We start from the raw sequence: 57671 nt of genomic DNA, 5'->3' as shown, positions 1-57671 counted from the left end.
GATAGCAGCTGAAATGGAACGTATCCAAAAGTCTGCTACAAAGGTTGCTAGACTAGATGTGATTCGTTCATTAGCAAATGTAGCAGAAAGACAAAACTTTATTAAGCCACATCTTAATGTAGAGGGTATTATCGATATTAAAGATGGTCGCCATCCAGTAGTAGAGAAAATGATTGATAACGATGCTTTCATCCCTAATAATACGTTCTTGAATGAGGATGAAGATCGTTTAGCAATTATTACAGGACCAAATATGGCAGGTAAATCTACTTATATGCGTCAAGTGGCTCTCATCGTCTTAATGGGGCAAATTGGAAGTTTTGTTCCTGCAAGTGAAGCCAATATATCTCTTGTGGACCGTATATTTACAAGAGTAGGTGCTTCAGATGACTTAGCTTCTGGTCAAAGTACTTTTATGGTTGAAATGACTGAAGTAAGTAATATCTTAAACAATGCCACAAAAGATAGTTTATTAATATTAGATGAAATAGGTAGGGGTACCAGTACATTTGATGGGTTGAGTATTGCATGGTCTGTTGTAGAATACATTAGTGATCAAAATATCATTGGTGCTAAGACCTTATTTGCAACCCATTATCATGAGTTGACAGAATTAGAAGGTAAAATAAGTGGTGTTAAGAATTACTGTGTTACGATTAAGGAAAGTGGAGAAGATATTATCTTCCTACATAAAATTAAACGTGGTGGTGTTGATCACAGTTACGGTATAGAAGTTGCTAAGTTAGCTGGACTACCTAAAACAGTCGTTGAACGTTCAAAAGAAATTTTATCTCAGTTAAATGAATCGGATATTGCTAAGAAAGCTAGTGACATTGAAGTTCAGACATCAATTGATGAGGACTTAATAACGTCGAAGCAACATGAAGAAACAGTGGTACAAGTTGCAACAACAATGGAAACACAGCTTAATCTATTTGACACACATTCTTATGATTTGATTGAGAAGATTAAAAAGCTCAATATATTAGAAATGACGCCAATGGATGCCATGCAGACCTTATTTGATTTGCATAAAAGTGCCAAGGATCTTTAAAGAGGTGGTATAATGAGATCTATACAATTATTGGACCAACATACAATCAATAAAATTGCAGCAGGTGAAGTGGTTGAGCGCCCTTCTTCTGTTGTGAAAGAATTAGTGGAGAATGCTATAGATGCCAAATCATCAGCAATTACTGTAGAGATTAAAGATGGAGGTATAGCCTACATTCGTATCAGTGATAACGGTATTGGGATTCCGAAAGAGCAAGTACGTACTGCTTTTTTACGTCACTCAACCAGTAAAATAAAAGATGAAGTTGACCTTCAAACCATTGGCACCTTAGGGTTTAGAGGAGAGGCTTTAGCCAGTATTGCTGCTGTAGCTCAGGTCGAAATGATGACCAAGACACGAGATACACTTACAGGAATTCGGTTGGTTATTGAAGGTGGTAAAGTTATCATAGAAGAAGAGATAGGTTGCCCAGAAGGAACAACTTTGATTATTCGTAATCTCTTTTATAACACGCCTGCAAGACGAAAATTCCTTAAACGTCCAGGTACTGAAGGAAGCTACATTAGTGACTTAATGAATAGAGTAGCTTTAGGACATCCTGAAATTTCGTTTAAATATATGAACAAAAGTAAAGTAGCCTTACATACTTCGGGGAATAATAACTTGAAGAATGCTATCTTCAATGTTTATGGTAAAAATTTAGTGAAAGACCTTATGGAAGTCGAAGGAACGAGTGAACATTTTAACTTAAAAGGATTCGTTGGAAAGCCAGCTATTTGTCGTGGAAATCGAACTTTTGAAAGTTATTACATTAACGGGCGCTACATTAAAAGTAAGATTGTTGAAAAAGCACTTCATGATGCCTATAAAGATTTTATTCCACCTAATAATTACCCAGTAGTTGTCTTACATTTTACAATCGATCCTAAACAAGTGGATGTCAATGTGCATCCTACAAAAATGGAAGTTCGGTTCCAAGAAGAAGATCAGATTTATGATCTTGTAAAAAATACGATTAATCAAAAATTAATAAATGATAATATCATACCTGAAATTAAACTGCATAAAGAGAAGTTCATAGCAAAAGAAGAAGTAAAAGAATATGTTCCTGAAGCATTTGAGATAAAGAATAAAAAACTTGAAGAGGAGAGTTCAAAAGTAAGGGAAGTTGAAGAGAAGTCTCTAAAACAAGTAAGTCATGTTAACCAAGTAGAGCCAAATAATATACAACAAAAAACTGAGACAAGTGCAATGATAAGTGGAACAACAGTTCCTAAAACAGAGCTAGTTCAAGAAAAACACCAGGTAGAATCTAATGAGTCAAAGGAACTAAAAATAACTGAAGACAGCAACGAGCATAACAGTAGTTTGCTTAATAATCCTGTTAATGATCAAATTAAGGAAGAGCCCAAAGTAGAAGAATCAACTCAATTAGATATGGATCTCAATTCTCTACAGAAACAACTTGATGATTTCAAGATCGTTGGGCAAGTTTTTAATACTTATTGGCTTATTGAAAAAGATCAAAAAATGTTCATTGTTGATCAACATGCAGCTCATGAAAAGGTTCTTTATGAACGTATCAAGGCATCGAGGCATCATGAAAATAATACACAAATTCTGTTGAAACCAATTGTTGTTAATTTACAAGAAGCTGAAAGTTTGCTAATCAAAGCACACTTAAAAATCTTTAAACAATTTGGTTTTGAAATCGAAGACTTTGGAAATAATGCTTATATTATAAGAGGTGTTCCTTATATTTTTAATACTGTCTTAGATAATAAAGTTTTTACTGATATGTTAGATGGTCTTATAGAAGAGGAGAGGCAAATTGAAGATGATATGTTAGCTGAGAAGATTGCTTTAATGTCTTGTAAAGCAGCTGTAAAAGGGAACAATAGAATGTCTCTTCCAGAAGTAAAAAGTTTAATGTCTCAATTGTTTACATTAGAGAACCCTTATAATTGTCCTCATGGACGTCCAACCATTATCAGTATGACAAAGTATGAACTGGAAAAGAAATTTAAAAGGGTGTAAAAAATGAAGAAAAAACCGATGATTATTATTGCTGGACCTACAGCTGTAGGAAAAACTAGCACGTCAATTCAATTAGCAAAACGTATTGGTGGAGAGATCATTTCCGCCGACTCTATGCAAGTCTATAAAGCGATGGACATAGGAACTGCTAAAATTAAAGAAGAAGAAATGGATGGGGTGCCCCATTATTTGCTAGATGAGCTTAATCCAGATGATCCTTTTAGTGTGGCTGATTTCCAACGTCTTGCCAAGCAATATTATGATGATATTATTTCTCGTGGAAAAATACCTATTATTGTAGGGGGGACAGGGTTTTATTTGCAATCCATTATCTATGATATAGATTTTAATGAGATGGAGCCCGATCATGAATATAGGAATGAACTTACAATCCTAGCAGGAAAAGAGGGCACTAAAGTAGTTCATAAATTGTTAAGAGAAGTTGATGAAGTATCTGCAAATGCTATACCTCATCAAAATCTTAAAAGAGTTATTCGTGCTCTGGAGTATTATAAGCAGGCTGGCGAACCCATATCCCTACACAATAATCGTGAACGAGAGAAAGAAACACCTTATGATTTAGCATTCTTTGTACTTAATATGAATCGAGAAAAACTGTATGAACGTATTAATATGCGAGTTGATATGATGCTAGATGAAGGTTTACTCGATGAAGTGAGGTCGCTTTTAGATCAAGGTTATGATTGGGATTTAGTATCAATGAAGGGATTAGGTTATAAAGAATTTAAAGGTTACTTTGATGGCACTCAATCCTTAGAAGAAGCTATTGATATTCTTAAACGTGATACACGCCATTTTGCTAAAAGACAATTAACATGGTTTAGGCGTGAATCTAATGTCACATGGATAGACGTTGAGCAGTTAGGGTTGAATGCGACAAAAGTTACAGATTTTATGATGCATTATATCGAAAATAACTTGCACATTTTGTGATATTACTATAAAATAATTTTAGATTCTATTTTATCATAAAGGAAAGTTCTTGCAATAATCAATTAAATAAACCCTTTTAATTGATGACAAGGAAACTTTCCAAAGGATACAAACTTCCCAAGGAAGATGTAGCTAAGCTACTTTTGTTCTGAGGCAAAGATAAATTCTGTTTGGTAATTTTGATGGCCTTTGAAAGATATGAGCTTAAAGCTCTTAAAATTGTACAAGGGGTGAAGATATGAAACAACAGATTAATTTACAAGATATGTTTTTAAATCAAGCAAGAAAAGAAAGAATAGAAGTAACGATGTTTTTGGTGAATGGTTTTCAACTTAAGGGGTATGTAAAAGGATTCGATAATTTTACTGCAATTCTTGATATTGATGGTAAACAACAAATGATTTATAAGCATGCTATATCAACTATTATTCCTGCAAGACCAATTAACTTTAACAAAGACGAATAATAGGAGAAATGATGACTTTACTTAATCATTACAAGAATTTTGGCATCAAAGAAGAAGTTATTTCTTTTTGTAGTCATATAGAGACTTCAATAAAAGAACGTTTTTCTGCAATTGACGAAATAGCTGAATTGAATCAATTGAAGGTATTAAAGGCTATGCAGGATCATCGTGTCAGTGATGCTCATTTTTCTGCAACAACTGGTTATGGTTATAATGATATTGGCCGTGATACCCTTGAAGAGGTTTATGCCTCTGTATTTCGGGCGGAATCTGCATTAGTACGTCCGCAGTTAATTTCTGGAACACATGCATTGACAGTTGCTCTGTTTGGCAATCTTCGTCATGGGGATGAATTATTATCACCTGTAGGAAAACCTTATGATACCCTAGAAGGGGTTATTGGTATTCGAGAAACCCCGGGTTCATTAGCAGAACACGGGGTGTCCTATCGTCAAGTTGATCTTTTATCAGATGGATCTATAGATTATGATGGCATCAAAAAAGGTATTAACGATCGTACCAAGATGGTCACCATTCAACGTTCTAAAGGCTATACCACAAGACCAACATTATCTGTAGAAGAAATAAAAAAGATAATTCACATTGTTAAGTCTGTTAGAGATGATATAATTTGTATGGTTGATAACTGTTATGGGGAATTTGTTGAAGCTAATGAGCCAACGGAAGTTGGTGCAGATTTAGTAGTTGGATCATTAATAAAGAACCCAGGAGGCGGATTAGCGCCAATTGGGGGTTACATTGTTGGTAAAGAAAAATACGTAGATAACGCAGCATATCGACTTACTGCCCCTGGACTAGGAAAGGAAGTCGGAGCGACACTAGGGATTAATCAGCCTTTGTATCAAGGTTTGTTTTTATCACCGCAAGTGGTAGCAGGTGCCCTTAAAGGGGCTGTTTTTGCTTCTGCAGTTTTTGAAAAATTAGGTTTTAAGGTATTCCCAGCATCTCATGAAAAGCGTCATGATATTATTCAAGCTGTGAACATGGAAAATGCTGAACGTGTTATTAAGTTTTGCCAAGGAATACAAGCAGCAGCACCAGTAGATAGTTTTGTTATCCCTGAACCATGGGATATGCCAGGTTATGATTGTCCGGTAATCATGGCTGCAGGGACTTTTGTGCAAGGGTCATCTATTGAGTTAAGTGCTGATGCCCCAATCAAACCACCCTATACTGTATTCTTTCAAGGTGGTTTAACTTGGTACCATGCTAAATTAGGTATCATGAAAGCATTGCAAAATATGATTGATAGCAATACGATTCAATTAGAAATTTAAGATAAGTGATAATCTGATTGATAATGGATAGATTGCATATGATAGAATCACACTAAGAATGACAGCTATAGAGGCTGTCTTTCATCATGTTTGTAGTAAGGTGTAAGAGGAGAGACGATAATTGATGTTACCTGAAAGCTATAAAGAAAAGATGCAAGAACTTCTTGGTAAGGAATATGAAGCTTATTTGGATTCGTTTCATCAAGAGCGTTATTATGGTTTGAGAATTAATACTTTGAAATGGAGTCCTATGGATTTTAATAGGGAGCTATTTGAGTGTGAACCTATACCATGGTGTGACGAAGGTCTTTATTATAAAAAAGGATATCAACCTGCAAAAGATCCTTATTATCATGCAGGATTATATTATATACAAGAACCTAGTGCTATGTCACCAGCAGCTATACTTGATGTGAAACCTGGTGATAGAGTATTAGATTTATGTGCTGCTCCAGGTGGAAAGAGTACTCATCTAGGAAGTAAACTGCAAGGTGAAGGTATACTTGTCAGTAATGATATAAGCGTCAGTCGCACCAGAGCACTAGTAAAAAATATTGAATTAGCTGGTATTAGAAATGCTATTGTAACCAGTGAAGAACCTAAGAAATTGGTTAAAGCTTTTGAAGGTTATTTTGATAAAATACTTGTAGATGCACCTTGTTCGGGTGAAGGAATGTTTCGGAAAGAACCAGGGCTTATTAAAAGTTGGGAAGAGTTCGGCGTGGAGCACTTTGCAGAGATTCAAAGAAGTATATTACTACAGGCAGCTAAGATGTTAAAACCAGGAGGACAATTACTCTATTCAACATGTACTTTTGATCCTTCAGAAAATGAAGGTACTATTAAAGCTTTTTTAGAAGAACATCCGGAGTTTTGTCTAATTCCGATTCATAAAAGTGGGGGGATTGATGATGGACAGCCTGAATGGGTAAATGGACCTGATGAATTGAGTTATGCAGCAAGGTTATGGCCTCATAAGATTAAAGGTGAAGGTCATTTTATTGCACATATGGTGAAAGAAAATGCTGAGTTAAAGAATAATCAGATATCCAATAATATTAAGATATCGCATAAAGAACTAAAAGATTTTTACGATTTCTATGAAACTTATATGGAAGCTAAGGTTCCAAATGAGTTAAAAGTAATTAATGATAAAGTTTATAGACTGCCATATGATTTACCATCTTTAAAAGGGATACGGACACTACGACAAGGTTGGTTACTAGGAGAATTAAAGAAGAACCGCTTTGAACCTTCTCAAGCGTTTGCTATGGGACTTCGTATGGAAGATGTTAAACTATCGGTTAACATGTGTAGAGATGATCACAGGGTTATACGTTATCTTAAGGGTGAAACCATTGAAGTAAGCGGTGAAGATGGCTGGGTATTAGTTGGTGTCGATGGATTCCCATTAGGATGGGGAAAACGAATTAAGGGAAGAGTTAAAAATAAATATGCTAAAAGCTGGAGATGGCAATAGTGGAATGTAAAATGCGATTAGATAAATTCATAGCTTCAATGGGCTTTGGCAGCCGGAAGGAAGTTAAGAATAATATACGAAAAGGTTTAGTTACAGTGAATGACAATTTAATTAAAGATCCTGGGTTTGGTGTGATAAGAGGGAAGGATAGAGTCACATTAAAAAATCAGCCTATTACCTATGAGGATTATCAATATTTTATGCTTCACAAACCAGCTGGTGTTATTTCAGCTACTGAAGATCCAAAGCACAAAACTGTTTTAGATCTCTTAACTTCTAAGCACCGAAAGGATCTATTTCCAGTAGGTCGTCTGGATATAGACACAGAAGGCCTACTGATCATTACAAATGATGGAGAGCTAGCACATAACTTATTATCACCTAAAAAGCATGTTGAAAAGATTTATTATGCTAGAATACAAGGTGTTGTCACAGAAGAGGATGTAGAAGCTTTCAAAAATGGTGTTAACATAGATGATGACTATACAACTATGCCTGCTGATCTTAAGATTCTAAAAAGTGATCAGGTATCCAAAGTTGAGATCATCATAAAAGAAGGTAAGTTTCACCAAATTAAAAAGATGTTTGAAGCCAGAGATAAAAAAGTGATATACTTAAAAAGAATGGCTATGGGGAGGCTGCAGCTGGACCCAGAATTAAAACTTGGAGAGTATCGTGTTTTAAAAGTCGAAGAAATTGAACTATTAAAAAATCGTTAGTGGAGGTGGTAGTAATGCTTCAAGATATAAAAGCGGTTTTATTTGATTTAGATGGAACGCTAGTCGATTCTATGTGGATTTGGGAAGACATTGATATACGCTATATGGAGAAGATGAATATCACCTATAATTTATCTGACCTTCATGAAAATATTAATGGTATGAGTTTTACTGAAACAGCAGTTTTCTTCAAAGAAACCTTCAATATTAAAGATTCCGTAGAAGAGATTAAAGAAGATTGGGTTGAAATGGCTCATGATTATTATGCTAGTAAAGTACCTTTAAAGGAGAATGTCATAACACTCTTAAATGCATTAAAAGCTAAAGGGATAAAAATGGGGATTGGGACAAGTAATTCAAGAGAATTAGTTACCTTAATATTAGAGACTCATGGTATTACCCATTATTTTGATTCTGTTAGAACATCTTGTGAAGTTGCAACAGGTAAGCCAAGCCCTGATATATATTTAAAGGTTGCTGAAGATTTAGGGGTGCAACCAAAAGAGTGTATCGTTTTTGAAGATATTGAAGAGGGTGTGACAGCTGCAAATCGCGCTGGGATGCGCAGTTGTGGTATTTATGATGAATACAGCAAAGATAAAAAGACAAGTATCATTGCAATAGCAGATTATTATATACACAATTACTCAGAGGTATTAAGCTCGATAAAGGATGAAAATGATGAACAAATTTCTGCCAATTTCTAAGAAAGACATGGAGGAAAGAGGCTGGTCTCAGGTTGATTTTGTACTAGTTACAGGTGATGCTTATGTTGACCATCCCTCCTTTGGTGCAGCAATTGTAAGTAGGATTTTAGAAAGTCATGGCTATAAGGTTGCTATATTAGCACAACCAAGATGGGATACTGAAGAGGATTTTAGGCGATTTGGTAAACCCAGATTAGGCTTTTTGATTACATCAGGTAATATTGATTCTATGGTCAATAACTATACAGTTGCTAAAAAGCGGCGTAAAAAAGATGTATATTCCCCAGGAGGAGAGTTAGGTTCTAAGCCTGATAGAGGTGTGATTGTATATTCTAACGTTGCTCGTAGAGCCTACAAAGATGTACCAATCTTAATTGGTGGCTTAGAAGCATCTTTACGACGATTAGCTCATTATGATTATTGGGATAACAAAGTTAGAAGATCTATTCTGTTAGATGCTAACGCCGATTTATTAATGTATGGTATGGGTGAACGTACGATTGTAGAGGTAGTAGAAGCTCTTGAGAGCGGTATTCCTGTTAATGAAATCACTTTTATAAAAGGTACTGTTTATAAAACAAAGGATATTGAAAGAGCATATGATTATATTGAATTACCTGACTATAAGTTGATAAAAGACGATAAAATTGCTTACGCTGAAAGCTTTATGAAGCAAAATGATAACACTGATGCAATAACTGCAAAGACCCTTGTAGAGCCATATGATTACTGCTATGTGGTTCAAAATCCACCTAGTATGCCACTAGCTCAATCAGAATTAGATCGAGTTTATGGGTTACCCTACATGCGTCACTACCATCCAACTTATGAAAAGCAGGGTGGTGTTCAGGCTATTGCAGAAGTTAAATTTAGTCTTGTTAATAATAGAGGTTGCTTTGGTAGTTGTAATTTTTGTGCATTAGCTTTTCATCAAGGAAGAGTAGTGCAATCACGTAGTCATGAATCCATCTTAAAAGAAGCAAATGAGTTGGTGTGGGAGCCTGATTTTAAAGGATATATTCATGATGTAGGTGGTCCAACAGCTAATTTTCGCCATGCTGCTTGCGATAAGCAAAAAACTAAGGGTGTTTGTAAGAATCGCCAATGCTTATTTCCAAATCCTTGTAAGCAACTTAAAATTGATCACAAAGATTATATCAACCTTCTGAGAAAGTTAAGGGAAATACCTAATGTAAAGAAGGTATTCGTACGTTCAGGCATTCGTTACGACTATCTAATTAACGATACAGACGATTCCTTTTTTTATGAGTTGTGTGAGCATCATGTTAGTGGTCAGTTAAAAGTGGCTCCAGAACATATCTCACCAAAAGTGCTCGACAAAATGGGTAAACCTACTAAAGATATTTATGAGAAATTTATTGATAAATATAATAAAGTGAATAAAGAGATAGGAAAAGAGCAATATGTGGTTCCTTACTTGATGTCCAGCCATCCAGGATCGGACTTAAAAGCTGCTGTTGAGTTAGCTGAATATTTAAGGGATATCAAATACACACCAGAACAAGTACAAGACTTTTATCCAACACCTGGAACATTATCAACGTGCATGTATTATACAGGTATCGATCCAAGGAATATGCAGAAAGTTTATGTACCGAAATCCCCTCATGAAAAGGCAATGCAAAGAGCATTGATGCAGTACCGCAAACCAACCAATTATGAATTGGTTTTAGAAGCGTTAATTAAAGCAGGTAGACAAGATCTCATTGGTTTTGATAAGAAATGTTTAATACGACCACCAAAGCATAAAAAAGTACCTGGCTTAAATGATCAGAAAGCTAAAGATCAACGTAACGCAAAGAAAAAGAAACGAAAAACCATTCGTAACGTTCATAAAAAGAAAAAGTAACATAACTATATTAATGAGAGCCCATGTCTGATAGCAGACTTCATGGGCTCTTAATGTTTTAGAGACTATTTATAATTATATCTATTTAATTAATTGGTAATATGGTAAGCGATTGAGAGGTGCTTCAACGGTTATGGCACAGGGACCATTCACCACAGATTCATCATCACCTTTCCATGTGCCTTCTGGGAAATGAATCTCTTTCGTTATATCACCCTTGACTGTAACAGGAGCCACAAGAAGCTCATTACCTAACATGAATTGAGATGTTGTATGTTCAAAACCACCATCAGGGTATTGGTAAGCCATGTGACGTAGGATTGGATCTCCTGTTTTTGAAGCATGTTCTGCTAGAGAATATATATAGTCAGCATACTTTACATGTAATTCAGCTGCATTTTTACAGAGTAGGAAGTTCTCATGACTTAGAACGCGCCAAGGTGCAGCTGAAAACTGCATCATTGGAAAGAGAGCTGAACATTGAGCATAGCGTACAACTAATTCCTCATCTAAGTCCATAGCACTATCTAAAAAGTTGAGATATTCTCCACCACCAATCATGTCTGGACAAGTGAAACTATAGCCTAATAATCCCTGAGCTAATCCATTTGGTATTAAGCTAGCCAAACCTTTGTTGTCCCATGTATGGTTTTTATCACAAAGTCGTTGGGCTAAACCTAAACCTGCGTTCTTCCAAGCAGCACGGAACTCATTCAGTTCAAAATCTAATCCAAGGTTATTAAAATAATGACATTGATCGTTGGCGGAAGCTTCAGGAATAAAAGTCTGATCGTCATCACGATAGAAACGAGCATCACCAGCATCAAATTTAAAGCCATCTATACCGTATTCTTCACAAAGATAATCTAAGCGTTGTCGGAACCATTCTCTTGCATCAGGATTGGTAAGATCTAGAACAGCACTATAACCATTCCACCATTGGCGTATGGCGATGTTACCGTCTTTATCTTTTAACAAGATATTTTTACTTGCTAGATCTCTTGCTGTTGCACTATCAGCACTAATGAAAGGACATACCCAGAGCATGACATCAAAGCCCATATCATGTATCTGCTGAACCATCTTCTTAGGATCATTAAAGCGTGTACCACTAAATTCCCAAACCCCATAATCTTCTTGCCAATTGTCATCAATCATAAGAACACCTTTTGGCATACCTTTTTCGATGATCTTCTTAGCATAATCTAGTATAGCTTCTTCCTCCTGATCATACATTAATTCGATCCATGTATTGTACTGAGGAGAAGTGAATAATCTTTTAAATGGAATTTTGCCATCTGCCTTAAAGTATTGTTCACTAACATACTTATATACATCTTGCAAATGAGTTCCTTTGTGATCCACAATAATTGGTGATTGACTCTCTATTTTTAATGTTTGATTATCGATAGAATATGCAAAGCCTGTATCACTCCATACATACCTTCCCTTGTTTGAGAGAAGTAGAGGCATACCTTGGTTCGATGTAGTATTGACAGTTAAATCTCTTGTAATTGCTTGATTGCCGAAAGGCATGATGATACCATCCTCTACTAAACCACCCCACCATACTTCGTTTTCAAGACATTGTAGAGCTTCTATATGTGACATATTAATTCCTCCTATTTTTCATGTATTATTGAAGATATCAATATTATAAGCTTTTATTTTATTGATGAAAATGTTAAAATGTGATTATAAGATGTCGAAATGTGATATGGGAGTTTGGAATGAAGAGTATCATTAATTTAAGAAGTTCAGGAGAAATTCTTAAGGACGAATTAAAAGTATATCATACAGGTTATCAACAATGTACGAGAGGTTACAGTTTTGGTCCCTTTGTAAGAGACCACTATTTGATTCATTTCATTTTATCAGGAAAGGGGCTTTATAAAAATGGGCTTAATAGCTACGGTCTTGAAGCTGGTCAGGGTTTCTTTATTTTTCCGGGGGAACGAACATTTTATAAAGCTGATGAAGAAGATCCTTGGGCTTATTTTTGGATTGGGTTTCATGGTGGAGAAGCTGTTGATTTGATTAAAAAATCAGGGGTATCTTTGGAAAGTCCTATTATACATTTTGATTCTAAGCTTCTAGAAGTTTTAGAAACAATAATGAAGCTAGATAATCGAACCATCGAACAACAGTTACGTATTAAAGGATATCTACAACTTTTATTTGCTGAGTTAGTTAGAATAAACGGTACAGAAAGAATAGTAAATAAGGATCACATGGCTAAAGTCTATGTTAGGCAAGCAATAGAATTTATGAGTATTCATTATGTAGATCCCATAACCATTGAAGACATAGCAAATCATTTAGGTATTGATCGTAGCTATTTCTCTAGATTATTTAAAACTCATGAAGGTTACTCTCCAAAACAGTACCTCATTGAATATCGAATATTTAAAGCAAAGCGTCTATTGGAACAACAATCTTTAACTGTTTCAGATATTGCGCGTTCCGTAGGGTATAGCGATGCTTATTCTTTATCAAAAGTATTCAGTCGTATTACTGGTATATCGCCTACTAAGTATAGGCTTCTTCACAACAGCGGTGAGTTGTAATGAACTAGTGGATGCTGTATAATAGAAGGGATGTATAATGTTGCTAAATGAATGAGGTGAGGATGTGCAGTCAAGGGATATTCAGTCTGGTGAAGTCAAGATAACGGTTAAAAAAGTCCATGTTCAAGGTCGAGGTGCCATTGTTTTAACGGGTCCATCCAGTTGTGGTAAGGGTGAGATAGCAAAAGCACTTCAGAATATCTTAAGTATCCCAAATGAAAGACATTTATCAATGGGAAGTATTTTACGAATGACCATTGATAGAGCGCGAAATGACCAAGCCTTTAAAGAAAAGCTTTCAGCAGATTATGGCATTAGCTACCGAAAATCTATATTTGATTTAAGTTTAAATAAGAGAGAACATGTTTTGAAGGCAGAAAAATACAAAAAGGAACTCGATGATTATTGTGTTAAAGAGATGATTAGTCAATTAGACTGGTTAGAGTTTTGTGTAGTGAAAGGATTATTGATTCCTGATTTGTGGACGATTAAGCTAATCGATGCAATATTTGAATCATCACCAGAATTACAGGACAACATCTTTATTTTAGATGGGTATCCTCGTACTTCCGTTGCTGCTGAGAAACTATTAGGTACTTTTCTAAGATATCAAATACCATTAATAAAGGTTATACATTTATCTATTACAAAAGAAGAAATGAAAAAGAGAGCCTTTGAAAGAAAACGTGTCGATGATGATGACGAGAGTTTAGAACGGCGTTACGAGTTTTATATAGAAAAAGTACATCCTAGTGTGGATTATATGAAGATTCGCTTAGGTTCATCAAGAGTGGCACTCATTGATGCTCATCAGCCTATTTATGATCAATTTGATAAACTGGATATCGATAAATCTATTCAACAAGTAGCTTTAAAGGTTTTACATGAGTTAGGATTACCAAGTTACTTACTAGATCTCAAGTAAGAGATTATCTCTAATAGAACAAATCAACTAGGAGGAGAGTAAATGAACATTAACGGATGCGTCAGCGTTATAGCTGAAAGAGACAGCAAAATTCTCTTTGTTGTGGAAGGTAAAAAAGAGATGGAGGGACTATATAATTTACCAGGAGGTCGTTTAGAGCTTGGAGAAAATATAGTAGAGGGTGCTAAGCGTGAATTTATTGAGGAAACAGCTTGTAATGTTACAATAATGACCATGAATGGTGTTTATCAATATAAGAGTCAGACGGGAAATTCCCTCATTAATTTTAGTTTTGTTGGTCAGGTAGGCGAGAAACTGAGTCGAGAAATGGATAAAGATATAAAGGACTGTATGTGGCTGACCTATGATGAGATAAATAATTTACCTGAAGAAAAACTTTGGAATGGGCATGTGATTAAAGAAATGATAAGAGACTATGAAGGGAAGTCTAAGACGAATTTAGAGCTTATCAGAAATATTTAACTATGAAAAAACCTATTGAAGAGAATCTAAAAGTGTGTTACATTAGTTACTAGACGAGTGGTCTAGTGAGAGGTGGTTACATGACTAAAAAAGATGAGATTATTATGATTGCCGCTGATTTAATGCATCGCTATGGTTATCATAATATTGGAATAAAGAAGATTTTAGATACAGCCAATATCCCTAAAGGATCATTTTATCATTATTTTGAATCAAAAGAGGATTTAGCGATTCAGGTGATTGATTTTCATTTTAGTAACTTTATAAACGCTTTGAATCAAGTGGAGGATAGTGTTGATGGGTTAAAAACCTTTTTCGATATGTTCTTTTGTAAAAGTGAGGGGATGGATTATGTAGGTGGTTGCCCACTGGGTAATTTGATGCTTGAACTCGCAGATATAAAAGAAAGCTTCCGTGAACATTTATTAAAAGGAACATTGGCTACAGAGCAACTTATTACAAAAAAGCTAGAACAAGATAATTTGCAACATTCATTGGAGACAGATATGCTAGGGCGCCTGATTTTTCAAAGTTTTGAAGGAACATTAATGAAGGCAAAAATTGAGAAGAATAGTAATGCTTTTGAAGATTTTAGGAAGTTCATATTTGATTTTTTATTAGTTGAGATTAGAAAATAGGTTGTTAAAGTATAGCGTGTCTTAGGATATGACTATACTTTACTTTTTTCTCATTCTTTTATTTTCTCTTATCATAAATTATGATATAATATTAGGCATAATGTTCTGTATATTCTAAAGTATATAAGTTATCTGTCCAAGGTGCTCATACGGATGAGCCGACGACCTATATAAATAGATAAATGGTATGACAGGACCTATGCTTAGATGACTAGAACATAGCATTAAAGGAGGATGACCATTGCGAAGAAATATCTTAATTACAGGAGCTAATAGGGGTTTTGGTTATGCTTTAGTAAAAGAGTTCATAAAGTGTGATGATAGGGTTATTGCAGTTGTACGAAAAGAAGAATACGTAGCAGATTTGGTAAAGGAATTTGGAGATAGTATAATTCCCATAGTTGCTGACATCGCTGATGATAAAGCAATACAAACCATAAACAGTATTCTTGATAAAAGAGTTGACTGCATTGATATGATTATTAATAACGCAGGTGTTACTGGAAAGTGCCATGTTATTAATGATCTATCCACCAAGGAAATGGAAGATGTTATCAATGTACATTGCTTAGCTGTTATTCGAACATATCAAGCTTGCAAGGGGCATTTAAAACGTTCCCAAAAGCCAATGATTATCAATATATCATCTAGGCTTGGATCTTTATCAAGGATGGCAACTGGTGAATTTAAAAATAGAAAATTCTCATATTCTTATCGAGTTGCCAAAGCTGCACAAAATATGTTGTCCATCTGCATGGATCAAGAATTAAAGGAAATGAATATTCGTGTAATAGCAGTACATCCAGGACGATTATTAACACGGTCTGGAGCAGCTGATGCTGATACAACACCTACGGTTGGAGCACAGCGTTTTATTAACTGGGTTAACCATTATGAAGAGGATAACCAAACAACGTATATTGAACCAGGTATTGAGACAATACCCTGGTAAGAGTTACAGAGTTTGAAGGTGGGTTGAAGATGAATGTGAAATTACAAAAGATGAATTGTGAAAATGTGATGAAAACAGTTAAAGTCTATGATGAAGCATATGAATATAGAAAAAGGTCTGGCGGTAACTGTTTAACCAAGAATGATTCTACAGAGGCTTTACAAGTATTAGTCAAATGGTTAGATGAAGGTGATGTTTATAATATTATCGGGCATGGTGAATTGATAGGATATATCTATATTGAATACTTAAGTATAGAGCAGGCAGTACTAAAAGACATCTATATTATTGAAAAATACCATGGTAAGCGTATTTGTAAAAATGCTATGAGAGAGTTAGATGAAGCTTTAAAAAGATTAGGAATACAATATTTAACGGCTGATATTGTTCCAAAAAACAAGTATGTATTAAAGTTTTATCAAGATTGCGGTTTTGAACAAGTAGAATTTATCCAATTGAAAAGAAATATAATGGAAGAAATAAAAAATGACGATGTAGTATATATTGACGGCTGTCAATTTCAACGTTCGTAGAAGTTGAGTAAACACTTAATTTTGGAGTTTGAATCCCAATAATTAGGTGTTTTATTTTTTTGGAAAGTGACTTGACAATCAATTGTATCTGTTTTAAAATAATATCAGAACATGATATCGGAATACGATATCGTATTCCGATTTGTTAGGGTGGTGAATAAGTGAAAAATAAAGTTCTTAGGAAGCTATTCTTAGGCTTTGTTCAGATTCATATTCTGTATCATGCTAAGAATGAGCCTATATACGGTGTGTGGATGATGAAGGAATTGGATGAACATGGATACAGCATTAGCCCTGGGTCATTGTATCCCATGCTAAATCGAATGGAAAAGGAAGGGCTGCTATGGCGAGAAGAAAAAAATGTCGATGGAAAGATTATTAAGTTTTATAGCACAACTGAATTAGGTGAAGAAGTTCTGCATGAGGCCGCTACAAAGGCTGCACATCTATTCCATGAAATAAAGGAGGAGTTAAGTAATGATTCAATTTAAGAACATTCAATTGTCTTTTGACAAGAAAGATATATTTCAGGATTTTAATCTAGAAATTAATGAAGGCGAAAAGATACTTTTATTGGCTCCTTCTGGTAAGGGGAAATCTAGTCTGGTTAAGATGCTTCTGGGCTTCATAAAACCGGATAGTGGAGAGATTATCTATAGCGGTAAAGTTCTCAATAAAACTCATATTAAGTACTTTAGAAAGAATATCACATATATTAGTCAAGATGTTGATTTAAGAAACTTATCCGTTAAGGATCTTCTTAAAGAGATTCATGAATATAAAAATAACAATATTACTTATGATGAAAATAGTATATTAAAGTTATTTGATCATTTTGAATTGGAAAGAAAAAGTTTAGAGCATCATGTTAATGAGCTATCTGGTGGAGAGCGCCAGCGACTTGGTCTTATTGTATGCATGTTATTGAATCGTCCAACTTGGGTATTGGATGAGATTACATCTGGTCTTGACACAAGTTTAAAGGAACGAATGATCGATACCATTATGAAGAGTAAAAATACAGTTATTATAATATCTCATGATGATTTATGGTTAAAGCAGGATCAATTAAGAATAGTGAGGTGGTAAGATGAAAACAGTTGATATATCCTTCATTTCAGTTTTAAGTTTGCTTATTTTGGTGATTCCAATAGTACTGATTAACATGAAATTAAAGCTAGGAATAACAAAAAGAACTTTGAATGCTATCATAAGAATGTGTCTGCAATTACTTCTAGTTGGACTATTTCTACAGTATATTTTTGAACTCAATCACTGGTTAATCAATATTCTTTACGTATGCTTTATGATGATTGTGGCTTCACTTTCAGTCATAAAAAGTTCTACATTAGTGCTAAAAAAGTATTTTTTAGTTATTCTCTTTGCTATCATTGTACCTAATTTTATCGTTTTATCGTACTTTAATTATTTTGTTATACAACTTGACCAGATATTCGATGCCATGTATCTTATCCCTGTTTCTGGTATGTTATTAGGTAATAGTTTGAGTGGGATTATTATTGGATTAAATAAATTTTATAGTGGCATCAAAGAAAATGAAAAACAATATCTAACCAGTCTATCCTTAAGCGCCAATCGATTAGAAGCTATTAAACCCTATTTTAAAGAGGCAATTTTGGCATCAACGAATCCTGTCTTAGCATCATTAGAAACTCTTGGCCTAGTGTCGCTACCGGGTATGATGACTGGTCAAATATTAGGTGGGTCCTTACCAATGGTTGCAATTAAATATCAAATTGCTATTATGTTAGCGATATTTGTATCTAGATATTTTAGTACAATCGTTGCTATCTATATTAGTTCTTTGCGTGCATTTAATGATTATGATATGTTAGCTCTCTAAGGCATGGCAGAAACTTGGGTGTTCACATTTTTCTAATTACATGGTATTCTTATATTATTATATAATAATATATAGATGGTCCTATAAAATAATGTCCAATATCCATAAAGGAGTGATTATTATGGCAAATGAAAAATATTATTGCCCTGATTGTTTAAATGAATTAGAAGAGGAAAGTGGTTGTGGTTCAGTTAGTTATTTCTGTAATACATGTAAGAAACTTGTGTCACGATCTAAAATGCTATCTAAAAATGAACGTACAGAAGGAAAAGAAAAGGAATAAGTAATGCTTTTTTTGGTCATACTTAAATAAGAAATATATGAGACAGTTAATAATTATGCTTGAAAAGTATTATGAAGCGTGTTATAATTGTTTTAGAGTTATGGAGTGGGTGCGAACCCACTCTTATCTATTGTTACTACAAGTCCTGACGTAAGAACTTCCTAACTGAATAGGAAGTTTTTTGTTTAGCTACTAACAAACTTATACTTAACCCAAGTTATTCACAATAATTAATTAATGCTATGCACTGCTTTTGAATCTCTAAGCATCCTTGCAATTTCAAGATGAACCCTCCAGGTGCAATTTTGAAACTACAAGAACGCTTATAAATCCATAATCAGCACATATCTTCAATGTTTATTATGAATAATTCGGGCATAGTTATGTCTTGAGACTGCCTGTTATAAAGTCTAAGCATGAATAAAGTCTACATAATAGAAGACAATAGTAATGGGTGTATTTGTCAAAAAGGAGGTATATTATGGCAAAAAGAAAAGACATTGAGCAGGTTGTAGAAGAATTATTACAACCAATTTTAGATACAAAATATGAATGTGTTGATGTTGAATATGTTAAAGAAGGAACCAACTGGTACCTTAAAATTTACGTTGACAAAGAAGGTGGCATTACAATTGAAGATTGTGAATATGTAAGCCGCGCTATTGAGAAAAAACTCGATGAGGAAGACCCTATTGAAGGTGCTTATATATTAGAAGTAAGTTCACCAGGGTTAGATAGACCTTTAAAGAAAGAAAAGGACTTTAATCGTAGTATAGGAAAATTAGTTGAGGTAAAACTTTACACACCATTAAATGGTGAAAAAGAATTTATTGCTAAACTGATTAACTATAAAGGTGATGATCACGTAGTGCTTGAAATGGAAAGTGGAGAAGAAGTTACGCTTTCAAGAAAAGACATGGCGCTAATTCGATTAGCAGTTATATTCTAATGTTAATGGTAATTAGGCATAAACTAAAGAGAATTATATGTAATAATTTCTCTTGTGCCTTTATGTAGGAGGATGGAAAAATGAATTCAGAAATTGTGAATGCCATTGAACAATTGGAAAAAGAAAAGGGCATTGATAAAGACTACTTATTTGATGCAATCGAGACATCATTAGTAACAGCTTGTAAGAAAAACTTTGGTTCTACTCAAAATGCAAAAGTTATTATGGATCGTGAAACTGGTGATGTAAGGGTTTTTGCAGAAAAATATGTTGTTGATGAAGTCTTTGATGACGGTACAGAAATTAGCCTTGAAGATGCTAGACTTGTCAATATAGATTATGAACTAGATGATGTAGTTGATGTAGAAGTTACACCACGTAACTTTGGTCGTATTGCAGCTCAAACAGCTAAACAGGTAGTTGTTCAGAAAATTAGAGAAGCTGAGAGAGAGATCGTATATACTAATTTCAGTAGAAAAGAAAAAGATATCATGATTGGTATCATCCAAAGAAGAGAAAGAAAGAATGTTATGATTGACCTTGGGTCTGTGGAAGGTACATTAACACCTAATGAACAAGTACCTAATGAAGAATATTCTTTTAATAAACGTTTAAACGTTTATATATTAGAAGTTCGTAAGACAACAAAAGGACCTCAAATATTTGTTTCAAGAACGCATCCTGAGTTAATCAAACGTTTATTTGAAAGAGAAGTCCCTGAGATTCATGATGGAATTGTTGAGATCAAGAGTATTTCACGTGAGGCGGGCTCTCGAACTAAAATAGCTGTTTATTCAAATGAATATGATGTAGATGCAGTTGGAGCATGTGTTGGTCAGAATGGTAACAGAGTTAATGTCATTGTTAACGAGTTACAAGGTGAGAAGATTGATATCGTCTTATGGAATGAAGATCCACGAAGATTTATTGCGGCTTCATTAAGTCCTTCTAAGGTGATCCACGTATCTGTTGATGAAGAGAATAAGAGTGCTAGAGTTATAGTACCTGATTACCAACTTTCATTAGCTATCGGTAAAGAAGGACAAAATGCACGCTTAGCAGCTAAACTAACTGGTTATCGCATTGATATAAAAAGTGAGTCACAGGCAATGAGTTTAGGTATTCAATGGGATGAAGAAGCTGGACTTGAAGAAGGTTTAGAGGAAGTTTTTGAACCAGAAAATACTAAGAATGAAGTAGAAGTTAACGATGAAGATAATGACCAAAACTTTGATGATGATATTGACAGTTTAGTTATGGATATTCTCATGACAAGTGCTGAAGATAAAAAAGAGTAGAGGTTAATATTATGAAGACGAGAAAGATCCCTTTGAGAAAGTGCACCGGCTGTGGGGAGATGAAAAATAAAAAAGATCTTATCCGTGTTGTAAAAGATAAAGAAGGTAATATATCCATTGATTTTACCGGTAAAAAATCAGGTAGAGGCGCCTATATTTGCCATTCTGTAGATTGTCTTAATTTAGCTATTAAAAACAAAGGACTTGAAAGATCTTTTAAAGGTCAAGTAACTAATGAAATTTACGAACAATTAAAGAGTGAGTTGATGAGCAGTAATGAATAATAAAATTTTATCCCTTTTGGGATTATGTCAGAGAGCAGGGTTGTTAAAATCTGGTGAATTTGCGTGTGAGAAAGCTGTTAAAGGTAGAAAAGCAAAACTAATGATTATTGCTGAAGAAGCCTCAGACAATACAAAAAGCAAATTTATCTCAAGTTGTAAGTTCTATAATACGCCTTATCGAATTTACGGAGAAAAAGAAGAGTTAGGGCATGCAATTGGAAAAGGACTTCGTGCTACTCTTGTTATTCTAGATGATGGCTTTGCTAAAAATATTGTTAATCAAATTGACACTCTTTCCAAAAACTAATGGAGGTGGGTCTTAAATGTCAAAGGTTCGCGTTTATGAAATTGCAAAACAACTTAACATTAGTAGCAAAGATGTTATCAAAAAATTGTCTGATTTTAACATAGATGTACACAGTCATATGAGTAGTCTAACAGATACTCAAGTCAATAAAGTTGTAGCCCATTACAAATCAGAACATACAGCAACTACTGAGAAAAAAGTTAACAAAAACAATAACAATAAAGAAAGTAGACCACAAAAAAATATGAATAAAAACTCTAGTGAAGAGAAACTAAACAATAGCATCAAGAAAGACGAGACTAACGCTGATAATAATGCCACAAAAAGTGCTGGTAGTAGCGAGCAAAGAACTAACGATAATCGTAGTGGCAATTATAACAACCGCACTAACGATAATCGCACCGGAAATTACAACAACCGTAACAACGATAATCGCAGTGGCAATTATAACAACCGCAATAATGATAACCGCAGCAGTAATTACAACAACCGCAATAATGACAATCGCAGTGGTAATTACAACAACCGCAATAACGATAATCGCAGTGGTAATTACAACAACCGCAACAACGATAACCGTAGCAGTAATTACAACACTGGAAACAACGATAATCGTGGTTACAATAACCGTAATAACGATAACCGTGGAAGCAATTACAACAATAGAAACAATGATAACCGTGTAGGTAGTTACAACAACCGTAATAACGATAATCGTAGCGGTAATTACAACGACCGTAACAACGATAACCGCGGAAGCAATTACAACAACCGTAACAACGATAACCGCGGTAGCAATTACAGCAACCGTAATAACGATAATCGTAGCAGTAATTACAACAACCGTAATAACGATAACCGTAATAACGATAACCGTAGCAGTAATTACAACAACCGTAATAACGATAACCGCAGCGGCAATTATAACAACCGCAATAACGATAACCGCAGCGGCAATTATAACAACCGCAATAACGATAACCGTAGCGGCAATTATAACAACCGCAATAATGATAACCGCAGTGGTAATTACAACAACCGCAATAACGATAACCGCAGCGGCAATTACAATAACCGCAATAACGATAATCGTGGAGGTAATTACAACAACCGAAACAATGATAATCGTGGAGGCAATTACAACAACCGAAACAATGATAATCGTGGAGGCAATTACAACAACCGCAATAACGATAACCGTAGCGGTAATTATAACAACCGCAATAACGATAATCGTGGAGGCAATTATAACAACCGAAATAATGATAATAGAAGTGGTAATTACAACAACCGCAGTAACGATAACCGCGGTGGCAATTACAACAATCGTGGCGGAGGTAATTACAATAATCGTAGCAACGATAACCGTAGCGGAGGTAATTATAACAATCGAAACAACAACAATCGAAACCAAAAAGGTGGTTTCAACGACATAAAAATTAAAACAGATAGTTATAACAAACCAGCGACAAATGCAAATGCTAACACAAAGTCTAAAAAGAGCTTTACTGATAAATCTAAAGATAAAAAAACTTACAACAATAACTATGGCAAACCATTTAAAGGTTTTGAAAAGCCATCTAAAAAGAAAAATAAAAAGCATTATAAGAAGATCCAAGAAAGACAACCAGAAGTTGTTGAAGAAATAGCAGCTGAAGATCTTGGAGTTGTAGCTATTCCTGAGCGAATTGTAGTCAAGGACTTAGCAGAAAGACTTCATAAACCATCTTCTGATATTGTTAAGTACTTAATGTTAAAAGGTATTATGGCAACCCTTAACCAAGAAGTAGATTTTGCATTAGCTGAAGAGATAGCTATGGAATTCGATATCTTAGTTGAGAAAGAAGAAGAAGTCGATTTATTTGAAGAGTACTTCAACGAAGAACCAGATGCTTCTGAAGATTTAAAAGAAAGACCTCCAGTTGTTGTTGTTATGGGTCACGTTGACCATGGTAAGACTTCACTCCTTGATGCTATTCGTGAGACAAATATCACTGAGAAAGAAGCAGGTGGTATTACACAACATATCGGGGCATCAGTTGTTAAAATCAACGAAAAAAATATTACATTCCTTGATACACCTGGTCATGAAGCCTTTACTGCAATGCGTATGCGTGGAGCTCAAGTAACAGATATTGCTATTCTAGTAGTAGCTGCTGATGATGGTGTAATGCCTCAAACTATTGAAGCTATTAATCACGCTAAAGCAGCAGAAGTACAAATAATTGTTGCTATTAATAAAATGGATAAGCCAGGAGCAAATCCTGACCGCGTTAAACAAGAGTTATCTGAGCATGGATTAGTGCCAGAGGACTGGGGCGGAGATACAATTTGTGTTCCTGTTTCAGCTATCACAAGAGAAGGTCTTGATCAATTATTAGAAATGATTATTATTGTTTCTGAGTTAGAAGAGCTTAATGCCAACCCAGATAGATTAGCTCGTGGTAGTATTGTAGAAGCTAAACTTGATAAAGGTAGAGGTACTGTAGCAACAATACTAGTTCAAAATGGTAGCATCAATGTAGGTGATGCTATAGTAGCTGGTTCAGCATATGGACGTGTACGTGCTATGATGGATGATAAGGGGAGACGTGTTAAAACTGCTGGTCCATCTACACCTGTAGAAATACTAGGTTTATCAGAGGTACCTATAGCAGGAGATCGTTTCTTCGTTACCAAAAATGATAAAGAAGCTCGTTTATTAGCTGAGATGGTTGTTAAAGAAGGGCGTTTGAAATTAATACAAAATAGTCAACAAAAAGTATCACTTGATGATTTATTTAATCAAATTCAAGCTGGTAATGTAAAAGAACTCAACATTGTTGTAAAAGCTGATACTCAAGGTTCAGTGGAAGCTGTTAAGCAAAGTCTTGAGAAATTATCTAATGAAGAAGTTGTTATTCGACCAATTCATGGCGGTGTTGGTGCTGTTACAGAATCAGATGTACTTTTAGCTTCTGCTTCAAATGCTATTATTATTGGTTTCAATGTGCGTCCTGACGCAGGTGCTACATCTGTAGCAGAAACAGAAGGCGTTGATATTCGTCTATATCGTATAATTTATAACGCTATTGAAGATATTGAAGCCGCTATGAAAGGTATGCTTGATCCTGAGTTTAAAGAAAAAGTAATCGGTCATGTAGAAATTCGTGAGACATTTAAAGTTTCTGGAGTAGGTACGATCGGTGGTGCTTATGTAACAGATGGTAAGATACTAAGAAACAGCCAAGTCCGTATTGTCCGCGATGGCATTGTTGTTCATGAAGGTCTATTAGCTTCCTTAAAACGTTTTAAAGATGATGTTAAAGAAGTTAACACTGGTTATGAATGTGGTGTTATGATAGAGAAATTCAATGACATTAAGATTGGCGATCAAGTAGAAGCCTTTATTATGGAAGAGATCCCAAGATAGAAGGTGAAGTCATGAAAAGAGTTAGCAATAGAATGATTAGAATTAATGAGGAGATACGAAAAGAGCTTGTTTATATTATTCGTGATGAAATCAAAGATCCTCGTGTTGATAAGTTGCTGACAATTGTTAAAGTTGAAGCTACCAATGATTTGAAATTTTGTAAAGTGTATATAAGTTCATTGGCAGAAGAAAAGAAGAGAAACGAAACGATTACTGGACTAAAAAATGCTGAAAAGTATATACGACATGAATTAGCAAAGAGATTAAACTTAAGAAATACACCCGAAATAAACTTCATCATGGACACATCTATTGAGTACAGCGTTCACATGTCTGATTTATTCCGAAAGATTGAACCAGTTAGTCAGGATGAGGATGAAAAAGATGAATAATTTTAAAGAAATTTATGATTACATGATGGAATATGATCAGTTTATCTTAGCAGGTCATATCAGTCCGGACGGTGATTGTATTGGAGCAACTTTTGCTTTAGCCTTGGCACTTAGAAAATTAGGGAAAGAAGCTTCTATCTATTTAGAAAGCTTCCTACCCATGTATCATTATCTTGATGGTCATGAGATGGTAATGACAGAGTTACCATCTCTAGGTCATGAAGTTGTACCCATCTTTCTTGACAGTAGTGACGAAGGGCGATTGGGGCTTGCTAGCGAGTATTTAAATCAAGGTATTAGAACAGTTAATATTGATCACCACGCTTCTAATAACTTTTATGCAGATTTCAATTATGTAGAGAAAGATGCAAGTAGTACTTGTGAAATTATTTATAATTTTATAGAATTCATGGGTGTAATTTGTGATGGAGCTATTTCTAAAGCTATATTTACAGGTTTAGTCTATGATACTGGTGTATTTAGACATCCTAATACGAAATCTAGTACACTTAGCATAGCGAGTAAGTTGTTAGAGCATGAAATCCATGCTTCTGATATCATTAACGGACTATTTTATACAAAATCATATCCTGCAACCCAGTTACTTGGTCAAGCACTTGAGGGAATCTCTCTTCACTTTAATGAACGAATTGCGATTTCGGGTCTTTCGTTAATGGATATTGAAGCTAAAAATGGGACAGTTGAAGATGTAGATGGTATTGTTCAGTATATAGGACAAGTTGATACTGTTGAAGGCGCTGTTTTCCTTTATGAGAAAGAACCAGGAGTAATAAAAGTAAGTCTAAGATCAAAAAAATCCTTGGATGTAGCTAAACTAGCCTTGGGTTTTGGCGGAGGCGGGCATATAAGGGCTGCTGGATGCACAATAAAGGGAACTGTGGATCAAGCTAAAGAAGAGATAATTAAAGCTTTAGAAGGTTTTAGGAGCGACTTTTAATGAATGGTTTTATTAACGTTTATAAAGAAAAAGGATATACCTCTCATGATGTAGTTGCTAAAATGAGAGGTATATTAAAAATAAAAAAGATTGGTCATACAGGGACACTAGACCCTGAAGCAGAGGGCGTGTTACCGGTATGTATTGGCAAAGCAACGAAACTTGCCTCTATGATTACAGAAGGTATTAAAGGCTATGAAACGACATTGCGTTTTGGTAAAACTACCACGACTGCAGATCATACTGGTGATACCGTAGAGGAATACGATTTTGTTTACAATCCAGAAGCAGTGAAAGAAGCAGTAGATTCATTTGTTGGTGAAATCATGCAAGTACCACCTATGTATTCAGCAATTAAGGTAAATGGTAGACGTTTATATGAGTTGGCAAGGGAAGGTAAGGTTATTGAACGAGAGCCTAGAGCAATAACCATATACCGAATTGACTTAATTGAACATTTACCACCAGATGCTGTACGTTTGCGTATCATTTGTTCAAAAGGCACTTATATTCGAGCATTATGTCATGATATAGGTGATAGGCTAGGATATGGCGGACACATGGATGGATTACTTCGAATTAATAGTGGGCACTTTGATCTTGCACATAGTCACAGACTAGGTGAAATTGAAAAACTAAAAGTGAATAATCAACTTGATCAGATTTTTTTAGGTTTTGAAGATGTTCTTAAAGACTATAAGCAAGTAAGTGTCGTTGAAGCGAAAGATAAATTTCTACTTAATGGGAATATAGTTTTTTTTGAGGATCTACAAACAGATAGTAATACAATATTATTAGATGATATAGTAAGAATCTATACAAGTAAAGGTCAGTTTGTAGGGCTTTATATCGCTACTAAGAAGAATAATCGATTATGCTTGAAACCGCATAAAATATTACTTTAATAAGGGGTATGCACTATGGAATATATTCATAAAGCTGCCGAAGACATGCATATTAGTAAAGGGACAGTAATTGCCTTAGGAAACTTTGATGGCATTCATGTTGGACATCGGAGGCTTATTACAACTTGTAAAGACAGAGCTAAAGAGAAAGGTTATTCATCTTTGGTTTTTTCGTTTTATCCTCATCCATCTCATGTATTGGAAGGGATGGTACCTGTACCCATTATCTATACAAGAGATGAGAAAAAGCGTATTGTTGAAAGTATGGAAGTGGATTACTATGTAGAGTATCCCTTTAATTTAGAAACAGCGCAGATGGAGCCTATTACCTTTATTAAGGAAGTTTTAGTAGCAAAATTACGCGTACGCATGATCATAGTAGGTAGTAACTATCGTTTTGGACACAAACGGCAAGGTGATATTCATTTACTTAGGGAATTAAGCCAAGTTTATGGATATGAGTTAGTTGTCATCGATGATATTATTCATGAAGATCATATGGTCAGTAGTACAGAAATTAGAAAGCTTATCGCAGATGGGCGGATAGATGAGGTCAATCAGTTATTAACACGTCCTTACTTTATCATTGGCGAAGTTGTTTATGGTAAGCAACTAGGTAGGAAGCTTGGGTTTCCAACAATGAATATCAGACCCAATGTACATAAACAGTATCCAGCATTAGGTGTTTATGTAACAAGAACCTTTATCGGTGATAAGGTTTATAAGAGTGTTACTAATGTGGGTCACAATCCAACAGTGACTTCTGAACAAAAACTCAATGTGGAGACATATATACTTGACTTTGAGGATCAAATCTATGGAAAGCAAGTGACCCTTGAATTTCAAAAGAGATTGAGAGATGAACTTAGCTTCCAATCATTAGATGAGTTAATTCTTCAAATGAAAAATGATGTAAAATTGACTAGAGACTATTTTGAGAAAAGGGAGGAAATCAAATGAAGTACATGGGTTTAAATGAGTTAAGAGAAAAGTACCTATCCTTCTTTGAAAGCAAAGGTCATTTGAGAAAGAATAGTTTTTCTCTTGTTCCTCAGAATGATAATTCATTATTACTGATTAATGCAGGTATGGCACCACTTAAAGCTTATTTTACAGGTCAAGAAATACCACCTAGTAAGCGCATGACTACTTGTCAAAAGTGTATAAGGACTGGTGATATTGAGAATGTAGGAAAGACTGCAAGACATGGAACTTACTTTGAAATGTTAGGTAATTTCTCATTTGGTGATTACTTTAAGGAAGAGGCTATCCGATGGGCTTGGGAATTCTTCACTGAAGTATTGGAAATACCAGAAGAACTCCTCTATGTGTCTGTGTATAAGGAAGATGACGAAGCAGAAGAAATTTGGCACAAAAAAGTAGGATTATCCAAAGATAGAATCTTTAGATTAGGTAAAGAAGATAACTTTTGGGAGCATGGAACAGGACCATGTGGACCATGTTCTGAGATACATGTTGACAGAGGTGAAGAATATGGTTGTGGTTCACTTGATTGTCAGGTAGGATGTGACTGTGATCGCTATATGGAAGTATGGAATCTTGTATTTACTCAGTTTGATAGAACTGAAGAAGGAACTTACGAACCATTAGCAAATCCTAATATCGACACTGGTATGGGTTTAGAGCGTTTAGCAGCAATGATGCAAGAGGTTGACTCCATCTTTGATGTGGATACTATTAAAGCGTTAAGAGATCAAGTTTGTCAAATTGCAGGTGTTACTTATCAATCAGATGCTAGTATTGATGTATCAATACGTCTAATAACGGATCATATACGTTCAGTAACCTTTATGACCAGTGATGGTATTTTACCTTCAAATGAAGGTAGGGGTTATGTATTAAGACGTCTCCTAAGAAGAGCTGCTCGTCATGGTAAACTTCTAGGGATTGATGGTGAATTCTTAGCGAAGCTATCTGCTACTGTAATTGAGGTATCTAAAGATGCATACCCGGAATTAGCTGATAAGCAAGATTATATTTATAAAGTAATTTCTAATGAAGAAGAAAATTTCTACCGTACAATTGATCAAGGTCTTGCTATATTAAAAGGTTATATAGAAGAACTAAAAGCCGCTGATGAAAAGGTATTAATCGGCGAAAAGTGCTTTAAATTATATGATACCTATGGGTTCCCATTAGACTTAACAAAGGAAATTCTTGAAGAAGAAGGCTATAAGGCAGATGAAGAAGGCTTTATTACAGCGATGGAAGAGCAGAGAGTTCGTGCAAGAGAAGCAAGAGCTGAATCAAACTACATGGGGGCTGCTGAAACAGTTTATAATCAAATTGATGCAGAGGTTAACACGAGTTTTGTTGGATATGATAAATTTGGTCATACAAGTAAAATTACTGTGATGGCTAATGATCAAAAACTTATAGAGGAAGCTTCAATGGGTGAAAAGGTTACTGTTTTAGTCAATGAAACACCTTTCTATGCTACGGGTGGTGGCCAAATTGGTGACTTGGGAACTATAAAAACTAAGACAGGTATCGTGATCATCGAAGAAACTAAGAAAGTTATAGCTGATAAGATTGGTCATATCGGTACAGTAGTTGATGGTATCATTAAAGTTGGTCAAGAAGCTGCAATGGTGGTAGATGAAGCTAATCGCTTGGATACTGCAAGAAATCATAGTGCTACGCATCTATTACAAAAAGCTCTACGTCATGTACTTGGTAATCATGTAGAACAGGCGGGTTCTAATGTTAATGCAGATCGTTTACGTTTTGACTTCACACATTTCACAGCTTTAACACCAGAAGAAGTTGAACGTGTTGAGAATGAAGTTAATAAACAAGTACTTAAAGGTCTTAAAATAGAAACTTGTATTACATCCATGGATGAAGCAAGAAATATGGGTGCAATGGCTTTATTCGGTGAAAAATATGGTGATGAAGTACGAGTTGTCAACATGAATGACTACAGTGTTGAGTTATGTGGAGGAACACATTTAGGGAATACATCTCAAGTAGGTGTCTTCAAGCTTGTATCTGAAGCAGGTGTTGCTGCAGGCGTTCGCCGTATTGAGGCTCTAACTGGTTCAAAAGCATTAAGTCACTTTAGAGAGCAAGAAAACCAATTGAATGAGATTGCTGCTTTAGTTAAAGCTAAAAAAGGTGCTGTTCGTTCTCGAGTTGAAGATCTTATGGCAGAATTAAAAGCGGTACAAAAAGAAGTTGAAAGCTTACGTTCTAAAATGAGTTCAAATGCAGCTAAAGATGTCATTGATCAAGCAAAGAATATTCATGATGTTAAGTTTTTAGCTGTTCAGTTAGATGAACTGGATATGAATGGATTACGTGATATGGGAGATAAGTTAAAAGATCAATTAGGAACAGGTGTCGTTGTACTTGCATCTGCAAAAGGTGGAAAAGTAAGCTTAATTGTTATGACAACAAAAGATGCAATTGATAAAGGCGCTCATGCAGGTAATATCATTAGAGAAGCTGCTGGTGTAGTCGGTGGTGGCGGCGGTGGTCGTCCAAATATGGCTCAAGCAGGTGGTAAAGATGCTTCAAAGATTGCTGATGCATTCATAAAAGCGGAAGAAGTCTTAACAAGTCAATTAAGTTAGAAACTAGGTATAGGAAAAGTGACGAAAGTCACTTTTCTTCTTATAATTCGTTGTATATAATTGAGGGGATTTTCATGAAGAAAGTAATTCTTATAGGTTTAATTTGTCTGTGCACATTTTTTGTAGGTTGTACTTCAAGTGACAATTATGATGTAGATGAAGAAAAGATATTAAGGCAAGATGATAAAGAGTTGGTGGCTGAAGATGGTAATGAAATGGAAGAGTCAGAGTATCAGCTTGAAGTGGAGCCTGAAGTGGAGCTTGATATTGATCAGGAATTAAGGACTGGTAAGGTCCCAGAAAAGACTATAATCAATCTTGTGTCTGTTGGGGATGTAATGGTGCATCGTTCCCAATTAGTTAAAGCATATCAACCAGGGACAACATCTTTTGATTTTTCAAAGTCATTTGAAATGATAGAGAAATATATTAAGTCTTACGATTATGCAGTTGCCAATCTTGAGACAACTCTATCAGGAAAGGATCAGGGGATACGATTAGAGAATAGTAATTACTACCAAGGATATCAAGGCTATCCAACCTTTAATTCGCCTGAAATATTGGCAACAAACATTGCCGATGCTGGTTTTGATATGGTTACGACTGCTAATAATCATTGTTTTGATAGTTGGAATGGTGGTGTTATAAATACTATAAGCGAGGTTGAAAAAGCCGGCATGGATCACATTGGGACCTTTGCAACACCAGAAGACCCAAGAGTACTGATAAAAGATATTAATGGTATTCAAATAGCTTTTTTTAACTACACTTACTCTACTAATGGCATTAATCCCCATGTTGAAGATCTTTATATGGTCAACACTCTTGATAATTATGATCCCATAAAAATACAAGAGATGTATGATGAAATCAGAACTTTCAGTCAAGAGAATCAACAAGTTGATTTAACTTATGTTTATATCCACTTCGGAAATGAATATCATATTTACCCAGGTGCAATTCAGCAAAATATGGTTGAAGAATTAATAAGAGCAGGTGCAGACGTTATTGTGGGGACACACCCACATGTTCTACAACCTATGGAGAACGTAGAAGTTGAACTTGAGGATGGTACTACAAAAAAAGGCCTAGTTTTTTATTCATTAGGCAATTTCCTATCTTCTCAAATTTATACAACTGCAGATCCAGTACCAAAAGATGTAGGAATCATCATTAATATGACTATCGAAAAAGATGGGGATGAAGAAGCGGTTGTAACAAAGGTTGGTCTTATACCCACCTGGGTTCAATGGACTGACGATATGATACGAACTATACCTGTTGATAAATCTCTAGACTCATATGACAAGGGTGATAATGATTATGGTCTTACTCAAAAAGATTATAATCGCCTAATAGAAGTCCAACAATGGACGATAGAGCATTTCATCAGTAATATGGATGCAGACCCTGAGATTGATATAAATCAATATGTAATCAAGATTGATTAACCATGCTAATGAAAAATGCATACAATGTAAAAGGGGTTCAATTATAGCAACAAAGAAAACATATTGAACTTTCACATAAGTTGGAAAAGTTTTATAGTAATATTTAGAATAGAAAAAGGATAAAATTAATAATAATTTTTTGCTTTAAAGATATTGACGAATTTATGAATTGTGGTATAATTGTATATAGTGCTTAAGAAAATTTTACCCTCGGTTGTTTGGGAGTGTTATAAGCACAATTCTCAGCTAGAGGGGAGGGTGGAGTGGCATGTCAAACGTAGTAATTAAAGACAATGAATCTTTAGATAGCGCACTTCGTCGTTTTAAAAAAAATTGTGCGAAAGCAGGTATTTTACAAGAAATTCGTAAAAGAGAACACTATGAGAAGCCTAGTGTGAAGAGAAAGAAAAAGTCTGAAGCGGCGAGAAAAAGAAAATACAGATAATGTATTTAGGACCCTTAAGTGTAAACTTAAGGGTTTTTAATTGCTTATAATGAGGCAGGTCATTCAATAGACCTGCCTTTTTCTATGCAAGGGTGCTCTATTCAGATTTCCAATTTTATTAAAAATAACTTAATTAAAAGGAATAATATTGTATTCTGATGCAGAATAGTGTATGATTGGTATGATTAATAAATAACATGTATATTATGGAAAACTGAGGGGTGTTTCATTGATTCTACTAAAATTCGCTTTATTATCTATAAAAGAGAAAAAAGGACGGACTTTGCTCATTATTTTGTCTCTGACATTAACAGCTGCGCTTTTCTTGGCTACCACTTGTATCTCAGGTACACTAGGAAAAGTATTTGAAAATCAATATAGGGATAATGTAGGCAAGTCTGATTTTCTGATTTACATGAGTAAAGATTCAAAAAGCTTCTTGAATGAAAAAGCCGCCTATGATGTTGAAGAAATCGATACTAGTATAGGGATCATTAGTAAAAATGGTGTATATAAATATACACCCTATGATCAAGTCAATTTGAACATTTTAGGGATGACTATTGAGGATTATAAGAAACTTTATGATTTAACCATACTTGATCAGTTAGAAGACGAAGATTTAACAAGAAAAAGTATCATGATTAGTGCAATGTTTAGTGAAAAATTTGATTTGAATCTAGGAGATAGCATTGATTTAGAAATCCGAGGCAGTAAATATAAGTTTAATATTGGATATATCGTAGCGCCAACCTACCGATTCAAACCAGATAAAAATAATCCTAATAATGCAACTATACTCATTCAAAAAGAGTATTTAAATCAGATCTATAATATGAATGGTAAATCAAATATGCTTTATTTAATCAATAAAGATGGTGTAGAAAGTAATATTGTCAAAGAGAAACTTGATGCGACATATAAAAATTATGTCATAAGAAAAAGTGTTGACATTCAGGAAATTGAAAGTTTCTTATCCATGTTTACAGGTATGTTTGGATTATTACTATTGATTGTTATTATTATTAGTGTATTCATTATCTATACATCTTTTAAGGTAATTATGTACGAAAAATTAAAAGTCATAGGAACCTTTAGAAGTATTGGAGCCACTAAGAAAAAAACAACATTTATATTGTTATTAGAAAGTATCATTTATGGTGTCATAGGGGGAGTACTTGGTTTTTTCCTAGGTATAGGCATACTGTATATTATGGCATATTTTATGTCCTATAATCCATGGACAAAAGACTCGGCTGAAATCACTTTAGTTTATAATAATATCCAAATCTTATGGACAATAGGATTCGCGGTTACGTTAGTTTTAATAGGCTCTTTAAATCCAGTTATAAGAGTTGTTAAGATACCAGTTAAGGATATCATACTTGGAACAACAGAGAAAATGAAGCGCAATAAATACTTAAAATCTAAAATTGCCTTAGTATGTATTATTTTATTTTCAATGCTTCCTTTTATTGTACCAAAGGACTTTCGAATGATTTCTGGATTAAGTCTAGTGTTAATCTTTTTCCTCATTGCCATAGCAATGCCCTATTTGGTTCTAAAGATTTGCTTTTTATTGGAGCCGCTATTTGAAAGATTATTTGGTAATATTGGTTTTATAGCTATTAAAAATGTAAGAGAGAATAAAAATATAATTAATAATATAACCTTATTGACTATAGGGATCATGTCATTGATTTTAATTAATGGGTTATCATTTAGTGTAGCCGAATTAGTGTCCAATTTTTATGCAAAAATGGATTTTGAAGTGTGGATGCGTGTATCAGGAGATAATCGTAATACGGAGCAGCTTGTTCGTTCTGTGAAAGGAGTAAGTGATACATGTACCGTGAAAACAGTATATAGTGTTAATACAGAAGAAGTAGGCAATATCTCCCTATTCGGTATAGAACCAGATGAGTATTTTGACTTTGTTTATAATGAGATAGATGAGGATATCGATGAAGTAACTCAATTGTTCAAAGAAAAAAGGTGTGTCATAGTAACAGAGGTTTTAAAAGATAGATATAAACTAGAAAAGGGTGATTACATAACTTTTGAGACGGACAGTGGTGATAAAATGTATGAGATTGTTGCCTTTACTAATGCTATGATGAATAATGGTACGACAATATATCCATCGTTGCACTTTATAAAAAGAGATTACTATCTCAATAATATGGTATCTTATTTTGTAAGAACTGATCCTGGCTATGAGCCTGTAGATGTGAATGACCAACTAAAAGTAAAGTTTAGAAATAGATATATCGATACCAATACAGTTAAAGAACTAGGGGAAATGAACAGACAAAGCAATGATAATATGTTTATGATGTTTAAAGTATTTAGTATTGTTGCTTGTCTAATAGGAATAGTTGGTATGTTCAATAACTTCATGCTAAATTTGATTTCAAGGCAAAGGATATTTGCAGTTATGAATTCAGTAGGTTTGAGTAAGAAGCAGACAAAACAGCTAGTCCTATTAGAAGCTATTTCTGTAGGGGTAATCGGAGCATTAGTTGGACTTATTGGTTCTGTCGTAGCGCTACAAATCTCAGTAATTTTACTTCGAGTTATTATGGGATTTATGGAGATGTACTATGATCCCAACATGTTTATGCAATTGTTCATTGGAGCAATTATTGTATCCATTCTTGGATCATTGATTCCTCTAAGAAAGTCTACTAGGATCAATATTGTTGAAGCTATTAAGTATGAATAAATCTTCTTATTCAGAGAAAGAGAGGTTGTTATGAATATAGATATTGTAGTAAAGGATGTACATAAACATTTTGGCATCGGGGATGTTAAAGTAGAAGTTCTAAAGGGTATTGATATGAAGATCAAAAAAGGAGAGTTTATATCTATTATGGGTCCAAGTGGATCTGGTAAAAGTACATTATTATATTTGATTGGTGGATTAGATCAACCTACAGAAGGAAATGTTTTTATTAAAGAGCAAGATATACATCAGTTAAGTGATAAGCAAGAAAGCGAGATGAGAAGAAGAGATATCGGCTTTGTTTTTCAGTTTTATAACCTAGTACCGAACTTCAATGTGGAGGAGAATGTTATGCTTCCTGTTCTTCTTGACGGAGGGAAGAAGAAAAACTATAAAGATAAACTTGAAGAGGTTCTTGGAATAGTTGAACTAGGCGATAGAAAAAAACATACCCCTAGAGAATTATCTGGTGGTCAGCAACAAAGAGTTGCCATTGCCAGGGCGTTAATGAATGATCCAGATATTATACTAGCAGATGAACCCATTGGTAATTTAGATAGTCACTCTGGTACTAATATTATGGAGCTATTTCAAAAAATAAATAAAGAGCATAATAAAACAATTGTTCAAGTGACGCATTCTCATAGAGCAGCGTTATATGGAAGTAGAATTATTAATATCAAGGATGGAGTGATCTTTAAAGATGAAAAAGTTAATTAGTTTATTATTAATAGTTGGGTTAGTAGTAAGTGGCACAGGTTGCTCCGAAAAAGTAGAAGGTGCAAGTGATGATCAAAGTAATGGTGAAAAATCGAATCAAGTAGAAGAAGTTGATGAACGTGATACAATTGAAATTTTTGGTACTGTAGAAGCGGCTGAAAAGAAATTAATAACATTACAATTCCCTGTTCGAATAAATGACCTGATCATAGACGAAGGGCAACAGGTAGGAGCAGAAGAAAAAATAATGGAGTTAGACCTGTTAGGGCAACTGGATGATTATAAGAGCTTGGAAAACAACATTAAGGTTATAGAAGATCAAATAGTCAATCAAAAAATTATCAATGATAATTTATCAAGTCAGTTGCAGAAGAAAGAAAATGGATTATATAATCGTTCATTACCAGAAATTGAAGCAAAGCAAATAAGTTATGATATAGCTAATAGTAATTATGAAGAAGCCAAGAGTGATTTAGAAGAATCAGATAAATTATATCAAGAAGGATTTATATCCCAAGATGATTACGATAATGAAAAGCAGAATTTGTATAACTTAGAGAAACAGATCTTGATGGAGAAATCTAACTTAGATCTGTGCATTGCAACTGTTAACAGTCAAATAGCGGAACTAAAGACTAAATTAATTGAGAATGAAAAGATCTTATCTGATCTTGAGGAAGTTCAACTGACAGAATCAAAACTTAAAATGGAAAAAATTACAAATCAGTTGAAGAATAACAGTGATTTAAAGGATACATTTATCATCAATAGTTTTAATGAAGGCTTAATAGAAAAAGTATACTGTGAAGAAGGTCAAGTTGTTAATCAAGGAAGCCCTATTGTATCATTAATAGATAAAAGTAGTATTTATGTTAAAGGAGAAGTACCCGAGGAGTTTGTGGGTTTAGTTGAAGAAGGTGCAACGGTGAATGTTATTCCAGTTTACGATAAAACTAAGAGTTATGAAGGAGTAGTCACCCAAATATCCCAAGTAGCTACAAATAAAAACAATGAAATAATAGTCATCATCGATATACAACTTCATAACATAGATGAGAATTTAAAACCCAACTATAATGTCAATATAGAAATCGAAAAGTAAGAGTGCTGTGATAAGCAAAAAACCCTTAAGTGTGAAAACATTTAAGGGTTTTTTCAATGAGCGTATTCATTAACTCTTATTATTCCTGATTTAACTTCAGAAACAAAAGTATTAAACTCATCTGGTCCTAGTAAATAGTATTCACCGTCAGAGGTTGTTAGCAATAATGCATCGTCTGAATTGATCATAACTTTGACCATAAGTCCATTTTTCAATTCAAAATAACCTACTCTATACTCGTTAATATTTTTACCAATAATTTTCCGAAAAGATTTAAAAATTTTTTTATCTTCTAAGGAAATAGTCTCGCAAGTAACAATATCGGCATATTCAATGTAATCATATAAAAAACCATTGTGACCATAAATATTAATGCTTTTATTATCCAACTTAATACCGGTCATAAGTGGTGATATGATTAACGTGGCAAGCATAAAAAAGAATAATAAGCTAGTAGCAATACGTACTGAACGATAAGTGTTAAAGGTAAGAGTGGCTACGATAAAACATAATAACACAATAAAAATGCTCACGACCCAACCTATTAAAGGAAGTGATAATGTGTACATTTTTCTTTCACCTCACATAAAATCCATCTTAAAATGAAAAAATAAATGTTTTTTACCTATAAATTGATAGTATAGGAAAATTAAGATATAATCATGTTATCACATATTATACGTTAGTACAATAGAATTAGTGACACATATGATTACATTCTAATCTTCGTACAGGATATGAATGAGATGAAAGAGGCGAGCATATGGAGAAGGTTATCAATGAATTTCTCAAAGAAAACGAAATTGAAATGACAACTGTTGATTCATATACAGGTAAAGTTAAAAAAATCGTTACAGCAACAAACAAAGTTTATTTCATCAAAGAAAAAAAATCATATGAGAATATGTTAAGAGAAACAAAACTATTATATTTTCTTCAAAAAAATCATATCCCTGTAGCTGTACCTGTAAAGGGGAGTAGAGGAGAATGTTACATAACCTGGAACAATAAAACCTATTGTATCTATCCAAAGATTCAGGGAGATGAACCTGAAGATTTTTATTCAAGAGAGAATTTTGACTATTCGTCGATTATTGGTAAAGCTATTGCAGAATACCATAATGTATTAGCCAGCTATCCTTATGAAGGTGAATATGAAAAGATTAACATCTTGGATAAACTATTAATTTGGGCTATGCCGATAATAGAAGAATGTCACTTAGTTGATCTCGAGAGTTTTAAGCAACTGAAGAGGTCTTGGTTTAAGGATTTAGAAAATGATCTATTAAATCTCCCTCAACAAATTATTCATAGAGATTTACATCTGGGTAATTTATTATTTGAGGAAGGTCAATTAACTGGCATAATTGATTATGATTTAATGGCCATTGGTCCCAGAATATATGATCCATGCTATTGCTGTATAGGTTTTTTGAATGATAGTTTTTATTCGATTTATAGACAAGAATGGTTAAACATGCTTATTCAACTTTTTAAAGCATATAATAAATCAATCTTCTTGACAGCCTTCGAACTGAAAGCTATACCCTATTTAATTAGTTTAATACAACTGATACTTTTAGCTCATCATATTGAAGATGGGAATCGTGAAGATGTTATGATTAATTTACAAGCTTTTAGGTGGGTTGCTGATCATTATTCTGAGATGGAAAGGGGATTGAAATTCATTATAGATGACTTAATACTTTGAAGAAAATGATTATTCAGTCTTAGAGATGCATTGCAAAAGAGTTCGTATTATTGGATATACTTTGGATAAATAGAAAGGAGTAATAAGATGAAAATAACACCCTATGTATTTGTTGAAGGTTGTGCTGAAGCACTAGATTATTACATGAATATCTTTGGAGGAAAAGTTACATTCAAGCAAAAAGCAGATGACTCGGATAAATTGTTACATGCAAGAATTGATTTTAATGAGAACTACTCTCTTTATTTTTCAGATATTATGCAAAAAGTGGACTTTGGAGATAACTGTACTATTTCTTTTGAGTTTGATAGAGAAGAAGACATCAAAGAAGCTTATAAAAAACTTGAGAAGGATAGTGAAATCAGAATGGAACTTCAAGAGACATTCTGGGGTGCTACGTTTGCTTTATTAAAAGACAAGTACAACGTGGTTTGGCAATTGAATTATGAACATAAGAAATAATAAAAACTTCATGAAGTTATTTTAACTTCATGAGGTTTTTACTGTTAATTGTAATACATTAGGTATGATCTATCATAGATTTTATGTAGAGAGCTTAAGCTAATGAATGGAAAACACCTCTTATAAAAGGAGGGATAAATTGAGACAAGAAAATAATAATGAAGAATTGAATTGTCATGAAATTATAACCTCAGAAGATTATGTGGATTTGTATCATCAATTAAGAGGTAATATTGAAGAAGCGGCAAAAGAAGCTGGTGCAGAATGTGTACAAAGGATATTTGAAGACTGGGGAATGTTTCATATAAAAGTTGACCCCGATCAATGCGAAGAATTCTATCTCGATAGTGAGTACCGATTATTGCCAAACTTATATGGATTAACAAGTATGAGTAGTATTGAAGCAGCTGGTATAGGAAGTGTCCTAAAAAGTACTAGCCTTGATGTCTCAGGTAATGGCGTCATAATAGCTATAATTGATACGGGAATAGATTACCTTCATGAAGCATTTAGATATGAAGATAATACAAGTAAAATATTAAGTATATGGGACCAAACTCAAGAGGGAACGCCGCCAGAAGGGTTCCTATATGGCACTGAATTTACTAATCAGCAAATAAATGAAGCAATTAGTTCTGATGATCCTTTATCAATTGTTCCTACAGTAGATGAAATAGGTCATGGAACTTTTTTGGCGGGGGTAGCAGCTGGAAGACCAAAACCAAGGGAGAATTTCCAAGGTGCAGCTCCTGATTCAGACCTAATCGTTGTTAAACTAAAACAAGCAAAAAAGTGTATCAAAGATTTTTTTCAAATAAAAGAAGGTGCTATAGCTTTTCAAACAAATGATATTTTTCAAGGATTCAACTATGTATTGGAGAAATCAGATGGGAAACCCATAGTCGTTCTTTTTGCAATATCCTCTTCAGATGGACCTCATAATGGAACAAGCGAAATAGAAGAATATATGGCTAAACAAGGAGACTCTATTGGGGTAGTTGTCATCACTGCAGCGGGTAATGAAGCAAATGCTTCACGTCATTACCATGGTAGTTTCGAAGAAGATGAAAATAGAATGGAAATAGAACTCAACATTGCTGAAAATGAAAAAGGTCTTTTCTTTAATGTATATGTACCTCTTCCAGACAAGGTAAGTTTAGAATTAATCTCTCCAAGTGGTAACAGCACTGGGAGATTTCCCATTAGGTCAAATGAGTGGCAAGAAAAAGAGTTTCCCTTGGAAGCATCACTCGTTCGTATTCATTATGATTTATTAGATGCAAGATCAGCTGAAGAATCCATAGCGGTTTTTGTGATTAACCCCTTACCTGGTATATGGAATTTAGTCGTTTATGGGGATTTAATTATCAATGGAGAATTCGATATTTATCTACCTACAAATGATTTCATAGAGAGGAATACAATTTTTCTAAAACCTGACCCTTATACTACTATTGTTCTTCCATCAACTAATCCAGGAACCATAACTGTAGGTGCTTATAACGAAGTTATAAATAGTATTTATTTACAATCAGGAAGAGGTTATACAAGGGATGAGAGAATCAAGCCAGACATTGTTGCACCTGGGACTAATGTTGTAGGTCCATATCCCAAAAACCAATATGGTGTTTTATCAGGAACTAGTGTAAGCAGTGCTATAACAGCTGGTGCAAGTGCATTATTGCTGGAGTGGGGAATTGTTAAAGGTAACGATCCATCTATTAACACAATAGCTACAAAAGCATATTTATCACGTGGTGCCAGAAGAAGACCTAACGTTAGTTACCCAAACCGAGAATGGGGATATGGTGAATTAGACTTATTTAAGACTTTTCAAGAACTTCAATGATAAAAAAAAGATCCTAAACAATTATTGTGATGGATCTTTTGCTAAGCTATTAATTAATCTTTAAATTGCTTATTTTATTTTTAGTAATTTTGAAACACTCTCTAAAATCTGAGTTATATTTGTAAACGATACTTTCTTCAATTGTAGAAAAGATTTTTTCAGCCCTTGAGTTATATTCTGGTTTATCAGTTAATTGCCACAAATAATAATAGATGGTTGCTAGTTCAGTACATTGAGTGTAGTAGGAAGTTGGGAAAAAGTTACTTTTTCTATTTAATGAGGAGTCATAGACATCTTTTAATGTACTATAGAAATCTATTAACTTCTGTTTGGTGTTATTAGTATTTTTTAACTCATATAACTCACGATACGCACTGGCTAGATTTTTATAGAGTTTTTGCTTTTCAGTTTCAGCGAATCCTTTATTCTTTAATTTACCTGAGCCGTCATAAAAAGCTTCTAATAAGTTAATGCTCGTTTTTAGATGAATTTCTACTTCTGTTTTTCTATATAAGTCTAGGTAAAGGGAGCCGATTATCAATATCGACTTGTATTTCCTGCTATCATATAGTTCTTCCAATAGTAATTTTGCTTGATCAAGTTCATTATTATAATTTGATAGTGAATCAGTGTTGATTGTATTTAATTCATATAATTTACGATACAAATCTGCTAAGTTTAGATGTATATCAGAAAAGACTAGTGGATTCTCATCTTTCTTAAATAAAGTCTTCAGTTCAGTAAATCGTTGTATGGAATCAAGAATCTCTTTTTTATCATCGCAACTATGTAAGCAAATTGCAGAATAATATTTTATCCATGAATATTTATAATTGTAGTTATTATTTTTCTGTAAAAATTCCAGATAAGAGCTACTAAAATGTTTATCAATTTTTCTTAAGGCTTTGTCATATTTATTATAATGAACTAGATTATGTATGTCTTTAATGATATGATCGGGACTAGAATAACGTCTCTTGTAGTCAATTATATAGATAAGGAGGGATGTAATTAAAGCGATAATCAAATTGATAACCTTAAGTTGCCCTTCAGTTAAATAATATTGTATCAATAGTATAATGGAAATAAAAATGATATTTTTGCTTATGAATTCTACAAAGCCAATTGAAATTGTTAATAATTGTTTATTGTCTGACCTAAAAAAAGTTCTAATGAAGACTATAATAATCCTCTCTATGAAATAACGAATAATCATAATAATACCCCTAACTACTTAAATAATGAAAAATCAATATCAATTATATTGATGGTGAGTAGTGATGTCAAATGTAAATATAGACAGGAAGTTCTTTAAAGATGTATTGTGTTATAAAAATAAGACTTTTACAAACTTTTACGGTATAATAATTATAGGCTTAAAATAATTGAGTAAATGAGGGAACTGAAGATGATTTTGAGTGTAAGTCGAAGAACAGACATTCCAGCCTTTTATAGTGATTGGTTTATGAATAGAATACGAGAAGGTTTTGTGGTTACAAAGAATCCTTTTAATCCTAAGCAAATGCATCGGATTTCTTTAAATCCTCATGTGATTGATTGTATTGTGTTTTGGTCAAAGAATCCAAAGGCGATGATCAACCATTTAGATGAATTAGACAGTAGAGGATACAAATATTATTTTCAGTTTACTCTAAATGGGTACGGCAAAGATATAGAACCTTTTGTTCCGGCTAGGGAAGAAATGATCCATACTTTTAAAAAGATCAGCAAAAAGATTGGAAGGCATCGAGTGATCTGGCGTTATGATCCAATACTCATTAATACTCGATACGATGTAACGCATCATATTCATAATTTTGAGTACATATGTAAGAAACTAAGTGGGTACACAGAAAAGTGTATCATTAGTTTTATTGATAGCTATCAAAAGAATAAGAACAATTTAAAGCGTGCAGAAGTACACTTTATGGCTGATAAAGAGATGACATTCTTAGCTCAGAATTTAAGCCATATAGCAGAGAGTAATAGTATGCATTTGGAAACTTGCTCTGAAAAGATTAACCTTGATGAGCTTAATATTCAACATGGTAAGTGCATTGATGACAAGCTAATTGAAAGAATAATTGGTTGTGCTATAAAGGTATCAAAAGATAAAAACCAAAGATCGGATTGTGGATGCGTGAGTAGTATAGATATTGGTGCCTATAATTCCTGTAAACATAGATGCATATATTGTTATGCTAACTATAGTCAACAATCTATGAATGATAATATTCAAAAACATCATGTAAAATCACCTTTACTTATAGGAGAGTTAGACGGTAGTGAGGTTATTAAAGCTAAAGAGATGAAGAGTTTAAGACGTCATCAGATGACTATATTTGAAGAAGTAAAATAACCCCTTATTCATGAGAATAGGGGTTACTTAGTTATATAAGGATTGGAATTATTATTTATCCAAAAAATCTCTTTAATAAACCTTGGAATGCTGCACCATGGCGAGCTTCATCTTTACACATTTCATGAACTGTGTCATGAATAGCATCGTAACCTAGTTGCTTAGCTTTTTTAGCTAAGTCTAATTTACCTTGGCAAGCACCATGCTCAGCATCCACGCGCATTTGTAAGTTCTTTTGTGTATCGGCTGCAACTACTTCACCTAATAATTCAGCAAACTTAGCAGCATGTTCTGCTTCTTCAAAAGCAATACGCTTATATGCTTCAGCAACTTCAGGGTAACCTTCACGATCAGCTTGTCGGCTCATTGCTAAGTACATACCAACCTCAGTACATTCACCCATGAAGTTTTGTTTTAAACCTTCAACAACTTCAGGGTCTACATCTTTAGCAACGCCGATACGATGTTCGTCAGCCCAAGCTAATCCTTCATTAGATTGTTGCTCAACAAATTTTGAAGCTGGAGCATTACATTGTGGACATTTCTCTGGAGCTGTTTCACCCTCATGAACATAGCCGCAGATTGTACATATAAATTTTTTCATTTTAATTTCCTCCTCAAAATATCAGTGATTCAAATTGAATCATTATTAACAAATAATAAATATTAGATACAAGTATATTATACGACCATAGGTTATTTTTGTCAATAAAAAATTAAAAAAATATTTTACAAAAAACTATTGTGCAATTAGAACAATTTAACTATAATTATAATTGTAAAACCTATGCAATTACAAAATAGTTATAATAAGAATTTTTAAACTGACATACAATAAACCTATGCATTAAGAGATATCTAACTAATTTATTAGAAATTGAAAGGAGATGTTAATGATGATCAATAGAGTAATATGGGTCATTTTAGATAGTGTTGGTATGGGCGAATTACCAGATGCTGACCAATTTGGCGATATGGGCAGCAATACTATAGGAAATACTGCAAAAGCAGTTGGTGGATTAAATATTCCAAATATGATTCATTTAGGATTAGGTAATATTGATGGTATGAAAAACTTAGATCGTACAGATGCACCAAAAGGGTGTTTCGCGCGTTTGGGTGAAATTTCAAATGGAAAAGACACAACAACAGGTCATTGGGAAATGGTTGGTATCCATTCTACGGAACCGTTCCCATCTTATCCAAATGGCTTTCCAGCAGATATTATAGAAGAGTTTGAAGCGAAAACAAATAGAAAAGTGTTAGGTAATAAACCTGCTTCCGGTACAGCGATTTTAGATGAACTAGGTACTGAACATGTTAGTACTGGAAATCTTATCGTATACACATCTGCGGACAGTGTATTTCAAATTGCTGCTCATGAAGATGTTGTTCCAATTGATGAGCTTTATAGAATATGTGAAATAGCAAGAGAAATGTTAAATGATGAGCATGCTGTAGCAAGAGTCATTGCCCGTCCTTTTATTGGTGAAGAAGGCAACTGGCAAAGAACGGCTAACAGAAGAGATTTCTCACTTCAGCCACCAATTGATACAGTTTTAGATTACATGAAAGCGGCTGGTCATCAAGTAACAGGTGTTGGTAAAATTGAAGATATTTTTGCTAACAAAGGTATTACAGACGCTATTCATACAAAAGATAATATGGATGGTGTAGATCAAACTCTAGAATATATGAAGAAACAAGAGAAAGGTTTAATCTTCACAAACCTTGTTGATTTCGATTCTAAATGGGGTCATAGAAATAACTATGTTGAATATGCAAAGGGTCTTGAAGCATTTGATACACGACTTAAAGAGATTACTGATCAAATGACTGAGAATGATATTCTTTTCATCAACGCTGACCACGGTTGTGATCCTACAACTCCAAGTACAGATCACTCAAGAGAGTATGTTCCTCTTTTGATTTATGGTAAATCAATCAAAGAAGGTATTAACTTAGGTACTCGTAAGACTTTTGCAGATATCGGTCAAACAATTGCTGAAATCTTTGATGTGGAGAAAATAGCTATTGGAGAAAGTTTCTTAGAAGATATTAAGTAGAGATATATCTTATAATGAAGTATGATAATATACAACTTAGAGGTGTAAATATGTTACAACATAAGATAGAAGATGCAGTTAAATACATGAAAGAGCTAATCAATGATGAGCCTGGGATTGGTATGATCTTAGGTTCAGGTTTAGGTGACTTAGCTGACGAAATTGATAATGCAACACTAATAGATTACAGCAATATTCCACATTTTCCAGTTTCCACTGTTGAAGGTCACGCAGGACGTTTTGTAATTGGAGAATTCGAGGGGAAACAAGTTATTGCTATGCAAGGAAGATTTCATTTCTATGAAGGCTATCATATGAATGAAGTGACATTTGCTGTACGTGTTATGAAACTATTAGGAGTAGAAAAATTACTTGTTACTAATGCAGCGGGCGCTGTTAATAGAAACTTTAAACCCGGCAACTTAATGTTAATCAGTGATCATTTAAATTTCATGGGTACCAATCCTCTTATGGGTCATAATCTTAAAGAGTTTGGTGTTCGATTCCCTGATATGTCTGATGCTTATAGCAAAGACTTAAGAGAAAAAGTTAAAACTGTTGCTTCCACTAATGGGATTGAAGTAGTAGAGGGTGTTTATTGTGGTTATTCTGGACCCTCTTATGAAACACCTGCAGAGATAAGAATGTTTAGAACATTAGGCGCAGATGCTGTTGGTATGTCTACTGTTCCAGAAGTAATCGTTGCTGTTCACAGCGGTATTAAGGTGTTAGGTATATCTTGCTTAACCAATATGGCGGCAGGTATTTTAGATCAGCCATTATCACATGAAGAAGTTACTGAAACGGCTACAAGAGTTAAACAAGATTTTGTTTCTTTAGTTAGAGCGGTAATCAGAGAAGTATTATAGACAAAAAAATTATAGTTTAGTATAAAGAGGTAGTTCATGTTGTTGAACTACCTCTTTTTATAATGGAGAGCTCTTGCGCTGTACTCTATGATGACTATAAAATATGGATAATTTTAGCGGATTAAAATACTTTATTATCATGTTATAATCATAGGTGACATCTATGGAAGGAGACATCAAAGATGAAAAAACTTTTAATGCTTTTGTTAGTATTCTTAATGCTAACATCAACAGCTGTAGCTGGGAATAATGATGAACCATCAAATTGGGCGAAAGATAACGTAAATAAGGTAAAAGAATTAGGTCTTGCAACAGAAGCCACCAGTCAAGGTTTTAGAGATGCCACAAGTAGAGAGGAATTTGCTACTTTGGTTGTTGTCTTATCAGAAAAAGTTTTGGGTAGAGAATTAGAAGTACCTCAAACTAACCCTTTTACAGATACTGATGATGAGTATATTGAAAAGGCTTACCAAGCGGGTATAGTTAAAGGAATAGGTGGAGGCTTATTTGCGCCAGACTCCAATGTAACAAGAGAACAAATAGTCGTTATGTACATCAACGCGATGAAGATGTTAGAACTTGAATTAGGTCGTGAATTAATTAATGAAGATTTAAAATCAACCTTTAGCGATGAAGATAGTTTTTCATTCTGGTCTGAAGAGAGTATTAAAATTGCAAAAGCTAATGGCCTTGTAAAAGGTGTTGGTAACAATACTTTTGATCCAAAAGGTTTAGCGACGCATGAACAATCCTTAACATTAAATCTTAGAAGTTTCTATTTTACAGAAGATTTAAGTAATCTATTAAATAATGCTGAAACTCAATATGAGAATGCAGAAAGTCTTAGTTTTACTACTGAAACATATTTTAGTTTAAACATGGTAGATCAGGGGACACCTTTTTACATGGAAATGCTAATGAATTTTGATTCAGAGTATATTTTAGAACCATTAGCAATGAAAAATATTATCAAGGGGGATGTAGCAATTGCTATGCTGGGACAAGAAGTTATCATACCTCTTGATGCTGATATGTACATGTTACAGGACGGCAATGAATTAGTTAATTATGTTGCATATGAAGATACTACAACAGGTCAAATTGTCTACGAAAAATATAGAACACCATATGAAGTCATGGATATAAATTCAATGATAGATATGGAAACAATTACAGATGCAGAGTCATTTGCGCATTACAGATTAGTTAATAAAGAAGTTATTGATGGTAGAAATGTTTATACCATTGAGATGACTATCAATATGGATGAAGAAGGCATTGAGCTTATGGATACATTAGTAGGTGATATGCTACTAGAAGTTGGTTTGGACAGTAGTCATTTAATGTTACTGAATGCTGTAGAGTTAACTTACAAATATGATGCAGAAACAGGTGCACTTATAAGTTTAGAAGCAGATTTAGCAGATTATATAAATGCTATTTTTAAAGAATTAACAAGTTCAAGCGAAGAAGTAGAAATTCAAGAATTTCTCATAAAAATTAGTGATATTCGTATGAATGATATTGATGAAATTGTTGTACCTCAAGAAATAATAGAAAATGCTGTTGAGATAAATATAGAAGAATAAAGCTATAAAATAATAGGATTTTGAGGTTAATATATTAGTATTAAAAGGAGGTTGATATAAATAGATCAACCTCCTTTTTTTAATAACTGTTATACCTTAAATAACGCTATTGCAATGTTGCTTTCACTGGAAGAGCTTTTAAGTAATCCTCAAGGGTATCCCCTTCCACGATAATATCCGGTGTAATACCTACTTCATTAATGTTTTTTTGTCTTACGTTCCACCAAAAGTTGACCAACCACAATTCGTAGCCATATTCTAAATTAGTATATGTTGTTTGACCGATTCCTTTGCCATAAGATTGTTGACCAACTACAGTGACATTATCCAAGTATTCGGATAAACTTAATGTAACTAATTCTGAGGCACTAGCACTCTTGTTGTTAATTAATACATAAATGTCTTTAAATGAGAGTGCAAATTCGTCAGAATACATCGAATCTGTGGAACCATCTCTGGTGATTTGTGTAGCCGGAATTACGTCAGGTAGCAATATATCTAGAATACGATCAGCTTCATAAGTACTACCACCCGGGTTATTTCTGAAGTCAAGGATTAAGGTAGTAACTTTGGGATTATCTACTTTTTCTAATGCTTCAATGACTTGATCACTGGCATTCAAGCCAAATTGATCAAGGCCAATATATAAAGCTTGATCACCTGTTTTTGTTGTGACTTTGCTTTCAGGTATGTTTGCATCTTCTTCTATCCCAAATAGATAAGAAAAGTGGTCATCTTCCTTTATTACTGTGTCAAAATACTTTTGAATTTCTTCAGGTAATAAAGTTTCTTTTTTCTTGAGTTCTTCTTCTAAAGCATTCAATTCGCTATTTGATTCATATAATAAATAGTTGTTTTTAAATAAATTAACTAATGCTGCTCCATCTAGTAGTAAATCATTGGATTCAATATCATCTTTAAAGTACTGAGCAGTAAAATCATCAGGATAAATAGCTAAGATAGCATTAGCGCATTCTAGTGACTTTTCATAATTCATCTGATAATATGAGAAGGACATATAATCATATAAATAATCAAGATTATCAATGTTCCAAGCGTATTCATAATGCTCAGCAGCATTAATCATGTCGTATGTTGCCATACTAGCTCTAGCAAGGTACCAATGAGCAGTATCACTTAGAAAGTACCAATAATCATTTCCATAGGTAATAGCTTCCTCGTATTGCTCATAGTAAATATAGGTATCAATCATAGCTTCAATTGCTCTTGAATCACAAGGATAATCTACTAACCAATTTTCAAGCAGTACATCAGAAGCTTCAAAATCACCTTTCCAAACAAAGTCTGCGTAGAGTAAGTTATAAGCTTCCGAACGATAATACCAATCTCCCATCAAAGCGCCATAAGCAAAAGAACTATAGGTATCTTTGTGATTAAGTTCATATTGTAATAAAGTGTATAGAGCTTCAAGATCATCAGGATTATATTTGCAATAAACTAAAAAGTTATTGTAAAGTTCTTCGTTTGCTGTACCATCATAACCATTAAGAAAAGCTGAATAATAAATCTCATAAAGATTCCTTTCTTCAATATATTTTTCTAAGGTTTCTGGTAGGTTCACTATATTTCCATTCTTTTGATTAGATAACTTAATAAACGATTCTAGATTAGTAATATAATCTCTTAATGTATCAGTAGCTGTTAGTATAGGCTCATCTTTATATGTAAAATCAATCTCTAGTTCTACATTGTTATAAGGACGATAAACGGGGTCTTTACTAGCTTGATAACTTGTAGGTTTAAATTCACTTTTACAGAGTATTGTATCAACTAGACCAGTGTTTTTATTAATGAGGAGGTAGCTATCATAATCAATAATACCTTCATCAGGCATATAAATATTGAAATTGTCACTATAAATAACATCTTCAGTAGTATGTTTATTGAGTTCATATATATAGTAATTATCATTTTCTGAAACATTATAAAAATCTACTTGGATTGAATCTAATAGTTCAGACTGCCACTGGCTATAATTTTCAGGTGCATAATCATCAAAAGTACCTAAATAAGTGTATATCTCCAAATCATTGGAGCCGTATTCAGAGATTATCCAATCGTCAGTAAACCAATAACTATCTGTGGAGATGAATTGATTACCACTATAGTAGAAAGTATCTTCTGTGTTATAGTAACCAAGATGGCTTTTACTATCATAAGCTTCAACTATCTTCAGATTTCTTTGGAGATCATCAAAGTCAATCTTATAAAGGCTCTCTCTCTGAATGTAGGGTTGATTAAGAGATTTTTTAAAGGCTTTATTTAATATGTCAACATAAAGATCTTTACTGAATTCAGCTTCATCAATCTCATTCAGGATAAAATTGAAATTCCCATCCACATATTGATAAACCTCACCACCTACTTGAATATAATTTTTGTATGTATCAAAGTAATAACCTTCTAAATTTAATGGAAAGAAATCCTTTTTATCATTCTCTAAATCATATACAAAAGTTTTAGTAGGATCTGAACTTAACCCTGACCCCGTGTTGTAGTAAATTTTATTATCAAAAACAAAATAACTATTAACACTATCTTCAATTAAAGTAGTTTTGCCTGTTAAGCGATCATAAGTATAAAGTTCATTGACATAATAACCTGTTGTATAATATATTCTTTGATCATCAACATAAAAATGAGTGCAGTAATCATTTAAAGGAATAATTTGTTTGCCATCTAATGTTTCAAGATTTAAACTGTAAATGGCATTATCCGGGTTATTTACATAGAGTTCGTTACCATAAACGACTAAACTATCAAATGGACTATTGATATTATAAAAATTAAGACTACTTGTTACATGTTCTTTACCATTTTTATCTACTTTATGTATCTTTAAATCTTCGACGGCTATGTAGTAAAAATAATCATCAAAAAAGATGAAATCTTGTATTTGTACATCAATAACTTTCTTGAGGTCAGTACCTTCTTTGGTTATGGAGTAAATACCCTTCTTTCCTACCATATCAAAGTAAATAACTTCATTGCCATCATATATATTATTAATATATTGTTTATAAAGTACAGTCTTTTCATGGTTATGTTTATTAATTTTAATTAAACCAGAATCTTCTGCACCATAAAAGAAATAGCTACCGTCTTCAAAAAAGGAATTAGCATTTTGTGAGTAACTCGTTTCAGCTTTAACATTGATAACTGTTAAAATAACAAACATGGTAATAATTACTAAATGCTTTAGTGATTTTTGCATATAAATCTCCTTTCGCTTTAAATATCTGTGAAAATAATTCACTTATTCATTATACTATAAAAAAGCAATAATACAATGAATAATATGGTATATTGTAGTAAATGGTATCAGGGAGGTATTTCTTGACATTAGTTTTCTAAAAGCTTAGAATGAATTGAAAGTAAGATTAAAGCAGATGAAAGGTGAGAGAAATGTCCCTTAATATATTATTCGAAGATCAACATATTATTATAGTTGAAAAACCACCCAAAGTCCCTGTACAAAGCGATCCTACTGGTGACATGGATTTGTTAACAGTAATTAAAGAATATTTAAAACAAGCCTATCAAGTGAAAAAACCTTATGTAGGACTAATACATCGTCTTGATCGCCCTGTAGGAGGAATTATGGTTTATGCAAAAACAAAGTTTGCCAATTCTCAGTTATCCCAACAGGTTCAGAATAAAAAAATGGAAAAGACCTATTTCGCAGTTGCTTGTGGGAAGCCTCAAGAAAAACAAGGTATGCTGATCAATCATTTGAAGAAGCTTGGAAAAGTCAATATGTCGGAGGTTGTTTCAGAAGATACATCAGGTGCTAAAGAAGCTCTATTGAATTACCATTGTTTAGGGAGTGTCTCGACTGAAGAAGGAATATTAAGTTTACTGGAAATAAAACTTATTACAGGACGGCATCATCAGATTCGAGTTCAGATGGCACATGCAGGGATACCTTTGTGGGGAGATAATAAATATAATAAGACTTTTGTAAAAGCAAAAAAATGGACTCAGATAGCATTGTGGGCTGGAGAGCTTACTTTTAAGCATCCTAAAACGAAAAAGGATATCACATACAACCTTGAAACCAAAGACATTTATCCCTTTAACTTATTTAAGTAGTCTGTTGTTGCTTACTATAATATTTTCTTTCAATAGGTGTTGACAGCAATTATAAAAAAGCATATAATATGAATGAATTATTTAATTAAGAAGTAGAAGGAGTTTTTTATGTTAAGCATTGTTAGATAATGAAACTATTAATTGAATTAAAAGATGGTAAGATAATCCTATAGAAGGATTTATTAATTGTGCCGTTTTTTAGTACACACGTTGATTTGAGATAATTGACTTGTGTTTATCAATGTTTAACGCAAAATGCCTTTGATTTAATTATATAAATTCACTATATCTGTTTAGAGTTTTATTTCCTTATTAATCTATACACTTTTTTAGTGTGTAACTTGATGTAGGGACGGGTATGTATATATATGATAATAAAGGTTGAGAATGTGTAAGCATTTTCAACCTTTTCTTTGTTTGGTTATTTAATTCATTTGAAGTGCTGGGATTTAATTGATTTGAGATAAGGAATCGATATATCTAATTGTTGTATAAAGCATTTAATGTGAAGGCTGCGTTATGATAAATAAAAACGGTATTGAAGAAAAGTATATTTAGCGGAGGTTTTAACATTGAATATTAAAGCATTAGAGACTTTAGAATATAATAAAATTAAAATAAGTTTAGCAGAGTTTGCTATATCTGAACTAGGTAAAGAGATGATTATGAAACTTAAACCATCTACAGATCAGCAAAAGATAAAGAGACAATTGAAGGAAGTTACTGAAGTGAGGGAAATACTGCAAACGGCAACTTCTATACCTATACAGAATCTTGCTGGGATTGATTCTATTCTTGACAAACTTGAAAAAGATATTGTATTAACAGCAGAAGATTTTAGTCATCTAGGATTTTTCATAGGTGGTATTCAAAAAGTAAAAGACTTTATGGGGTCAAAAGAATTTATAGCACCTCAGATATCTAATTATGCTTATTCCATGTACAATTTAGAAGATGTATATCAGGAAATAGATCGTTGTATTTACCGTAACAATATAAATGATAATGCTAGTTCAAATTTAGAGCGCATTAGGAAGGAAATCTATGTAGTTGAAGGCCGTTTAAAGAGCAAACTTGAAACGATCTTACAATCACCACATTATCGTCCTTATTTACAAGATAATTTTATAAGCCAAAAAAATGGCCGATATGTTATATCAGTTAAAAGTCAGTATAAAAAAAAGATTAAAGGATCGATCGTTGAGACATCTTCTACGGGATCAACAGTTTTCATAGAACCAGCGCCTATCAGTAAGCTTAGAAGTCAGCTAGATGGTTTAAAGATTGAAGAAAAAGATGAAATCTATCAAATTCTTTATTACATGACCATGTTAGTAAAGTCCTATTTAAAAGAGTTGAAAATAAACATAGAGACTATGACCTACTATGATTTTATTTTTGCTAAAGGAAAGTATAGTAAAAGTATTAGTGGACGAGAGGCTAAACTCAATCTTGAGCAATTTACAGAGATCATCAATGGACGCCATCCTCTCCTTGGGAAAGATGCAGTACCCTTAAATGTTGAGCTGGGCAAGGATTTTAAAGCATTGGTCATTACAGGTCCAAATACAGGAGGAAAAACTGTTGCTTTAAAAACGGTAGGATTATTAACCTTAATGATTCAATCCGGACTCCATGTTCCAGTTGATGAAGGGAGTAATTTTGGCATCTATTCGGAAATTTTTGTTGATATCGGAGATGGCCAGAGTATAGAGCAATCTTTAAGTACTTTTTCTTCTCATATGACAAATATAATGGATATATTAGATGTTGCTAACAAGTATGCTTTGATTTTATTAGACGAATTAGGAGCAGGAACAGACCCCGTCGAAGGGGAAGGTATCGCTATAGCTGTCCTGGAACGACTATATAACCAAGGGGCTGTTGTATTAGCAACTTCACACTATGCTAAGGTAAAGAATTTTGCATCTGAGCATAGTGGTTTTGAAAACGGAAGAATGGAATTTGATATTAAGACTCTCAAACCCTTATATCAATTAACAGTTGGTAAACCAGGAGAAAGTAATGCCTTTCTCATTGCGTTACAATTGGGTGTTGACCATAAGCTAATTGAACGCGCCCATCAAATAACTTATGAAGAAGAAGGACACTATTCTTCAATTACATCTACAACAGAACGTCGAAATACTTATAAGAGAGCTAAGAAGCAGAAAACATCCATGGTGTCTATCAAAGAAAACCATGGAAAGAAAATTGAATTAGTGATTGGAGATATGGTTAAAGTACCTTATTTAGATGAGCAGGGTATCATTTTCGAAATGGAGAATGATAAAGGGGAAGTTGGAGTTCAAATTAAAGGTAAGAAAACTTACGTTCCTATAAAAAGGGTGGAGCCATATATTTCAGCCAATGAGCTTTATCCGGATGATTATGATTTTGATATCATCTTTCAGTCCAAGGAGAATAGAAAAAAGAATAAAATAATGAGTAAACGACACGTAGAAGGTTTAGAAATCAAATTGGATTGATTGCGATAAGCTTAAAAAATATGTTATAATAGAGGGATGTCATTAGAAAAATGTAAAATAGGATTGGTGAAATATGGGTAAAGTATTAGTTGTTGCCGAAAAACCATCGGTTGCGAGAGATTATGCAAAAGTATTAGGGTGTAAGACTAAAAAGAATGGTTATATTGATGGAGATGAATACATGATTACATGGGCTTTAGGGCATTTAGTTACGTTAGCAGAACCCCATCATTATGACGAAAAATACAAATCTTGGCGTACAGATGATCTTCCCATTAAGCCAGCACAAGTTAAGTTAAGAGTTAATCGTAAAACTTCTTCTCAGTTTAATATTGTAAAAAAATTAATGAATGATAAGAGTGTTGAATATATCATTTGTGGTACAGATAGTGGACGAGAAGGTGAGTTGATATTTAGATATATTTATCATCATGCAAAGTGCAAAAAGCCTATTAAGCGTTTATGGATATCAAGTATGACGGATATTGCCATAAAAAGGGGCTTTGATAATATTGAAGATGGGCAGAAATACGATACCCTCTATTATTCTGCAAAATGTCGATCTGAGGCAGATTGGCTTGTGGGTATGAATGCTAGTAGGGCTTTCACCCTTAAATATAATACTTTGTTAAGTATTGGGCGAGTTCAGACTCCGACACTTGCAATAATTGTTGAACGACATCATGAAATCGAAAACTTTAAACCAGAGGATTACTTTGAGTTAGATGCTGATTTTGGTGAGTATAAGGGAACTTGGATTGATAAAGATAATAATAAAAAGATAAAGACTCAAGCAGAAGCTACTAGATTAATGGAAAAGATACACTATGGAACCGGAGTTGTTGCTTCAGTTGAAAAGAAGAATAAAAAAACACCCCCTCCCTTACTCTATGACTTGACTGAGCTTCAAAGAGATGCTAATAAAAAATATGGCTATTCGGCTAAAAAAACCTTAAGTATAGCCCAAGATCTTTATGAGAAACGAAAATTATTAACTTATCCAAGAACGGATAGTAGATACATTACAGATGATATGAAAGATACAGTACGAGAAACACTATATAAACTAAATAGACAACCATTTACTCCATTGCTTAAGCAGATTAAGGAATTAAAATTTACTAAACGTATTGTCAATAATAAAAAAGTTACAGATCACCACGCAATTATACCCACTAATGTAACACCCCAATTAGAAGGCTTGAATAAAGATGAGTTTCAGATATATATGTTAGTAGCAGCAAGGTTAATTGAAGCATTCTATCCTCATTATCAAGAAGAAGCTACTGAGATCATCACCATGGTAAATGATGAGTCATTTGTAACAAAGGGCAAGCATATTAGTGATCTAGGTTTTAAAGAAGTAAAGAAAGTGCTTCTTAATGAAGTACCAAAAGAGGCTGATGAATTACCTCTTATCCAAGTAGATGAGACTTATGAGGTTAAAAATGCGATTATCAATAAAAAGCAAACAAAACCTCCTAAGACCTATACTGAAGCAAGTCTTCTTTCAGCCATGGAGCATGCTGGGAAGTTTGTTGAAGACGAAGCCATTAAAGAGAAGTTAAAGGAAATGGGACTAGGTACACCAGCCACCCGCGCTTCTATAATAGAAAGACTCATACATGTAGGTTATATAACAAGAAAAGGTAAAACACTTATACCTACAGAAAAAGGTATAAAATTGGTAAGTGCTTTACCACCACAGATTAAAACACCTGAGATGACTGGGAAATGGGAGCGAGGTCTAAAGCGCATTCATGATGGCACTATGGCACCTGATAAGTTTATGGACAGTATAAATCGTTATGTCGATTATCTTGTAGGACATGCCGCTAATGAAAAGACTACAATTGTCTTTCCTATGCAACCAGGTAAAAAGAAAAGGAGCACAGGGAAGAAAACTTTTGGTAAGTGTCCTTTATGTGAGTACGGTTCTGTATATGAGAATACAAAAGCTTATTATTGTGATCATTGGAAGCAAGGGTGTTCTTTAACTATTTGGAAAGACGTTCTAGAAAAGTATGGTGTTAAATTAGAGAATGAGTTAATGAGGACTTTATTGAGTGATAAGAAGATTGCTGGATATGATATGTATTTACCTCAAACAGGTGAAAAGTGTAAAGCAGACATTGTTTTAGATGAAAAAGGTCAAGTAAAGTTGCTTAATGTTGTAAGAGTAGCCGTATAATTGCATAATTCATCCATCTGCAAAGCTGTTGACAATAAGCCTGCAACTGTTGTATCATATTTAATTGACCTGTTATCATTATAAACATACTGTATAGAAGTATGGACAACTGGTAGGAATGGCAATTATATGAATATAACTGATAGAAAACATTTGCAAAAGATTTTCACGAGAGGTGTTTTAATGGCATTAGACTATAAATATACGAATAATAAAGTACTAGGTTCTAAATTTTACGAAGAAGGACAACTTCAGAAGGCCTTATTATTCTTTAAGAGAGCAAACTCATACCCAGATAGTAAATATGATGCAGACTTTTTGATAGATTTTGGCTTGCTTTATGAAGAACTTAATCAATATGAAGAGGCTTTAGTAAGATTTAATCAAGCGATAGAAGCTGACCCTGAAGAAGCTAGAGCGTTTTACTGTATTGGCATGCTCTATGATAATGTTAAAGAATATAAGAAGGCCATCGATTATTATAAAAGAGCCATTGAATTAGATAAATATTATGAAGAAGCTTATTTTTTCCTGGCATCATGTTGTGATTTAGTCGGTGATAAAGAAGATGCCGTTAAATACTACAAAAAAGCTTTAGAAATTGATTCAGAGGACTTCTGGTGTCTTGTGAATTTAGG

At 33.7% G+C, this 57671-nt stretch carries 50 protein-coding genes (2 of these 50 running past the window's edge); 45 read left to right on the top strand and 5 right to left on the bottom strand.

From position 1 onward, the window contains the following. The 9 genes from mutS to C1Y58_RS10765 form a co-directional block, all read left to right on the top strand. A protein-coding gene (mutS, locus tag C1Y58_RS10805; RefSeq protein ID WP_105616056.1) for a DNA mismatch repair protein MutS crosses the window boundary here: on the top strand, positions 1-1054 show its final stretch. The gene continues 1616 nt to the left of window position 1, outside the view; the window shows 1054 of its 2670 coding nt (coding positions 1617-2670); the start codon falls outside the window, past its left edge; the stop codon is at positions 1052-1054. 12 nt (positions 1055-1066) lie between these two features. Further along, on the top strand, positions 1067-3052 hold the full coding sequence (gene mutL / locus C1Y58_RS10800) for a DNA mismatch repair endonuclease MutL (protein ID WP_105616055.1): 1986 nt from the start codon (positions 1067-1069) through the stop codon (positions 3050-3052). Between the two features lie 3 nt (positions 3053-3055). Next, positions 3056-4006: a tRNA (adenosine(37)-N6)-dimethylallyltransferase MiaA gene (miaA, locus tag C1Y58_RS10795; RefSeq protein WP_105616054.1), complete on the top strand. Its 951-nt coding sequence runs from the start codon at positions 3056-3058 to the stop codon at positions 4004-4006. A gap of 238 nt (positions 4007-4244) precedes the next feature. Then, positions 4245-4472 carry an RNA chaperone Hfq gene (gene hfq / locus C1Y58_RS10790; RefSeq protein WP_105616053.1) on the top strand — a complete coding sequence of 76 codons (228 nt, stop codon included), beginning with the start codon at positions 4245-4247 and terminating at the stop codon, positions 4470-4472. A gap of 11 nt (positions 4473-4483) precedes the next feature. Beyond that, the gene (locus C1Y58_RS10785; protein WP_242985380.1) at positions 4484-5770 is read left to right on the top strand and encodes a methionine gamma-lyase family protein; all 1287 of its coding nucleotides are present in this window, start codon (positions 4484-4486) and stop codon (positions 5768-5770) included. Positions 5771-5894: 124 nt separating this feature from the next. Beyond that, positions 5895-7250 (top strand): RsmB/NOP family class I SAM-dependent RNA methyltransferase, encoded by a 1356-nt coding sequence (locus C1Y58_RS10780; protein WP_330404424.1) that lies wholly within the window; start codon positions 5895-5897, stop codon positions 7248-7250. Further along, positions 7241-7969 (top strand): pseudouridine synthase, encoded by a 729-nt coding sequence (locus C1Y58_RS10775; protein WP_207655739.1) that lies wholly within the window; start codon positions 7241-7243, stop codon positions 7967-7969. Before C1Y58_RS10780 ends, C1Y58_RS10775 begins: the two co-directional genes overlap by 10 nt. A gap of 14 nt (positions 7970-7983) precedes the next feature. Next, positions 7984-8676, top strand: a complete 693-nt coding sequence (locus C1Y58_RS10770) for an HAD family hydrolase (RefSeq protein ID WP_105616050.1) — start codon at positions 7984-7986, stop codon at positions 8674-8676. Beyond that, positions 8648-10546 (top strand): YgiQ family radical SAM protein, encoded by a 1899-nt coding sequence (locus tag C1Y58_RS10765; protein WP_105616049.1) that lies wholly within the window; start codon positions 8648-8650, stop codon positions 10544-10546. Before C1Y58_RS10770 ends, C1Y58_RS10765 begins: the two co-directional genes overlap by 29 nt. Before the next feature lie 81 nt (positions 10547-10627). Here the strand turns inward: C1Y58_RS10765 and C1Y58_RS10760 are convergent, their stop codons facing one another. Further along, the gene (locus C1Y58_RS10760; RefSeq protein ID WP_105616048.1) at positions 10628-12157 is read right to left on the bottom strand and encodes a glycoside hydrolase family 31 protein; all 1530 of its coding nucleotides are present in this window, start codon (positions 12155-12157) and stop codon (positions 10628-10630) included. Between the two features lie 119 nt (positions 12158-12276). Between C1Y58_RS10760 and C1Y58_RS10755 the strand changes: the two genes are divergently transcribed. The 25 genes from C1Y58_RS10755 (at position 12277) to C1Y58_RS10635 (ending at position 37335) form a co-directional block, all read left to right on the top strand. Then, positions 12277-13113 (top strand): AraC family transcriptional regulator, encoded by an 837-nt coding sequence (locus C1Y58_RS10755; RefSeq protein WP_105616047.1) that lies wholly within the window; start codon positions 12277-12279, stop codon positions 13111-13113. Between the two features lie 64 nt (positions 13114-13177). Next, on the top strand, positions 13178-14038 hold the full coding sequence (locus C1Y58_RS10750) for a nucleoside monophosphate kinase (RefSeq protein WP_105616046.1): 861 nt from the start codon (positions 13178-13180) through the stop codon (positions 14036-14038). A gap of 42 nt (positions 14039-14080) precedes the next feature. Next, positions 14081-14521 carry an NUDIX domain-containing protein gene (locus C1Y58_RS10745; RefSeq protein ID WP_105616045.1) on the top strand — a complete coding sequence of 147 codons (441 nt, stop codon included), beginning with the start codon at positions 14081-14083 and terminating at the stop codon, positions 14519-14521. Positions 14522-14601: 80 nt separating this feature from the next. Further along, positions 14602-15159, top strand: a complete 558-nt coding sequence (locus tag C1Y58_RS10740; protein ID WP_105616044.1) for a TetR/AcrR family transcriptional regulator — start codon at positions 14602-14604, stop codon at positions 15157-15159. A gap of 241 nt (positions 15160-15400) precedes the next feature. Then, positions 15401-16111, top strand: coding sequence for an SDR family NAD(P)-dependent oxidoreductase (locus C1Y58_RS10735; protein WP_105616043.1), 711 nt, complete (start codon positions 15401-15403; stop codon positions 16109-16111). Positions 16112-16140: 29 nt separating this feature from the next. After that, positions 16141-16644, top strand: a complete 504-nt coding sequence (locus C1Y58_RS10730) for a GNAT family N-acetyltransferase (protein WP_105616042.1) — start codon at positions 16141-16143, stop codon at positions 16642-16644. A gap of 161 nt (positions 16645-16805) precedes the next feature. Beyond that, complete coding sequence (locus C1Y58_RS10725) at positions 16806-17135, top strand: PadR family transcriptional regulator (RefSeq protein ID WP_105616041.1); 330 nt, start codon at positions 16806-16808, stop codon at positions 17133-17135. After that, a complete protein-coding gene (locus C1Y58_RS10720) occupies positions 17122-17733 on the top strand; it encodes an ABC transporter ATP-binding protein (protein ID WP_105616040.1) in 612 nt (203 codons plus the stop codon). The genes C1Y58_RS10725 and C1Y58_RS10720 overlap by 14 nt, the downstream gene beginning before the upstream one ends. Position 17734: 1 nt before the next feature. Further along, entirely contained in the window at positions 17735-18508 is a 774-nt protein-coding gene (locus C1Y58_RS10715) for an ABC transporter permease (RefSeq protein ID WP_105616039.1), read from the top strand. Between the two features lie 121 nt (positions 18509-18629). Continuing rightward, the gene (locus C1Y58_RS10710; RefSeq protein WP_105616038.1) at positions 18630-18791 is read left to right on the top strand and encodes a YfgJ family double zinc ribbon protein; all 162 of its coding nucleotides are present in this window, start codon (positions 18630-18632) and stop codon (positions 18789-18791) included. A gap of 481 nt (positions 18792-19272) precedes the next feature. Beyond that, positions 19273-19740 carry a ribosome maturation factor RimP gene (locus tag C1Y58_RS10705; RefSeq protein WP_105616037.1) on the top strand — a complete coding sequence of 156 codons (468 nt, stop codon included), beginning with the start codon at positions 19273-19275 and terminating at the stop codon, positions 19738-19740. Positions 19741-19820: 80 nt separating this feature from the next. After that, positions 19821-21038, top strand: a complete 1218-nt coding sequence (nusA, locus tag C1Y58_RS10700; protein ID WP_105616036.1) for a transcription termination factor NusA — start codon at positions 19821-19823, stop codon at positions 21036-21038. Positions 21039-21049: 11 nt separating this feature from the next. Beyond that, on the top strand, positions 21050-21322 hold the full coding sequence (gene rnpM / locus C1Y58_RS10695; protein ID WP_105616035.1) for an RNase P modulator RnpM: 273 nt from the start codon (positions 21050-21052) through the stop codon (positions 21320-21322). After that, positions 21315-21629, top strand: coding sequence for a L7Ae/L30e/S12e/Gadd45 family ribosomal protein (locus C1Y58_RS10690; protein WP_105616034.1), 315 nt, complete (start codon positions 21315-21317; stop codon positions 21627-21629). The genes rnpM and C1Y58_RS10690 overlap by 8 nt, the downstream gene beginning before the upstream one ends. Before the next feature lie 16 nt (positions 21630-21645). Then, positions 21646-25041, top strand: coding sequence for a translation initiation factor IF-2 (gene infB, locus C1Y58_RS27030; RefSeq protein ID WP_105616033.1), 3396 nt, complete (start codon positions 21646-21648; stop codon positions 25039-25041). An 11-nt stretch (positions 25042-25052) separates the two neighbouring features. Next, entirely contained in the window at positions 25053-25433 is a 381-nt protein-coding gene (gene rbfA, locus C1Y58_RS10680; RefSeq protein ID WP_105616032.1) for a 30S ribosome-binding factor RbfA, read from the top strand. Then, the gene (locus C1Y58_RS10675) at positions 25426-26391 is read left to right on the top strand and encodes a DHH family phosphoesterase (RefSeq protein ID WP_170311574.1); all 966 of its coding nucleotides are present in this window, start codon (positions 25426-25428) and stop codon (positions 26389-26391) included. Before rbfA ends, C1Y58_RS10675 begins: the two co-directional genes overlap by 8 nt. Then, positions 26391-27296 carry a tRNA pseudouridine(55) synthase TruB gene (gene truB / locus C1Y58_RS10670; protein WP_105616030.1) on the top strand — a complete coding sequence of 302 codons (906 nt, stop codon included), beginning with the start codon at positions 26391-26393 and terminating at the stop codon, positions 27294-27296. Before C1Y58_RS10675 ends, truB begins: the two co-directional genes overlap by 1 nt. Positions 27297-27311: 15 nt before the next feature. Then, positions 27312-28256 (top strand): bifunctional riboflavin kinase/FAD synthetase, encoded by a 945-nt coding sequence (locus C1Y58_RS10665; RefSeq protein ID WP_105616029.1) that lies wholly within the window; start codon positions 27312-27314, stop codon positions 28254-28256. Continuing rightward, positions 28253-30892, top strand: coding sequence for an alanine--tRNA ligase (alaS, locus tag C1Y58_RS10660; protein ID WP_105616028.1), 2640 nt, complete (start codon positions 28253-28255; stop codon positions 30890-30892). Before C1Y58_RS10665 ends, alaS begins: the two co-directional genes overlap by 4 nt. Positions 30893-30966: 74 nt before the next feature. Beyond that, positions 30967-32343, top strand: a complete 1377-nt coding sequence (locus tag C1Y58_RS10655; protein ID WP_105616027.1) for a CapA family protein — start codon at positions 30967-30969, stop codon at positions 32341-32343. A 268-nt stretch (positions 32344-32611) separates the two neighbouring features. Beyond that, positions 32612-32788 carry a 30S ribosomal protein S21 gene (gene rpsU, locus C1Y58_RS10650; protein ID WP_105616026.1) on the top strand — a complete coding sequence of 59 codons (177 nt, stop codon included), beginning with the start codon at positions 32612-32614 and terminating at the stop codon, positions 32786-32788. Positions 32789-33017: 229 nt separating this feature from the next. Beyond that, positions 33018-35513, top strand: coding sequence for an ABC transporter permease (locus C1Y58_RS10645; RefSeq protein WP_105616025.1), 2496 nt, complete (start codon positions 33018-33020; stop codon positions 35511-35513). Between the two features lie 30 nt (positions 35514-35543). Beyond that, positions 35544-36233, top strand: a complete 690-nt coding sequence (locus tag C1Y58_RS10640) for an ABC transporter ATP-binding protein (RefSeq protein WP_105616024.1) — start codon at positions 35544-35546, stop codon at positions 36231-36233. Then, positions 36217-37335 carry an HlyD family secretion protein gene (locus C1Y58_RS10635; RefSeq protein WP_105616023.1) on the top strand — a complete coding sequence of 373 codons (1119 nt, stop codon included), beginning with the start codon at positions 36217-36219 and terminating at the stop codon, positions 37333-37335. The genes C1Y58_RS10640 and C1Y58_RS10635 overlap by 17 nt, the downstream gene beginning before the upstream one ends. 53 nt (positions 37336-37388) lie before the next feature. Here C1Y58_RS10635 and C1Y58_RS10630 read toward each other — a convergent pair whose 3' ends face one another. Further along, positions 37389-37904: a PH domain-containing protein gene (locus tag C1Y58_RS10630; RefSeq protein WP_105616022.1), complete on the bottom strand. Its 516-nt coding sequence runs from the start codon at positions 37902-37904 to the stop codon at positions 37389-37391. A 194-nt stretch (positions 37905-38098) separates the two neighbouring features. On the opposite strand from C1Y58_RS10630, the gene C1Y58_RS10625 reads away from it, so the two are divergent. The 3 genes from C1Y58_RS10625 to C1Y58_RS10615 all read left to right on the top strand — a co-directional run bounded on the left by C1Y58_RS10625 (position 38099) and on the right by C1Y58_RS10615 (position 41357). Continuing rightward, a complete protein-coding gene (locus C1Y58_RS10625) occupies positions 38099-39046 on the top strand; it encodes a phosphotransferase (protein ID WP_105616021.1) in 948 nt (315 codons plus the stop codon). Between the two features lie 87 nt (positions 39047-39133). Beyond that, a complete protein-coding gene (locus C1Y58_RS10620) occupies positions 39134-39508 on the top strand; it encodes a VOC family protein (RefSeq protein ID WP_105616020.1) in 375 nt (124 codons plus the stop codon). A 139-nt stretch (positions 39509-39647) separates the two neighbouring features. Beyond that, a complete protein-coding gene (locus tag C1Y58_RS10615; protein WP_170311573.1) occupies positions 39648-41357 on the top strand; it encodes a S8 family peptidase in 1710 nt (569 codons plus the stop codon). Between the two features lie 49 nt (positions 41358-41406). On the opposite strand, the gene C1Y58_RS10610 is transcribed toward C1Y58_RS10615, so the two are convergent. Then, positions 41407-42573: a hypothetical protein gene (locus tag C1Y58_RS10610; protein WP_105616018.1), complete on the bottom strand. Its 1167-nt coding sequence runs from the start codon at positions 42571-42573 to the stop codon at positions 41407-41409. Between the two features lie 192 nt (positions 42574-42765). On the opposite strand from C1Y58_RS10610, the gene C1Y58_RS10605 reads away from it, so the two are divergent. Next, positions 42766-43716 (top strand): DUF1848 domain-containing protein, encoded by a 951-nt coding sequence (locus C1Y58_RS10605; protein WP_105616017.1) that lies wholly within the window; start codon positions 42766-42768, stop codon positions 43714-43716. A 55-nt stretch (positions 43717-43771) separates the two neighbouring features. On the opposite strand, the gene C1Y58_RS10600 is transcribed toward C1Y58_RS10605, so the two are convergent. Beyond that, positions 43772-44320, bottom strand: coding sequence for an NADH peroxidase (locus C1Y58_RS10600; protein WP_105616016.1), 549 nt, complete (start codon positions 44318-44320; stop codon positions 43772-43774). A 295-nt stretch (positions 44321-44615) separates the two neighbouring features. Here C1Y58_RS10600 and C1Y58_RS10595 point away from each other — a divergent pair, with 295 nt between their 5' ends. The 3 genes from C1Y58_RS10595 to C1Y58_RS10585 all read left to right on the top strand — a co-directional run bounded on the left by C1Y58_RS10595 (position 44616) and on the right by C1Y58_RS10585 (position 48240). Continuing rightward, on the top strand, positions 44616-45782 hold the full coding sequence (locus C1Y58_RS10595) for a phosphopentomutase (RefSeq protein WP_334293838.1): 1167 nt from the start codon (positions 44616-44618) through the stop codon (positions 45780-45782). A gap of 50 nt (positions 45783-45832) precedes the next feature. Next, the gene (locus tag C1Y58_RS10590; protein WP_105616014.1) at positions 45833-46651 is read left to right on the top strand and encodes a purine-nucleoside phosphorylase; all 819 of its coding nucleotides are present in this window, start codon (positions 45833-45835) and stop codon (positions 46649-46651) included. 182 nt (positions 46652-46833) lie between these two features. Further along, positions 46834-48240, top strand: a complete 1407-nt coding sequence (locus C1Y58_RS10585; RefSeq protein WP_105616013.1) for an S-layer homology domain-containing protein — start codon at positions 46834-46836, stop codon at positions 48238-48240. 106 nt (positions 48241-48346) lie between these two features. Here C1Y58_RS10585 and C1Y58_RS10580 read toward each other — a convergent pair whose 3' ends face one another. Next, entirely contained in the window at positions 48347-51475 is a 3129-nt protein-coding gene (locus C1Y58_RS10580; protein ID WP_105616012.1) for a S41 family peptidase, read from the bottom strand. 191 nt (positions 51476-51666) lie between these two features. Here C1Y58_RS10580 and C1Y58_RS10575 point away from each other — a divergent pair, with 191 nt between their 5' ends. The 4 genes from C1Y58_RS10575 to C1Y58_RS10560 form a co-directional block, all read left to right on the top strand. After that, a complete protein-coding gene (locus C1Y58_RS10575) occupies positions 51667-52353 on the top strand; it encodes an RluA family pseudouridine synthase (protein WP_105616011.1) in 687 nt (228 codons plus the stop codon). 572 nt (positions 52354-52925) lie between these two features. Continuing rightward, positions 52926-54842, top strand: coding sequence for an endonuclease MutS2 (locus tag C1Y58_RS10570; RefSeq protein WP_105616010.1), 1917 nt, complete (start codon positions 52926-52928; stop codon positions 54840-54842). 73 nt (positions 54843-54915) lie between these two features. After that, a complete protein-coding gene (locus C1Y58_RS10565) occupies positions 54916-57033 on the top strand; it encodes a DNA topoisomerase III (protein WP_105616009.1) in 2118 nt (705 codons plus the stop codon). A 183-nt stretch (positions 57034-57216) separates the two neighbouring features. Then, positions 57217-57671 carry the beginning of a tetratricopeptide repeat protein gene (locus C1Y58_RS10560; protein WP_170311572.1) on the top strand. 466 nt of this gene lie beyond the right edge of the window, so 455 of the gene's 921 nt are visible here — the first part of the coding sequence; its start codon is at positions 57217-57219; its stop codon lies beyond the right edge, outside the window.

It is taken from the genome of Vallitalea okinawensis (assembly GCF_002964605.1).
GTDB classification, from domain to species: Bacteria; Bacillota; Clostridia; order Lachnospirales; family PQDH01; genus Vallitalea_A; species Vallitalea_A okinawensis.
Note: the sequence above shows the minus strand (reverse complement) of the source record. Positions and strands in the feature narration are given on the sequence as shown.

Bases quoted from the DNA above. Each gene is read 5' to 3' on its own strand.
- mutL (WP_105616055.1), top strand. From the start codon at position 1,067: ATGAGATCTATACAATTATTGGACCAACATACAATCAATAAAATTGCA.
- miaA (WP_105616054.1), top strand. From the start codon at position 3,056: ATGAAGAAAAAACCGATGATTATTATTGCTGGACCTACAGCTGTAGGA.
- hfq (WP_105616053.1), top strand. From the start codon at position 4,245: ATGAAACAACAGATTAATTTACAAGATATGTTTTTAAATCAAGCAAGA.
- C1Y58_RS10785 (WP_242985380.1), top strand. From the start codon at position 4,484: ATGACTTTACTTAATCATTACAAGAATTTTGGCATCAAAGAAGAAGTT.
- C1Y58_RS10780 (WP_330404424.1), top strand. From the start codon at position 5,895: ATGTTACCTGAAAGCTATAAAGAAAAGATGCAAGAACTTCTTGGTAAG.
- C1Y58_RS10775 (WP_207655739.1), top strand. From the start codon at position 7,241: ATGGCAATAGTGGAATGTAAAATGCGATTAGATAAATTCATAGCTTCA.
- C1Y58_RS10770 (WP_105616050.1), top strand. From the start codon at position 7,984: ATGCTTCAAGATATAAAAGCGGTTTTATTTGATTTAGATGGAACGCTA.
- C1Y58_RS10765 (WP_105616049.1), top strand. From the start codon at position 8,648: ATGATGAACAAATTTCTGCCAATTTCTAAGAAAGACATGGAGGAAAGA.
- C1Y58_RS10760 (WP_105616048.1), bottom strand. From the start codon at position 12,157: ATGTCACATATAGAAGCTCTACAATGTCTTGAAAACGAAGTATGGTGG.
- C1Y58_RS10755 (WP_105616047.1), top strand. From the start codon at position 12,277: ATGAAGAGTATCATTAATTTAAGAAGTTCAGGAGAAATTCTTAAGGAC.
- C1Y58_RS10745 (WP_105616045.1), top strand. From the start codon at position 14,081: ATGAACATTAACGGATGCGTCAGCGTTATAGCTGAAAGAGACAGCAAA.
- C1Y58_RS10740 (WP_105616044.1), top strand. From the start codon at position 14,602: ATGACTAAAAAAGATGAGATTATTATGATTGCCGCTGATTTAATGCAT.
- C1Y58_RS10730 (WP_105616042.1), top strand. From the start codon at position 16,141: ATGAATGTGAAATTACAAAAGATGAATTGTGAAAATGTGATGAAAACA.
- C1Y58_RS10720 (WP_105616040.1), top strand. From the start codon at position 17,122: ATGATTCAATTTAAGAACATTCAATTGTCTTTTGACAAGAAAGATATA.
- C1Y58_RS10715 (WP_105616039.1), top strand. From the start codon at position 17,735: ATGAAAACAGTTGATATATCCTTCATTTCAGTTTTAAGTTTGCTTATT.
- C1Y58_RS10710 (WP_105616038.1), top strand. From the start codon at position 18,630: ATGGCAAATGAAAAATATTATTGCCCTGATTGTTTAAATGAATTAGAA.
- C1Y58_RS10705 (WP_105616037.1), top strand. From the start codon at position 19,273: ATGGCAAAAAGAAAAGACATTGAGCAGGTTGTAGAAGAATTATTACAA.
- nusA (WP_105616036.1), top strand. From the start codon at position 19,821: ATGAATTCAGAAATTGTGAATGCCATTGAACAATTGGAAAAAGAAAAG.
- rnpM (WP_105616035.1), top strand. From the start codon at position 21,050: ATGAAGACGAGAAAGATCCCTTTGAGAAAGTGCACCGGCTGTGGGGAG.
- C1Y58_RS10690 (WP_105616034.1), top strand. From the start codon at position 21,315: ATGAATAATAAAATTTTATCCCTTTTGGGATTATGTCAGAGAGCAGGG.
- infB (WP_105616033.1), top strand. From the start codon at position 21,646: ATGTCAAAGGTTCGCGTTTATGAAATTGCAAAACAACTTAACATTAGT.
- rbfA (WP_105616032.1), top strand. From the start codon at position 25,053: ATGAAAAGAGTTAGCAATAGAATGATTAGAATTAATGAGGAGATACGA.
- C1Y58_RS10675 (WP_170311574.1), top strand. From the start codon at position 25,426: ATGAATAATTTTAAAGAAATTTATGATTACATGATGGAATATGATCAG.
- truB (WP_105616030.1), top strand. From the start codon at position 26,391: ATGAATGGTTTTATTAACGTTTATAAAGAAAAAGGATATACCTCTCAT.
- C1Y58_RS10665 (WP_105616029.1), top strand. From the start codon at position 27,312: ATGGAATATATTCATAAAGCTGCCGAAGACATGCATATTAGTAAAGGG.
- alaS (WP_105616028.1), top strand. From the start codon at position 28,253: ATGAAGTACATGGGTTTAAATGAGTTAAGAGAAAAGTACCTATCCTTC.
- C1Y58_RS10655 (WP_105616027.1), top strand. From the start codon at position 30,967: ATGAAGAAAGTAATTCTTATAGGTTTAATTTGTCTGTGCACATTTTTT.
- rpsU (WP_105616026.1), top strand. From the start codon at position 32,612: ATGTCAAACGTAGTAATTAAAGACAATGAATCTTTAGATAGCGCACTT.
- C1Y58_RS10640 (WP_105616024.1), top strand. From the start codon at position 35,544: ATGAATATAGATATTGTAGTAAAGGATGTACATAAACATTTTGGCATC.
- C1Y58_RS10635 (WP_105616023.1), top strand. From the start codon at position 36,217: ATGAAAAAGTTAATTAGTTTATTATTAATAGTTGGGTTAGTAGTAAGT.
- C1Y58_RS10630 (WP_105616022.1), bottom strand. From the start codon at position 37,904: ATGTACACATTATCACTTCCTTTAATAGGTTGGGTCGTGAGCATTTTT.
- C1Y58_RS10625 (WP_105616021.1), top strand. From the start codon at position 38,099: ATGGAGAAGGTTATCAATGAATTTCTCAAAGAAAACGAAATTGAAATG.
- C1Y58_RS10620 (WP_105616020.1), top strand. From the start codon at position 39,134: ATGAAAATAACACCCTATGTATTTGTTGAAGGTTGTGCTGAAGCACTA.
- C1Y58_RS10610 (WP_105616018.1), bottom strand. From the start codon at position 42,573: ATGATTATTCGTTATTTCATAGAGAGGATTATTATAGTCTTCATTAGA.
- C1Y58_RS10605 (WP_105616017.1), top strand. From the start codon at position 42,766: ATGATTTTGAGTGTAAGTCGAAGAACAGACATTCCAGCCTTTTATAGT.
- C1Y58_RS10600 (WP_105616016.1), bottom strand. From the start codon at position 44,320: ATGAAAAAATTTATATGTACAATCTGCGGCTATGTTCATGAGGGTGAA.
- C1Y58_RS10590 (WP_105616014.1), top strand. From the start codon at position 45,833: ATGTTACAACATAAGATAGAAGATGCAGTTAAATACATGAAAGAGCTA.
- C1Y58_RS10585 (WP_105616013.1), top strand. From the start codon at position 46,834: ATGAAAAAACTTTTAATGCTTTTGTTAGTATTCTTAATGCTAACATCA.
- C1Y58_RS10580 (WP_105616012.1), bottom strand. From the start codon at position 51,475: ATGCAAAAATCACTAAAGCATTTAGTAATTATTACCATGTTTGTTATT.
- C1Y58_RS10575 (WP_105616011.1), top strand. From the start codon at position 51,667: ATGTCCCTTAATATATTATTCGAAGATCAACATATTATTATAGTTGAA.
- C1Y58_RS10565 (WP_105616009.1), top strand. From the start codon at position 54,916: ATGGGTAAAGTATTAGTTGTTGCCGAAAAACCATCGGTTGCGAGAGAT.